We start from the raw sequence: 55625 nt of genomic DNA, 5'->3' as shown, positions 1-55625 counted from the left end.
TCGACACCTGCCACACGATGTCGACCAGCGCGGTGCCGTGCTCCCGGAGCTTCTCGTGCCGGGAGTCCTCGAACAACTCCCGCACCTCCCGGTATTCGGCCTCGGTCATCTTGTCGTCGCTGCCGGACTTGTCGTCCGCGGCGATTGTCTTGCCGTCGCGCATCGCCTTGCAGGCGGCGACGCCGGAGTCTTCCTTGATGAAGCCCTCATAGACGGCGAGGCCGCCGGTGGCGAGCAGCAGCACGGCGAGGGCGGCGCCGAGGGCGACGATGAGCGGCTTGCGGCTGCGCTTGATCGGGGTGGTGTCGTATCCGGTGGGCTGCGGCTGCCCGGTGGCGTCGGGCTGGTAGTCGGGCTGGTATTGCTGCGGCGGGTAGCCGGGGCTGCCCTGCTGGTAGGGCTGCTGCGGCTGCTGCGTCGGGTACGGGTCGGTCATGTGTAGTGCTCCCCACGTGGTGTTGGCGTGTCGATGCTGGTCGGGACCCTTCGCCGGGACTACGGGTTGTCGGGTATGTGACTGTTGTTGTGGCCGGTCAGGCAGGGGTGGGCGAACGGCCAGCCAGGTACTTGCCGACCACGGGGCGGCCACCGTCCCTGCCGGGTCAGAGGTTGACCCCCGGCGCGGATGAGCCGGTCGATCGCGCGACACGTGTTCGAGCGCGGACACCCTGGACAGCAGAACGCCCGGACACGAGCTTGTCCGGGGCGGTCTGCGGTACTCGTCCACGCAGTTGTCCAGGTGCCTGACCAACTCGTGGGCGACCTTGTCCATCCTCTCCACCGGGTGCCGGACACGGACGTGTCCGTGACCCAGGTCGTGCGGAGCCGAGTTCCTGCTTGGCGGCAATCCGCGCGGCGGGGAATTCGGCACGGCCGTCGGCATGTCTTACCGGTGGCTATTCCGCCGGGCCACCACCGCCAGTCCGGCGCCGCTGTGGACGGCCGCCACGTCGCCGTCGGTGTCGGTGCGCAGCACGCGCGCTCCGGCCCGGTTCAGCCGGTCCAGCAGGCCCGGGTTGGGGTGCCCGTAGTCGTTGTCGGTGCCCACGCAGACCAGCGCGACCGCCGGGCGGACCGCGGCGAGGAACTCCGGATCCTGGTACGCCGAACCGTGGTGGGCCACCTTCAGCACGTCGGCCCGGATCGCGGCGGCCGGCACCGTCTCCAGGAGTGCCCGCTGCTCCTCGGTCTCGGCGTCGCCGGGCAGCAGGATCCGCACCCCGTGCACCGTGGCGGCCAGTACCAGCGAGTTGTTGTTCGGGTCCGACCGGCTGCCACGCAGCGGGTACGGCGGCCCGATCGCGGCCAGATCCACCGCCCCGGCTCGCCAGCGCCAGCCCGCCGGCACCGGCGACAGCACGCTCCCGCCCCCGCGGGCCGCGTCGCGTACCTGGGCGACGCCGTAGGGCGGCTCGATCCACTGCGGGGTCGCCACCGCCGCCACCCGCCGGCCCCGGAACACCCCCGCGATCCCGCCCACGTGGTCGGCGTGGAAGTGGCTGACCACCAGCAGCGACACCTCGCGTACGCCGAGCCGGCGCAGGCACCCGTCCACGCCGGACAGATCGGGGCCGGCGTCGACCACCACCGCCCGACCGGCCGCGACCGGCAGCACCACGGCGTCCCCCTGCCCCACCGCGCACGCCACCACCACCCAGCCCCGCGGGGGCCAGCCGGCCGCGAGCAGCCGGACGGGCAGCGTGCCGAGCACCACGGCGACCACGACGACCGCGACCAGCCGCCGGATCACCGGCCGTCGCACGGCCACGAGCAGCGCCACGCTGACGGCCGCCAGCAGCAGGCGGCCCCTGGGGGACACCCCACGCACGAGGGTGTGTCTGGAACCGGTCGGCGCCGCTGACAGCGGGCCTGACCTGGGCTGTCAGCGAGTACGGGGGGTCGGTTTGGGGATCGGTATCAAGGCGGACGGTGCAACGGAGATCAAGACGGACACCTACACGGCCGGCCACATCAGATCTTACGGTCCGTGAGAGGTGTGTGAGTCGAGCCGGCGGCGCTGGTGGTGATCCCTGTACGGGGACGTCATCATTGTTGCTCCTCGGCCAGGGGTGCGGGTAGGCGTCAGACGCGCAGCCGCTGCGGCGGGCGGGAGCGCCTTGACAGGTCTGGTCAGGTTCTGTCAGCTCGCGGCCTTCCTGACCGACGCGCACGCTGGTCTGACAGCAGCGGCTCGGTCTGATAGACATCGCGCGTCGGGCTCTGTCACGGGGCCTCCCACGGTGACAGGTCCGATGCGGGCGGGGTGGTCTCGGCGCGTAGGACGCGCACGAGCGCGGAGGCGGTGGCGTTGGACAGTTGGTGCCCGTCCGCGCGTAGCTGTCGGGCGAGGGCGTTGCGGGACAGCGGGGTTCCCCCGGCGGCGAGGGCGCGGGCGGCGGTCCGGACGGCCGGGACCAGCGCAGCGACCTTCGGGCCTCGGTCCCAGCCCGGCGGGCCGCTGCGGCGGCGGTCCGGGACCGTCGGGTCTTGGTCCGGGGCGGCGGGGACCGTGGTCGCGAAGTCCCGGACCGCGGAGGCCCGCAGCGGCGGTCCGGGGACCGGCGCTCTGGTGTCCGAGACCGGCGCGTCAACGGTCAGCGGCGGTCCTGGCTCGGTCCCATCGGCCGGGCATTGCGGTCGGCTGGGGCGGACCTCGGCGCGGCCGAGAGCGATCTTCACCATCGTCAGGAAGCCGAGCGCCGGCAGCGCGGCGGCAACCCAGCCGATCACGGACGCGTCCGCCTCCACGACCTGGGCCGCGAGGGAGAGGAACACCGCCACTGTCAGCACGGCAGCTGGCCAGGCGACGCTCTTGCCCGGCGCCGGTTGCGGCGCAGTTCCAGACCAGCGGCGATCGACGCCGGCTCTAGGACGACCGCGTCGGCCCAGGCCAGCCAGCCCGGCTGGCCATGCGCCGCCGCGGCGTGCTGCCCGCGCTCGCCGCCGCGGTCACCGTGCTGGTGCTGGTCGACTCCGAGCTGGCCGGCGACGCCAGGTTCACGCTGTCTGTGTGCGCCACCGGCGGGCTGTTGCTGCTCGCCCCCGATTGGCGGGACGCGCTGCCCGCCGGGGCGTAGGCCGGGCTGGCCGAGGCCCTGGCCGTGCCGGCCGCCGCGCAGCTCGCCTGCGGTCCGGTGATCGCCGGTCTCTCGGGGACGGTGAGTCTGGTCGCGGTGCTGGCGAACCTGCTGGCCGTGCCGACCGTCGCGCCTGCCACCGTGCTCGGGGTGGCCGCCGCGGTGGTATCGCCGGTCTGGCCGGTGGGTGCCGAATTCGCCGCCTGCGGCGCCGGCCGGCGGCGAGCGCGGCCAGCCCGATCGCACCCATCACCGCGGCCCGCACCACACTCGGCGGACCAGGATGACGCAACCGACCAGGGCCACGCAGAGCCCGGCGTCCGTCCGGGGGACCGGCCCAGGCCTACCGGGCCAGCAGCAGCGCCGCCCCGACCACGATGGCGACGTCCGATCCGGAGAACGTCAGTTAGACAGGTGCTAGACGTTTCCGCAGCTCAGGGCTTGATCTAGCCGGCTTCGCCCTCAAGTTCCCGGCGTCGCTTCTCAGCCCAGGCTCGGATGTCGGCCGTAGCCCACACCCTGCCCACCGTCAGGTGAGCGATCGGATCAGGGAAGTCTGCACGGTCAGCGAGCGTGTTAGCGCGCTGCCTGGACACACCGAGGAAAGCCGCAATCTCGGCCATCGCCATAACGTCCTCGGTCATCGATCCAGACCATCCAGCAAGGGCCCTTTACGACTCGTCAACAAGGGCCGCCCGAAGGGGTTGACGAGTCGTCAACGCCTCGGCGAGAGTCGGAGCATGCCCATACGGAGGGTCCTCAAACCGATACCGCTTGCTCCTGTTCATCGGCGCCTGTGGCGGCGCTGGTTCCGCCGTGACTGTTCCTGCGGGCTGAGGTGGAAGACGTGCCCTGACAAGCACCAGGCCGTGCCCGTCGAGCCGATCCCCAGGCCGCCCGCACGGATCGAGCCGCCACGCTGGAACGAACCGACGCAGATCCTTTGGACGGGAAACCTGCTCACCCGAGGGCAGGCGTACAGAGCGAACGGCGGCAGGCATGCCTAGAGACCACCTGCCGCTACGCCCCCTGTGGCTGTGTCGAGTCTGCGCCGACCCCTGGCCGTGCGCTAACGCTCGACTGTCCCTGAAAGCCGAGTACGCCCAGGACCGCACCGCGCTATGCGTCTACCTCGGGTCGATGCTCTACGACGCCTGCGAGGACCTCACCAAGCTCAACCCCAACGAGGTTGACGTGGCCGCCCTCTACACGCGGTTCATCGGATGGCCCGACAGGTTCCGTAGGCGCGACTGACAAACAGCCCAGCAAGTAGGACCCCAGCGGCCACCCACTGGGGTCCCTTTATGCGCTGATCGAGTACTCCGGATGCCCACAGCCTTGCTCGCCGCACCTCAGCCAGCTTCACCAACATTGTCAACTCTCTCAGCGGGTGCCAGTTAGGGCTCCGTCCTGGTCGCGGGTCACGGCGTGCTCGGGGACCACGCGCCGGCCAGGGACGCGGGCAACGCGATCCAGTGCCCGCACGCGAACGGCGACGGGGAGCAGCAGGCGCGCAACCTGGCCGAGACGGGCCCGTGGGACGCGCTGTACGACCTGACCGCGCCGTTCCCGGCCGCGCCGGGCATCCTCCGGTGGGGCGAAGCCGTCGCGGTGGGACATCGTGACCGCCCCGGGTCGCCGATAATGATCGACATGACGATCCGGTACGCCGAGGTGCTCAGCCCGCTACGTGAGGCGTACGACTCGCACGCGGCGTGGCGTGAGGCGCTCACCAAGGAGCCGTGGAAGGTAGCGGAACGGCAGGCGTTCCGTGACCGGCTGGCGCCGGGTGCGCGGCTGCTGGAGATTGGTGCCGGCACCGGACAGGACAGCGCCTACTTCCAGCAGGAGGGCTTCGCCGTCGTCGCGGCTGACCTCTCGACCGTGATGGTCGAGCACTGCCGGGCCAAGGGCATCGAGGCCCACGTCATGGACTTCCTGCAACTGGACTTCCCGGCCAGCTCGTTCGACGCGGTGTTCGCGATGAACTGCCTGCTGCACGTGCCCAACCACGACCTGCCCGCGGTCCTGGCGGCGATCCGGGCGGTCCTGCGCCCCGGCGGGTTGTTCTTCGTCGGCGTGTACGGAGGCAACGAGAGCGCCGAAGGTCCCATCAGCGACGACAATCACAAGCCACCGCGCTTCTTCTCCTTCCGCACCGACGAGCAACTGCTCGCCTTCGCCGCCGCGTCGTTCGACGTCGTGGACTTCCACCCCGTGGACGTCGGCGGCGGCCACCGGTTCCAATCGCTGACGCTGCACCGCTCAGACCCCGAACAGCGGGGAGCCGACAACCTGCCTGGCTCACCGCCAGGAACGACCTGCTAGCGGGCCGGGGACAACTCCCGGGCGAAGCGGCGTACGGCGTCGGTGACCGCCACCGGGTTGTCGAAGTTGGCCAGGTGCGCGGCGCCCGGGATCACCTCGATGCAGGTGCCGGGGCGGGCGGCGCCGAACTGTCGCTCGCCCGAGCGGAACAGCCGGTCCCGCTCCCCGTTGAGGATGAGCACCGGGGCGCGCACCGCCGCCAGGCTCGACGCGTCGAACCGGCCCATGACGTCCCGCCAGGCGACCGGGAGGGTGTGGAAGGCGTACCCGTCGGCGATGGTGGCGTCGACGACCTCGGGCGGGTAGAGGCGGCGCAGCAGCCGGTCGTTCCAGCGGGTGAGCCGGGCGGCCGGCAGGCGGGCGACCAGCGACGCACCAGCCGGTACGGCACGGCCAGCGGCCCGTCGGTGGCCACGCTCGCGCCCATCAGCACCAGCCCGGCCAGCAGGTCCGGGTGCCGGCGGGCGAAGTGCAGCGAGACGTACCCGCCGAGTGAGTGCCCCACAACCAGCGCCGGGCCGGCGTCAAGGTCGCGGACCGCCTCCGCCACGACGTCGGCGGCCCGGTCGAGGCTCCAGGGTTCGGCCGCGGCTGCCGTGCCCGGGCAGGTCGACGGCCGCGACCGGGAACTCGGCGGCGAGGGCGGGCAGTTGCGGCTGCCACTGGCCGCGGGCGAAGCGGGTGCCGTGCACCAGGACGATCGCGGGACGATCCACACTGCCCAGCCTGCCGCCGGGTCAAGGCCGAGCGCCGCCCGGCCTCACCCCATCGACCGGGCCTCCGGGTCCGGGCCGAGCGCCGCCCGGCCCCCGTCGACCGGCAGGGTCACCCCGTTGACGAAGGCCGCTCCCGCCGACAGCAGGAAGGCGACCACCTCGGCTACCTCACCGGTACGCCCGATCCGGCCCACCGGGTGCAGCCGGGCCAGCTCCGCCTCGACGCGGCCCGCCTCGCCCGGATCCAGGCCGGCCAGGAAGGCGGTGTGCCGCTCGGTGTGGATCGAGCCGAGCGCGACCGCGTTGGTGCGGATCCCCGAGCCGCCGTAGTCCACGGCCAGCGCCCGGGTCAGCCCCTCGACGGCGGCCTTGGCGGTGGCGTACGGCAGGGCGCCCGGCACCGCCCGGCGGGCCTGGTGGGAGGAGACGTTGACGATCGCGCCGCCGGCGCCGGCGGCCAGGAACCGGCGTACGGCGGTGCCGGCGCCGACCACGGCGGGGCGCAGGTTGGCGGCGATCAGGTCGAACACCTCCCCCGCCGGCGCGCGGTGCAGGGCGGCGTCCCGGAACACGGCGGCGTTGTTGACCCAGCCGGCCAGCGGGGCGGCCGCCTCGGCGAGGTCGGCGGCCCGCTCGGTGACCTCCTGGTCGGCGGCGTCACCGAGCACGGGGCACAGCCGGTCGGCGGCCGGGTGCCCGGCCAACCAGTCCAGCGCGGCCTCGTCCCGCTCGACCACGACCACCGTGCCGCCGTCGGCGGCCAGCCGCTCGACGATCGACCGCCCGATGCCCCGGCCGCCCCCGGTGACCACGTAGGACCGTACGGTCATCCGACCACCCGAGGCCCGGCAATCTTGGCGAGTTGTCGTTCGACAGGAACGGAAACTCTCCACGATCGGATCACCGGGGCTTGCCGACCAGCCGATGTCCCCGCCAGATCGGCGAAGGGGCGGCACACCAGGGCCACGGACTCGCCCACCCCGCCCGGCTGGCGCCGACCCCGCAGCACGGCGGCGACCACGGCACCCGCCACGCCGACCAGCCCGGCGCCCACGGCAGCGAACGCGACGATCACGGCGACCAGGGCGGCGGCCACGGCAGCGAACGCGATCATGGGCGCCGGTGGAGGACGACGCACGCCAGGCCCGGGCCGGCGTGGGCGGCGATCACCGCCCCGGCCTCGGAGACGTACGTGTCGTGCAGCCGGTCGCCCAGCCGCTCGGTCAGCGCCGCCAGCAACTGTTCGGCGCGCTGCGGCGCGGCGAGGTGGTGCACGGCGAGGTCGACCTGGGCGTCGCCGGCCGCCTCGACGGCCAGGTCGACCAGGCGCGCGATGCCCCGGCTGGCGGTGCGGACCTTGTCCCGCACGACGATCGCGCCGTCCGGCATGTGCATGATCGGCTTGACCGAGAGGGCGGTGCCGAGCAGCGCCTCGGCCGCGTTGATCCGGCCGCCCCGGCGGAGGAATTCCAGCGTGTCGACGTAGAAGTAGATGGTGGTGCGGTCGACGGCGTCGAGCGTCGCCTGGCGTACCCCGGTGAGGTCCGCGCCCTGCGCGGCGGCCGCGGCGGCGGCGAGCACGGGGAAGCCCAGGCCCATCCCGGTGGAGCGGCTGTCGACCACGGTGACCCGGTCGTCGCCGACTTCGGTGGCGGCCAGCCGGGCGGCCTCGACGGTGCCGGAGAGTTCGGCGGAGAGGTGCACCGAGACGACCCCGTCGGCGCCGGCGGCGAGCAGCTCCCGGTAGACCTGCGCGAACTGTTCCGGGGCGGGCCGCGAGGTGCTCACCGTGACCCGCCGGCCGCTGAGCACGCGGGTGGCGTCCTCCGGGAACGTCTCGATGCCTTCCAGCCCTTCAACGCCGTTGAGCACGACGGTCAGCGGGACGACGGTGAGCCGGTGCGCGCGGACCATCTCGGGCGGCAGGTAGGCGGTGGAGTCGGTGACGACCGCGACGGGCATGCCCGGCACGCTAGCCGATGTCACGGCGACGCGCCGGGGCCGAACGGCTCAGACCGCGTCGGTGAGCGCGGGCTGGGTGATCAGCCCGACGTTGTGCGCCCGCAGGTGCCAGCCCCGGACGTCGTCGTGACGCAGCTCGGTCCAGTGGCAGTTGGCCAGCGATCCGACGCTGCGCAGCACGGCGTGGTCCCAGCCGAGCAGGTGGCCGACGCCCTGCCGGGCGCCGCCGCCGTGTGTGGTCACCACCACGGTGCCGCCGGCGGCCAGGTCGGCCGCCTCCTGGAAGGCGGCGCCGAGCCGCTTGCCCAGGTCGTCGAGGCTCTCGATGCCCGCGCCGGGGTCGGGTTCGCCGGCCCGCCAGCGGGCGTACTCGTCGGGGAAGCGCTCGGCGACCTCGGCGAGGGCGAGGCCCTGCCACTGGCCGAAGTCCCGCTCGCGCAGCCGGGCGTCGGAGCGGACCGGCAGCCCGGTCAGCGCGGCGAGCGCGGCGGCGGTGTCGGCGGCCCGGCGCAGGTCACTGGCGACGATGGCGTCGGGGCGCAGCGCGGCCAGCACGGGGGCGGCGACCCGGGCCTGCTCCCGGCCGAGGTCGTTGAGCGGCACGTCGGTCTGCCCCTGGACCCGGCCGGCGGCGTTCCAGTCGGTGTTGCCGTGCCGCCAGATGATCAGTCGGGTCATTCCGCGCCGGCGCTGCGGGCGGCCGAGTCGGCGAGGTCCCGGTCCACGAACGGGATCTGCGGGCAGTCCTTCCAGAGCCGGTCGAGGGCGTAGAACTCGCGCTCCTCGGTGTGCTGCACGTGGACCACGATGTCGACGTAGTCGAGCAGCACCCAGCGGCCAGCCCGCTCGCCCTCGCGGCGGACCGGCTTGGCCTTCTCCGGCAGCTCCAGCAGGCGCTCCTCGATGGCGTCGACGATGGCGAGCACCTGACGCTCGTTCGGAGCGGCGGCCAGCAGGAACGCGTCGGTGATCGCGAGCTGGTCGCCCACGTCGATGATGACGATGTCCTGCGCCTTCTTGTCGGCCGCGGCCTGGGCGGCGGCCATCGCCAGCTCGTGAGCGCGTTCGGAAACTGTCACCGTTCTCCTTCGATCCAACCGTGCGACCCTCCAAGCCTCTCACACCCGGGCGGGCGACGACTTGTCAGTTCTGGTCGATTACGCGGACAAAGGCCGCCGTTCCGGGCGGATTCACCGCTGGTAGAGCCGCCGTTTGGCGATGTACTGCACCACACCGTCGGGCACCAGGTACCAGACCGGCTCACCCCGGGCCACCCGGGCCCGGCAGTCGGTCGAGGAGATCGCCATGGCGGGGACCTGCACCAGGCTCACCGTGTCGGCGGGCAGGTGCTTGTCGGTGAGCTCGAAGCCGGGACGGGTCACCCCGATGAAGTGGGCCAGCTCGAACATCCGGTCCACTTCCTTCCAGGACAGGATGCGTTCCAGCGCGTCCGCGCCGGTGATGAAGAAGAGCTGCACCTTCGGGCCGTACTCGTCATGCAGGTCCTGCAGGGTGTCGACCGTGTAGGTGGGGCCGCCCCGGTCGATGTCGACCCGGCTGACCTGGAAGCGGGGGTTCGACGCCGTGGCGATCACCGTCATGAGGTAGCGGTCCTCCGGCGAGCTGACCGGTTCGTCCGCCTTCTGCCACGGCTGGCCGGTGGGGACGAAGACGACCTCGTCCAGGCCGAACCGGTCCGCCACCTCGCTGGCGGCCACCAGGTGCCCGTGGTGGATGGGGTCGAAGGTGCCGCCCATGATCCCGATCCGCCGGATGTCTTCCTCCACCCCGCGATCGTAGGCCGGGGCGCGCCGGCGGTCGGGCGGGGCCGCCGGGCGTCCCACGGACCGCGCCGGTCGGGGTCACACCCCCGCCCGGCGCGGTCGGCGGGTCAGGCGCCCGCGGCGGCCACCGCGGTCCTGGCGACCAGGGCGCGGCGCAGATCGTCGTCGAGGTCGACGACCCGCCGGCGCAGCCCGGGCGTGAGGTCGTCGCGGGCCAGCAGCGCCGCGGCCAACTCCCGGGTGGTCTGGGCCACGGCGTAGCGGGGGAAGGCCAGGGTGGCGACCCGGTCCGCCGTCCAGGGGGTACGCAGCCGTGCGGCGGCCGGCATGTCCGCGAAGTAGCGCTCGACGTAGCCGGCGGTCAACTCGGGCTGCTCCGGCTGCCAGAAGCCCTCCGCGGTCGCCTCCACGAGGCGGTTGGAGAGGTCGGTGTTGCGGGTGACGATCTCCCAGGCGGCCCGCTTGGCGTCGGCGTCGGGCAGCGCGGCCCGGCAGCTCGCGGCCCGCTCGGCCCCGGTGGCGCTGCGGTCGGCGGCCGCCTCGGCGGCGATCTCGGGCTCACCGGCCGCACCGAGCACCACCAGCCGGCGCAGCAGCGCCCAGCGCAGGTCGGCGTCGACCGCCAGCCCCTCCGGCACGCCCTCGCCGCCCAGCCAGCCGGCGAGCAGCCCGGTGTCGGTGGTCGCGCCGATGAGTCCCCGGGCCGCGGCGAGTTGCAGCGAGCCGCCGGCCGGGGCGCCGGCCAGCAGGTTGGCACAGGCTCCGGCGACGCGGAGCAGGGCCGAGTCCCGGGCCAGCGGGTCCAGGTAGCGGTCGACCAGGTTGCGGCTGAGGCTGAGCACGTCCTCCGCGATGATCACCTCGGTCTCGGCCGGCAGCGCCGCCGCGATCAGCGCGACCACCGAGGTCACCGGCCGTTCGCCGTCGGTGGCGGCGTCCAGCGCCTCCCCCCAGAGCAGCGCCCGCGCCAGCGGATCGGCCAGCCCCGGGAGCACCATCGGCACCGCGTCCGCCGAGGCGGGGTCGAGCCGGATCTTGGCGAAGGTGAGGTCACCGGCGTTGGGCAGCAGCAGGCCGGTGGCCCGCTGCCCGACCAGCTCGGCCAGCACGGTGCGGCCCCGGTCGGCGGCCGGGTCGAGGTCGACCTCGAAGCGGTGCGCCGGGGCGTCGGGGGCATGACGGGCCACGCCGATGCGGTGCGGGCGCAGCACCGGGTGGGTCTCCGGCGCGGTCTGCACCACCGCCACCTCGCTCCAGCGGCCGTCGGCGTCGACCGCGGTCTCCATCCGCAGCGTGTTGACCTGGGGTCGGCGCAGCCAGCGCTCGGCCCAGTCGGCCAGGTCCCGCCCGCTGGCGGCGCTGAGGCTCTCCAGCAGGTCGGCGAGGGTGGCGTTGCCGAACCGGTGCTTGGCGAAGTGCGCGTTCAGGCCGGCCAGGAAGGGCTCGTCGCCGACCCACGCCACCAGCTGGCGCAGCACGCTGGCGCCCTTGGCGTAGGAGATGCCGTCGAAGTTGAGCAGCGCCTGGGCGGCGTCGGCCACCTCCTCCGGGGCCACCGGGTGGGTGGAGGGCCGCTGGTCGGCCGCGTAACCCCAGGCCTTGCGGCGCATGGCGAAGGTGGTCCACGCCTGGGTGAAGCGGGTGGCCTCGGCCGTGACCCGGGTGCCCAGGTATTCCGCGAACGACTCGTTCAGCCAGAGGTCGTCCCACCAGCGCATGGTGACCAGGTCGCCGAACCACATGTGCGCCATCTCGTGGGCGATGGTGGTGGCCCGCAGCTCCCGCTGGCTGTCGGTGACCGCCGAGCGGAAGATGTAGTCGTCGCGCAGGGTCACCAGGCCCGGGTTCTCCATGGCGCCGGCGTTGAACTCGGGGACGAACGCCTGGTCGTACTTGCCGAACGGGTAGCGCTCGGCGAAGAGCTGGTGGAACCGGTCGAGGCACTGCCTGGTCACGGTGAAGATCTCGTCGGCGTCGGCGTCCAGGTGCGCGGCCAGGGACTTGCGGCAGTAGACGGCGAGCGGGATGCCGTCGTGCTCGTTCTGCCGGACGTGCCAGGGGCCGGCGATCAGCGTGACGAAGTACGTCGCCAGCGGCGCGGTGGGCGCGAACTCCCAGCGCCCCGGCGCCGGCCGGTCGGCGACCTGGCCGTTGGCGGCCACCGTCCACTCCGGCGGGGCGGTCACCGCGAGGGTCACCGGGGCCTTGAGGTCGGGCTGGTCGAACGCGGCGAAGATGCGCTGCACGTCGTCGAGAAAGGACATGGCGTAGAGGTAGGTCTCGCCGTCGGCCGGGTCGACGAAGCGGTGCATCCCCTCGCCGGTGTTCGAGTAGGCCATCTCGGTGCTGACGGTCAGCGTGTTGGTCGAGGCCAGCCCGGTCAGCGGCAGGCGGTTGTCGTCGAGCAGGGCCGGGTCGAGGTCCTGGTCGTTGAGGCGCGCCCCCAGCAGTCGCAGGGGTTTGACCTCGGCGAAGGTCTCGGCGCCGGGGGTCGCCCGGAACCGGATGGTGACGGTGGAGCGGAAGCGCTCGGCGTCGCCGGTCAGGTCGAGGTCCACCTGGTAGGACTCGACGGTAATCAACGCGCCACGCGCGGTCGCCTCTACACGGGTCAGGCTCGGCATCCGCTTATCCTGCCCGATGGGGTCCGAGCGGGCTCCCCCGATACGCACGGCGATGGAGGAACAACGATGGGTCAGCACCCCAAGGGCGATTTCGACCTGTCTCGGGCGGTCTGGCAGCGGGCCGAGGGCGACGCGTCCGAGAGTGCGGTCGAGGTGGCCTTCGTCGGCGACCTGATCGGGATGCGCAACTCGGCCGAGCCGGACGGGCCGGTGCTGGTCTTCACCCAGGACGAGTGGGACGCCTTCGTGGCGGGCGCCCAGGACGGCGAGTTCGACCTGGACTGAGCCCCCGCGCTCAGTCACCGTCGCCCCAGCCGAGCCCGCCCGGGCCGGGAGCGTGGTGGAAGCCCGGGTGCCCGGCCACGTCCACGCAGCGCTCGCCGTCGGGGCCGACCGCCCCGCAGAACAGCCGCTCCGCGCGGTGCCAGGCGTCGGCCGGGGAGAGCGCCGCCGCGCCGAGCGCCAGCTCCGGGCGGAGCAGGCCGAGCGCCTCGGCGTACGCCACCGCCAGCTCCCGCGCGGCGCCCGGGTCGGCCGCCTCGAAGCCGAGGTGCACCGTGAAGTGCCGCGGGGGCCGGGCCGCGACACGCCGGGGCGGTCCGACCAGCGGCTCCTCCCGGTCGCCGCGCCGCAGCCCGGTCACCGCCCGCCGGTGCCGCCAGTGTGCCGCCCTGTTGTCCCGCATCCGTCCTCCCCGTCGCCGGTGGCCGTCCCGTCGGCGGTCGCGCCGGCGGGTGCGGGGCCGGCCGCCGCCGGCCCCGGCCCGAAGACAACCAGCTTTTCCGCGTCCTGGGAGGGGCCAGCTTCCGCGCTCTCCGCCGGCCCCTCCCCGGGCGCGCCGCCGCCGCGACCGCCGAACCCGGGTGGCCGAGGTTGGGGTGGTGCGGAAGCGCCGGCGGCGCAGACCCGCGGAACCGGGCCGAGGATTTGCCCGCGCCGGCCCGGGTAGGTAGCGCAGCGACCGTGCAGGGCCGCCGAGCCGCGTCAGGAGCGCCGATGAGCACCATCCCGAGCGACCGCAGCCCGGAGAGCACGCTGGCGTTCCTCCGCGAGGGCTACCGGTTCGTCGGCGCGCGGTGCGACCGCCTCGGCAGCGACATCTTCCAGACCCGGCTGCTGCTGGAGCCGACCATCTGCCTGCGTGGTCGCCCCGCCGCCGAGCTGTTCTACGACAACGAGCGCTTCGTCCGGCGCGGCGCCATGCCGATGCGCGGGCAGCGCACCCTGACCGGGGTCGGCGGCGTCCAGGGCCTCGACGGCGCGGCGCACCGGGACCGCAAGGGGATGTTCATGTCGATCATGACGCCGGCGGCGGTCCGCCACCTCGGGCAGCTCTTCGACGACGAGTGGCGGGCCCGGATCCCGGCGTGGGCGGAGTCCGGGCCGGTGCCGCTCTACGACGAGGTGGGCCGGATGCTGACCCGGGCGGTCTGGGCCTGGGCCGGGGTGCCGCTGGCCGACGCCGACGTGCCCCGCCGGACCGGCGAGATGCACGCGATGATCGAGGGACCGGCCGTGGTCGGCCCGGGGCACTGGCGGGGCCGGCTCGGCCGCCGCCGCGCCGAACGGTGGGCCGGCGAGGTGATCGAGCGGGTGCGCTCCGGCGCGCTGCCCGCGCCCGAGGGCAGCGCGCTGCGGGTCGTCGCCGAGCACCGGGACGAGCGGGGCATCCTGCTGCCGCGTCGGATCGCGGCGGTGGAGCTGCTCAACGTGCTCCGCCCGACGGTCGCGGTGGACCGCTTCGTGGTCTTCGCCGCGCTGGCGTTGCACGACCACCCGCACTGGCGCGACCGGGTCCGCGGCGACGACGCGACGGCCGAGAGCTTCGTGCAGGAGGTACGGCGCTACTACCCGTTCTTCGCGGTCGCCGCGGCCCGGGTCCGGCGCTCGTTCGAGTGGCAGGGGTACGCCTTCCCGCAGGGCCGACGGGTGCTGCTCGACCTCTACGGCACCAACCACCACCCGCAGCTCTGGCCGGAGCCGGAGCAGTTCCGGCCGGAGCGGTTCGACGGCTGGCGGGGCGACCCATTCCGGCTGGTCCCGCAGGGCGGCGGCGACCACTTCACCGGCCACCGCTGCGCCGGCGAGTGGATCACGATCGAGCTGCTGAAACGGGCGGTCGGCAACCTGACCGGGTCGATGAGCTACCGGGTTCCGCCGCAGGACCTGGCGCTGGACCTGGGCCGGATGCCCGCCCTGCCGCCCAGCGGCCTGGTCGTCGACGGGGTACGCCGGACCGCGTGATCACCGTGGCCCGACCGTCATGAAGCCACCACGAGCGCCTGCGGGGCGGCCTGCTTCATCCGGGTGCGCAGCCATTTGAGCTGGATCGCGGTCTCCTGCTCGCAGGCCCGCACCACCCCGAGCAGGTCCTCGTCCCGGGCCCCGTACGCGGCCTGACCGACCACGGTCCAGCAGATGTCGCACTCGGCGGCCATCAGGTAGAGGTCCTGGAGGTCGCGGAGCAGCCCGATCGGCCCGGTCCGGGTGCCGGAGAACAGCTCGGAGTGCAGCCGGTCCGGTTCGGCCGGGGCCTCCGCGGCGTACCGGCGGGCGAAGGGCGCCAGCTTCTCCGCGTGTGCGTGGCACTGCTTGGCCAGCTTCTCGCAGGTGTGGAAAACGTCCGGCTCGTCCCCGTGCGCCGCCCCCACCTCGGTGAACGCGTCGCCGAGCCGTTCCTGGGCCTTGTGCAGCAGGCCGAGATAGTGCGCCAGGTTCATGTCATTCCCCCCTCGACGGCGCCTCGGCGGCCGGCCCGCCGACGGTGGCCGGGATCCCGGAGCCCTCCGGCGGGGCGGAGCCGCCCACCGTGGGAGCGGGCGAGGGCCGGCCGCCCGAGTCGGCCTCCTTCACCACGCGCACCGCCGCCACCTTGAAGATCGGTTGCTTGGAGACCGGGTCCCAGGCGGTGATGGTCAGCTCGTTGGCCGCCCGGTCGTGCCGCCCCTCGCCCGGGCCGGCGCCGTCGGCCGCGTCCCAGTAGCCGTAGTGGAAGGGGAGGAAGACCACGCCGGGGCGTACCCCGCAGATGCGGGCCCGGGCGCGGACGACGCCGCGCGGCGACTCGATCCGGACCAGGTCGCCCTCGCCGATGCCGAGCCGGTCGGCGTCGGCCGGGTTGACCTCCACCCACGACTCGGGGGCGGCGTGCACGAGCTGGCTCGCCCGGCCGGTCTTGGTCCGGGTGTGGAACTGGTAGACGGTCCGCCCGGTGGTGAGCAGCAGCGGGAAGTCCGCGCTCGGCACCTCCGGCGACGGCTGGTACGGCGTGGCGTGCAGGAACGCCCGCCCGCCGGGCTGCTTGGCCCGGTACTCCCCGGGCAGCAGCTCGGCCCCGGTGGCCAGGTCGTGGCCGTACGACTCGCAGTAGTCCGGGTCGGTGTTGAACACCCCGTCGGTGTAGAGCCGCTCGGTGCCGTCCGGGTGCTCGTCGGTGCACGGCCACTGGATGCCGCCGGAGCGCAGCTTCTCGTAGGTGATCGCGGTGTAGTCGCAGGGCCGGCCGCGCGAGCACTCCTTCCACGCCTCGAACACCTCTTCCGGCCCGGTCCAGGTGATCAGCGGGCCGCCGTCCTTGTCCCGGAAGTCCATCCGGCGCGCGTAGTCGAGGAAGATGTCGAGGTCGGGTCGGGCCTCGCCGGGCGGCTCGACCGCCTTCTCGGAGATGTGCACGGTCCGGTCGACGCTGGTGAACGTGCCGGTCTTCTCACCCCAGGTGGCGGCCGGCAGCACCACGTCGGCCAGTTCGGCGGTCTCGGTCAGGAAGAGGTCCTGCACCACCACGAACAGCTCGCGGTTCGCCAGGATCCGGCGGATCCGGGCCAGGTCGGGCAGGGAGACCGCCGGGTTGGTGGCCGAGATCCAGAGCAGCTTGATCGAGCCCTGCTCGGCGTACCGGAAGATCTGCATGGCGTGGGTCGGCGGCGCCCAGTGCGGGATGGTGTCGACCTCGACGTTCCACAGCCGGGCCAGCTCGGCGATGTGCTCCTCGTTGGCCCAGTTGCGCAGGCCGGGCAGGTCGCCGTCCGCGCCGCACTCGCGGTTGTTCTGCGCGGTGGGCTGCCCGTTCATCTGGTAGAGCCCGGCGCCGGGCCGCCCGAGCATGCCGCGGATCAGGTGCAGGTTGTTCACCTGGCAGGAGGCCGCAGTGGCCTGGTTGGACTGGTAGAAGCCCTGGAGGACGGTGGAGAGCAGCCGCTCCGATCCGCCGAGCAGCTCGGCGGCGCGCTCGATGTCCGCGGCCCGCAGGTCGCAGATCTCGGCCACCTTCGCGACCGGGTAGTCCTCCACCACCTGGCACAGCTCCTCGAAGCCGAGCGTGTGCGCCCGGACGTACGCCTCGTCGTACCAGCCGCGGTGGATCAACTCGCGGAGCAGCCCGTTGAGCAGCGCCAGGTTGGTGCCGTTGCGCAGCGCCAGGTGCACGTCGGCCTCCCGCGCCACCGGGGTGGCGCGCGGGTCGACGGCGAGCATGGCCGGCGGGTTCGGCCCGCGCCGCCGGTCCAGCATGCGCATCCAGAGCACCGTCTGGGTCTCCGCGACGTTGTGCCCCCACAGCGCGATCGCGTCACAGTGGTCCACGTCCGTGTACGAGCCGGGTTGCCCGTCGGTGCCGAAGGACGCCTTGAGCGCCGCGGCGGCGGTGGCGGTGCAGAGCCGCGTGTTGCCGTCCATGTGCGGGGTGCCCAGCCCGGCCTTTCCGATCACACTGAGCGTGTAGTACTCCTCCAGGAAGAGCTGCCCGCTGGTGTAGAAGCCGAAGTGCCCCCAGCCCCCCGGGCCGCCCAGCAGCTCCTTCGACCGGGCCACGATCCGGCCCATCGCGGTGTCCCAGTCGGTCTCGACCAGCCGGTCCCCCTCCCGGACCAGCGGCCGGCGCAGCCGGTCCGGGCTGTGGTTGGCCTGCCAGCCGTAGAGGTCCTTCGGGTCGACCCGGCCGTGGTTGATCCGGTCCCCGGCCCGGCCCCGGACCCCGACGATCCGGTCGTTGGCCACGGCGATGTCCATGGCGTCGCCGTTGGAGTGCAGGATCGAGGCGCTGGGCACCCACCGCTGCACGTCGGCCTCGGTGCGCCCGTCGGCCAGGTAGGTGTCCACCCGCACCGGCCAGCGCTCCGCCGGCCCGTACGGCGTGCGCGGCCCCCAGGGGTCCGCGATCCGGTCCACCACCGCTCATCCCTCCTTCGGCGCCGCCCAGAGCGGCGTCGGCCGGCCGGTCGCCCGGTTGAACAGCAGGTCCACCACGGTCACCAGCAGCACGGCGGCGAACGCGTACCCGGCGAGCAGCGCCACCAGGTGCCCGACGACGGTGTTGCGGGGCGAGGACTCCTGCCCGCCGGGCTGCTCGACGTGCAGCATGATCGCCGGACCGAGGCTGGGGAACAGCCACGGCTGCCGGGTCAGCAGGGCGACCGCGCCGGCCACCACCACGGCGACCGCGCTGCCGGCGAAGGCCCGCGCGGCGGGCCGGGACGGCGACTCATCGAAGTCGGCGGGCATGGGAGGTGCTGTACCCCGCCGCCCGATTTCGAATCGACGCACGTCCCGGCGATCGCCGCCCGGTCAGGCCGCCTGCGGGTGCAGCACGGTCCGCAGGCAGCCCTCCTCCTTCTTCTGGAAGATCTCGTAGCCCCGGGCGCCCTCCTCCAGCGACATCGGGTGGGTGGCCAGGTAGCCGGGGTCGATCTCGCCGATCGCGATCCGGTCCAGCAGCATCGGGATGTAGCGCTGGGCGTGCATCTGCCCCATCCGCAGCACCAGCGCCTTGTTCATGGCCGCGCCGAGCGGGAACTTGTCCACCAGGCCGCCGTACACTCCGACGATGCTCACCGTGCCGCCCTTGCGGCACGCCATGATCGCCTGCCGGACCGAGGTCGGCCGGTCGGTCTGCAGCCTGGCGCTCTGCTTCGCCCGGTCGTACGCGTAGGTCGGCCCGACGTCGTGCGACTCCATGCCGACCGCCTCGATGCAGGCGTCCGGCCCGCGCCCGGCGGTCATCTCGCGCAGCGCCTCCAGCACGTCGGTCTCCGCGTAGTTGATCGTCTCGACGCCGAGTCGCTGCGTGGCGGTGGCCAGCCGCTCCGGCAGCCGGTCGATGACGACGACCCGCTCGGCGCCGAGGATCTGCGCGGACCGGGCGGCCATCTGTCCCACCCCGCCGGCGCCCCAGACGGCGACCACCTCGCCGCCCTTGAGACCGCAGAAGTCGGCCGCCATCCAGCCGGTCGGCATGGCGTCGGAGGCGAACACCACCGAGTCGTCCGGCACCCCGTCGGGCACGGTGAACGCGCCGACGTCGCCGAACGGCACCCGGATGTACTCGGCGTGGCTGCCCGAGTAGCCGCCGGCCGCGTGCGAGTAGCCCAGGATGCCGGCCGGCGAGTGGCCCCAGAGCTTCTCGGTGAAGACCGGCTGCGGGTTGGAGTTGTCGCAGAGCGAGTACTGCTCGGTGCGGCAGTACCAGCAGCCGCCGCAGGCCACCACCGAGCCGACGACCACCCGGTCGCCGACCTTGATCCGCCGCACGTCGGGGCCGGTCTCCACCACCTCGCCCATGAACTCGTGGCCGAGGATGTCGCCCTCGCGCATCGCCGGCAGGTATCCGTTGATCAGGTGCAGGTCGGAGCCGCACACGCTGCTGGCCCGCACCTTGACGATGATGTCGCCGCCCGACCGGATGGTCGGCTCCGGCACGTCGCGTACGGCCAGCTTGCCGACGCCCTCCCAGCACAGCGCCCTCACGGCCGGCCTCCCGCCATCAGCTTCTCCCGGATCCGGTCGGTCGCCTGCTCCTGCTTCGGGCTGCGCCCTGACGGGTCGTGGCGGGTGTCCAGCACCTGGCCGGTCTCGATCAGCGACTTGATCCTCCGCAGGGCGCTGCGCAGCGCGAGGTCCGGGTCGTCCCCGCCGACCAGGCCGAGCGCCCGGCGTACCGGGCCGGACCGCCAGCGCAGCTGGGCACGAATCTCGGTGCCCCGGTCCTGCGGCGCCGGCACGAGCTCGACCCGCCCCTGCTGGGCCACCGGTCCGTCGGTGACCCGCCAGCTCAGCCGGCCCGGGCCGTCGACGGTGATCTCGGCCCGCCACCCGGTGCCGCCGCCGGCCGCGTCCCTCGCCACGCAGCGCCACCGGTTGTCGTCGAGCTGCTCCAGGGTCACCCACTCGGCGAGCCCGCGGTCCAGCCGTTCCCGGTCGGTCCAGAAGCCGATCACCGCCTCCATCGGCCGGTCCACGGTGATTCCCCGGTGGACGACGTACCAGCCATCCGCCCGGTCGGGTTGGTGCCGACGCCGTCGCCGAGCCACCACCCGACCGACCCCGAGCGCGGTCACCGTGGCCGCGCCGGCCAACGCCCACCTCGTCGCGTTGCTGCTCATCACGTCTCCTCCACCGGGGCGCCTCGGACCGCCCGCGTCCCGGAGCGCTACCCGGCCCGAGGGCGTCGAAACGGCGAAACGGTTTGATCACCGAAATTTCGGGCACGCTGCCGTCCCTGCCCGACCGAGAGGGGCGCGCCGTGGCCTTCGACCCCAGCCAGTCCGGCCGGCACCGTCCGGCCGGCGGCAACCAGGAGGCGCTCGCCCGCCTCGACCCCGGCGCCGCGTCCGCGCCGGACCGGCTTCCACTGGCGTACGTCCTGCCGCTGCGCCCGGACGACGACACCGGCGGGACCGAGCTGACCGGTTACCTGCGCGAGCTGAGCCGGTGGGTGGATGTGATCGTGGTCGACGGGTCGCCGCCGGAGCTGTTCGCCCGGCACGCCGCCGCGTGGCGGGGGCTGGTCCGGCACGTCCCGCCCGATCCCGCGCTGCGCGGGCGCAACCCCACGGCGCTCGGCGTGCTGACCGGCGTCGCCCTGGCCCGCCACGAGCACGTGGTGGTCGCCGACCACGACGTCCGCTACGACCTCGCGGGGCTGCGCGCCGTGCACGGGCTGCTCGACCGGGTGGACCTGGTCCGGCCGCAGAACCACGTCGACCCGCTGCCCTGGCACGCCTGGTGGGACACCGGCGGGACGCTGCTCCACCGGGCGCTCGGCGGCGACTCGCCGGGCACCCTCGCGGTGCGCCGGAGCACCTTCCTGGCGATGGGCGGCTACGACCCGGACGTGCTCGCCGAGAACCTGGAGCTGGTTCGGACGGTCCGCGCGTACGGCGGCGCCACGGCGACCCCCGCCTGGCTGTACGTGCGCCGGCTCCCGCCGACCGCCGCGCGCTTGCAGAGGCAGCGGGTCCGGCGCGCGTACGACGAGCTGGCCCGACCGGGGTGGCTGCTGGCCGCGCTGGCGGTGCTGCCGGCCGCGGCGGCCGCGCTCGCCGCGCGCAAGCCAGGGCTGCTGCTGAGGGCCGGGGTGGCGACGGTGGCCGTGGCCGAGTTGGGCCGGCGACGGGCCGGCGCTGCCCGCGTCTTCCCGGCGCACACCTCGCTCGCGGCACCGCTCTGGCTGCTGGAACGCGGGGTCTGCGCCTGGCTCGCCGTGGGCCGCCGGGTGCGCGGCGGCCGGCCCGGCGCGGACGCCCGTCCGGCGGCGCACTCCACGCGGGCGCTGCGCCGCCGGCTCGCCGAGCGCCGCCCCGACGACCTGGTGCTCTGGGTGGAGACCGGCGCCGCGCCGGCCCCGGTCCGGGCGGACCGGCTGCCGCGCTGAACCGGCGACCCCGCACGCGACAGCTCGCGGCCACTCCCCGGCATGGTGCGGGGCGTGGCCGCGAGCTGTGGCGTAGGGATGTTGGTGGTCAGTACCGCACCTGGTCGCGGGACTGCTGCGCGGTGTCCTTGACGTCCTGCGCGGCGGACTTCGTGTCGTCCTTGACCGCGTGCACGGCGTCCTGCGCGGTCGACTTCACCGACTCGGTGGCGTGCTGCGCCGGCTCGCGCAGCTCCTCCTTCAGCTCCCCGGCGACCTCGGCGAGCTTCTCCTTGACCACGCCGCCGTGCTCGGCGGCCTTCTCCTTGACCTGCGCGGCGACCTGCTGCTCGCGGCGGGTGGCCGGGATCAGCGAGGACACCAGCATGCCGACGCCGAAGGCGATCACGCCGGCGGCGATCGGGTTGCCCTCGGACTTCTCCCGCAGCACCTGCGGCGCCCGCTGGGCGGCGTCGCCGACGGTCGAGGCGGCGGCGTGCGCCTTGTCGCCGACGGTGGACGCCGCCGAGGAGGCGTGGTCGCCCACCGAGTGGGCGGCGTAGCCCGTGCTGTGGCCGAGATCCGATGCGGTTCCCATCACCTTGTCCTTCACATTCGTCAGCGCGCTGCGGACGCGCTGCTTGCGGTCGTCGACGATGCGGCTCGGGCTGACCTTGTACGCCAGGGCGTCCACGTCCGAGCTCAGGTTGGTGCGAGTGGCTTCGATCTCCCGGCGGATCTGGTCGGGGTCGGTGCTCATCGGGTGACTCCCTCCGGGTGCGGCTTGAGCGCGTCGGGGATGCGCTGCACGCTGTCGTTGGTCTGCTTGAGGCCGCGGATCCGCTCGGCGTTCTTCTTCGCCATCGAGTAGAGGACCCCGGCGATCACGGCCCAGATCACGGCCACGATCAGCGCGGCCAGGCCCGAATCCATCACGTTGTCCAGGAACTGCCACAGCGCGATGGAGACGAAGAGCGCCACCATGTAGCCGCCGAAGCCGGCGCCGCCGAAGAGGCCGGCGGCCTTGCCCGCCTTCTTCCCCTCCTGGCGGATCTCGGCCTTGGCCAGCTCGACCTCCTGGCGCAACAGCGTGGAGAGGTCGGTGGTGACCTGGCGCATCAGCTCACCGATCGAGCTGCCCCGGACCTCGTCCGCGGTGGGCGGCGCGCCCGCCGCCTGGTAGCCGGAGTCCAGTCCGGACCCCTGCGTCGGCATGCTCATGCCGTCGCCTCCCTTCTGCCGGTCCGGCCGGTCACGGACGGTTGACGCCGCTGGACGGCACGCCCGGCAGGGGGTCGGTCCGGCTCGGCGGGGGCAGCGGCTGGCCGGTGCCACCCTCCGGGTCGGCCCAGGTGTTCGGAGCACCGCCGGCCGGGTAGGTCGCGCCCGGCGCGGAGTAGCCCGGGTCCGGCTCGGCGTACGTGCCGGGGGTCGGGTCGAGATAGCCGCCCGGCGGGACCTGCTCCGGCACGGCCCGCGAGGTCGGGATGACCGCGGTCCGGTCCGGGTCGTACGCCGGCCGGACACCGTCGGCGCCGTCGCCGATCGCCGCGATGTTCCGGGTCAGCCGGCCGGCGACCACGCCGAGCAGGGCGGCGCCGAGCAGGAAGGTGCCCGGGTTGCGGCGGGCGTAGGTCTTCACCTCGTGGAGCAGGTCGCCCGGCTCGCGCTCCTCGAGCCAGCCGGCCACGCCGTGCACCCGGTCGGCGGCCTGGTGGGCCAGCTCGGTGACCGGGCCCGCGCCGCCGCCGTTCTGCGCCATCGAGCGCATCTCCTCGGCCAGCGAGCGCAGCCCGCTCGCCGCGCGCTGCTGCTGCTGGCTGGTCTGGGCGGTGACCTGGTTCCGGGCCTCGCCGTAGAGGTTGCGGGCCTGGCGCTTGGCCTCGCCCACGACCTCCTGACCCTGCTCCTTGGCGGTCTGGGCGACCGCGCCGCCCGCGTTGGCGGCCTCGTTGCCGACCTGGCGGGCCTGGTCACGGACCCCGCCGCCGTTGGTCGACTCGTACGTGCCGGACGTGGATGAGAGATCGTAAGTCATGGTGTCCCTTCCGCTCGGAATTCGTAGCGGTTGTGCTCGGGGGATCACGCCGACGTTGCTGCCGGCGTGTCGGAATCCCTACCCCAGGTCGCCGGGTCCATGCCTGATTCGTGATTTCTCTGCGGACGTGCCCCGCGCCGGTCACACAATGGAGGGTCTGCCCGCCCGGGCGGCGGTGAGCTCCACGGAGGTGACAGCGATGGCACGTGCCGTGCGCGGACGCGCCGCGGCCCGGACCCGGCCGCCGATCCAGAAGGTCGCCCTCGCGGTGGCCGCCGTCTTCGTGCTGATCGGTGTGCTCGGCTTCGTCCCCGGCTTCACCACCCACTACGGCGACCTGAAGTTCGCCGGCCACCACTCGGAGGCCAAGCTCATCGGCCTGTTCCAGGTGTCGATCCTGCACAACCTGCTGCACCTGCTCTTCGGCCTGGTCGGCCTCGTGCTGGCCCGCCGGATCGCCGGGGCGCGGCTGTTCCTGGCCGGCGGCGGCGCGGCCTACCTGGGCCTCTGGCTGTACGGCTTCGCCATCGACCGGGAGACCGCGGCGAACTTCGTGCCGTTCAACGACGCCGACAACTGGCTGCACCTCTTCCTCGGCTTCGGCATGCTCGCGCTGGGCCTGCTGCTCAACAACGAGGTGGGCACCGGCGGGCGGCCGGACACGCCCCTCGACCGACCCTGACCAGCGCCGTCACCCGTTCGGGCGGCGTCGCCCGCGACACGCCGGGCCGCGTTTGCCCACTGATCGGCCGGGGCACCAGGACCACCACGGGGAGTAACCCCGGCGGGACGAGGAGGTCCGGCGATGCCACGGTGGTTGCGGAACAACGCACTCACGGTCGCCATGCTCGGCGCATTCGTGATCTTCCTGGTGTTGCAGAGCGTGTTCGGCTGGCAGGTGCACAACGAGGAGTTGGCCGAGTACGGCGCCGCGCCGCTGAGCTGGTGGGCGTACCTGGGCACCGGGCACTTCGCCGAGGCGGTCTTCGAGAACTGGGAGTCGGAGTTCCTCCAGATGGGCGGCTACGTGCTGCTCACCGCGTACCTGGTGCAGAAGGGCTCGGCCGAGTCGAAGCCGGAGGGCCAGACGGACCGGCCCGACGACGACCGGCGGCATGCGACCTCGGACTCCCCCTGGCCGGTGCGGGCCGGCGGCCTGCCGCTGGCGGTCTACCGGAACAGCCTCTCCCTCGCGCTGTTCATGATCTTCGCGGGCTCGCTCCTGGGGCACCTGTTCGGCGGCGTGGCCGCCTACAACGAGGAGCAGGCGTTGCAGAGCGGGGCCGCCCCGATCAGCGCCTGGCAGTTCCTCGGCACCAGCGACTTCTGGTTCCAGTCGATGCAGAACTGGCAGAGCGAGTTCCTCGCCGTGGGCGTGCTGATCCTGCTCAGCATCGTGCTGCGCCAGCACGCCAGCCCCGAGTCCAAGCCGGTCACCGCGGCCCACGCCGAGACCGGCGCGTAAGGGTCCGCCTCAGGCGGCGACCGGCAGCCGCTTGGCGAAGCAGACGCTGTACGGGTTGTCGACGTACTCGCCGTACACGGGAATGGGCTGGTAGCCGCAGGACCGGTAGAGGCCGATGGCGGCCGGCAGATAGGTGCCGGTCTCCAGGCACACGGTGGTGTGCCCCTGCCGGAAGGCCAACTCCTCCAGGGCGGCCAGCAACTGCCGGGCGATCCCCCGCCCCCGGTACGCCGGCCGGACGTACATCCGCTTCAGCTCGCCGGTGTCGGCGTCGAGGGACTGGAGGCCGCCGCAGGCGACCGCCCGGCCGCCCTCGACCACCGCCAGGTAGCGGATGTCGTCGTGGGTGATCGTCGCCTGCCCGTCCAGGCCGCCGTCGGCCTCGCGCAGCTCCCGCTGCTGCGCGGCGACCAGGGCGGCGATCTCGGGATCGGTGGCGGGACGGGATTCGATCAGCATTTCGTCACGGTAGGACGACCGGATTTCGCGGAGGTTTCCGGCCACCGTCCCGAGAACGGACGGAGCGGAACTACTCCCAGTCCTCGTCGTCGTCGGCGTCGTCCTGCGGTGCGGCCGCCACCTCGTCCTCCGGGCGCACCCGGCGCGCCTTGCGGGCGGCCAGCCGCTCCGCGGCGGAGAGGCGGGTCGCCTTGTCCTCCAGCCGGACGTCGGTGCCCCGGTTGCCGGGGACGAAGTCGACCCCGGCGTAGAGGGTGGGCTGCCAGTCGAACTCCCGGTCGCCGATCCGGACCAGGTCGCCCGCCTGGGCGCCGGCCCTGGCCAGCTTCTCCTCCACGCCGAGGCGGGCCAGCCGGTCGGCCAGGTAGCCCACCGCCTCGTCGTTGTCGAAGTTCGTCTGCTTGACCCAGCGCTCCGGGCGGTTGCCCCGGACGGTGAAGGAGCCGTCGTCCTCGGCCTCGATGGTGAAGCCGGTGTCGTCGACCGCCTTCGGCCGGATCACGATCCGGGTCGGCTCGACCGGCGGCGCGGCGCGGCGGCCCTGGTCGACCAGCTCGGCCATCGCGTACATCAGCTCCCGCAGCCCCTCCCGGGTCGCGGTGGAGACGTCGAACACCCGGAAGCCGCGGGCCTCCAGGTCGGGCCGGACGATGTCGGCGAGGTCCCGCCCGTCCGGCACGTCGATCTTGTTGAGCGCCACCAGGCGGGGGCGGTCGGTCAGGCCGCCGTACTGGGTCAGCTCGGACTCGATGGCGTCGATGTCGGCGAGCGGGTCCCGGCCCGGCTCCAGCGTCGCCGTGTCGACCACGTGCACCAGCACGGCGCACCGCTCGACGTGACGGAGGAACTCCAGGCCCAGCCCCCTGCCGGTGGCCGCGCCCGGGATCAGCCCCGGCACGTCGGCGACGGTGAAGGTGTGGTTGTCCACCCGGACGACGCCCAGGTTCGGCACGAGGGTGGTGAACGGGTAGTCGGCGATCTTCGGCTTGGCGGCGGAGATCACCGAGATCAGCGAGGACTTGCCGGCGGAGGGGAACCCCACCAGGCCGACGTCGGCGACGCTCTTGAGCTCCAGCACCACGTCGAGCCGGTCGCCGGGCTCGCCCAGCTCGGCGAAGCCGGGGGCCTTGCGCCGGGCGTTCGCCAGCGAGGCGTTGCCCCGGCCGCCGCGTCCGCCCCGCGCCGCCTCGAAGGTGGTGCCCGCGCCGACCAGGTCGGCCAGGACCTCGCCGTCGAGGGTCTGCACCACGGTGCCGTTCGGCACCTTGATGATCAGGTCGTGGCCGTTGGCGCCGTCCCGGTTCGAGCCGGCCCCGCCCTTGCCGTTCTCGGCCTTCATGTGCGGGCGGAAGTGGAAATCGAGCAGCGTGGTCACCTGCGGGTCGACGACCAGCGAGACGCTGCCGCCGTGCCCGCCGTTGCCCCCGTCGGGCCCGCCGAAGGGCTTGAACTTCTCCCGGTGGATGGAGACACAGCCGTGCCCGCCGTCGCCGGCCTGCATGTGCAGGACGACCCGGTCAACGAACGTCGTCACGACGCCAATCCTTCCAGCGGGGCACGCCCCGCGTGAGAAAAGACGAAGCGGGCCGGGACCCGAGGTCCCGGCCCGCAACGCCTTCGAACTACTGCTGCGGCACGATGCTGACGGTCTTGCGACCGCGCTTGGTGCCGAACTGGACCGAGCCGGCAGCCAGCGCGAACAGCGTGTCGTCGCCGCCACGGCCGACCAGGTCACCGGGGTGGAACTTGGTGCCACGCTGACGGATGAGGATCTCACCCGCGCTGACGACCTGACCACCGAAGCGCTTCACGCCGAGCCGCTGGGCCGCGGAATCGCGACCGTTACGCGAGCTGGACGCACCCTTTTTGTGAGCCATTGGAGGACGACCTACTTCCCGCTGGAGATGCCGGTCACCTTGACCTGGGTCAGCGGCTGGCGGTGACCCTGGCGCTTGTGGTAGCCGGTCTTGTTCTTGAACTTGTGGATCCGGATCTTCGGGCCCTTGGTGTGCGCGGCGATCTCGCCGGACACCGCGACATTGGCAAGCTTCGTCGCGTCGGTCACCAGGTCGTCACCGTCGACGAGGAGCACCGCGGTGAGCTTCACCGCGTCGCCGGGGGCACCGGCGAGCTTCTCGACCTCGATCACGTCGCCCTCGGCGACCTTGTACTGCTTGCCGCCGGTCTTGACGATCGCGTACATCGGAGGCGGACTCCCTGTCGTTGAGGCTGCTGGCGGTCGTTCCCACGGCGTCTCGCCGGGAGCCGTGACACCGGCAGCGCGGGCACGCGGGAACTCGGCACACCAAAGTGCGCCGCAGGCAAGCGTACGCCATACCCGGCCCGCCGCCCAAACCGGGCTGCCCGGTCAGGCCGGGCAGAGCTCGTCGAGCCGCCCCTGGAGCCGGTCGAACTCGGTCTCGTCGATCGCCTGCACGTCGGTGCCGAGCCCGCCCACCTCGGTGGCCAGGTCCGCCAACAGGGTACGCAGCCGCGGGTCGGCGGCCTGCCCGGACTGCTCCCGCAGCGCGTCCCGCCAGCCGGTGAGAGCCGTCTCCGCGTCCCGTCGGGCGGCGTCCGCGGTCTCACGGTCGCCGCGGCCGGTGGCGCGCAGCATCTCGGCCAGCTTGAACACGTACGTCTGCACGGCGGCGGAGCCCGCCTGCTTGGCGCGGGCGCAGGCGCCGGCGTCCCCGGTGACGGTCGGGGCCGGTGTGGCCGCCGTCGGCGGTGGGGCCGGTGAGGCGAAGCCCACCGCGAAGGGGTCCTCGCCCCGGTCGGCGCAGCCCGCGCCGGCCAGCAGGACCCCGGTCAGCGCGGTGACCGCGAACACGCGACGCATGTCTCCTCCCTCCGGGGCCGGCCGTCCCGACCGGGGGTCGACGGAGACGGCAGGGCCCCTGCCCCGGACTCTGTTGCCGGTGCAGGGGCCCTGTCAAACGCCGTGCAGGTCAGCGGCTCACGGCCGGGTGCGCCGCCGCGCGCCGCCGCGCCGGGAGCGCCGGCGGGCGGTGCCGTTCTCGGCGCCCTCCTCGTCCCCGTCGCCGACCGCGTCCGGGTCGTCCGCGGCGGCCAGCCGGGCCGAGTCACCCTGCTGGCTGTCGGCCACCGCCGGGGCGGCCGCCGTTTCGGTCTCGAACCGGGACAGGTCGTAGCCCTGGGTGTCGTAGTAGTCGTCGTCCGAGCTGTCGACCACCTCGGCGACGGTCTTCTCCGGCGCCGCCGGGGCCGGCTGCTCCGCGACCTCCGCTGCGGGCTTCTCGGCGGCGGCCTTGCGGCCCCGTCGCCGGCCCTTCTCCTCGGTGGCGGGGCTGGTGACGGCCGACGCCACCGCCTTGACCTTCTCCCCCGCGCCGCCGCGTGGCTTCTCCGGCACCGGCTCCGTGTGGATGATGACGCCCCGGCCCTTGCAGCACTCGCAGGTTTCGCTGAACGCCTCCAGCAGGCCCGCGCCGATCCGCTTGCGGGTCATCTGCACGAGGCCGAGCGAGGTGATCTCGGTGACCTGGTGCTTGGTGCGGTCCCGGCCGAGGCACTCGGTGAGCCGGCGCAGCACCAGCTCCCGGTTCGACTCCAGCACCATGTCGATGAAGTCGATCACCACGATGCCGCCGAGGTCGCGCAGCCGGAGCTGGCGAACGATCTCCTCCGCCGCCTCCAGGTTGTTCCGGGTGACCGTCTCCTCCAGGTTGCCCCCGGAGCCGGTGTACTTGCCGGTGTTGACGTCGATGACGGTCATCGCCTCGGTACGGTCGATCACCAGCGAGCCGCCGGAGGGGAGGAAGACCTTCCGGTCCAGCCCCTTCAGGATCTGCTCGTCGATCCGGTACTCGGCGAAGACGTCGGTGGTGCCGGCGTGCCGGCGCAGCCGGGCGACCAGGTCCGGCGAGACGTGCGACAGGTAGGACTCGACCAGGTCGTACGCCGGTTCGCCCTCGATGACCAGCTCGCGGAAGTCCTCGTTGAACAGGTCCCGGACCACCCGGATGACCAGGTCGGGCTCCTCGTAGAGCAGCACCGGGGCGCCACCCTCGGCCGCCTTGGCCTGGATCTCCTCCCACTGCGCCTGGAGCCGCTTGACGTCCCGGGCCAGCTCGTCCTCGCTGGCGCCCTCGGCGGCCGTCCGGACGATCACCCCGGCGCCGTCCGGCACCAGCTTCTTGAGGACGTCCCGCAGCCGCTTGCGCTCGGTGTCCGGCAGCTTCCGGCTGATGCCGGAGGCGTTGCCGTTCGGCACGTAGACCAGGTGCCGGCCGGAGAGCGCGATGTGGCTGGTCAGCCGGGCGCCCTTGTGCCCGATCGGGTCCTTGGTGACCTGCACCAGCACCGAGTCGCCGGACCTGAGCGCCTGCTCGATCGAGCGGGCGCGGCCCTCCAGACCGGTGGTGTCCCAGTTGACCTCGCCGGCGTAGAGCACGGCGTTGCGGCCGCGCCCGATGTCGACGAAGGCCGCCTCCATGCTGGGCAGGACGTTCTGCACCTTGCCCAGGTAGACGTTGCCGGCCATGGTGCCGGACGAGTTGCGGGTCACGTAGTGCTCAACCAGCACGCCGTCCTCGAGGACCGCGATCTGCGTCCGGTCGCCGCGCTGGCGCACGGCCATCACCCGGTCGACCGCCTCCCGGCGGGCCAGGAACTCCGACTCGCTGAGAATCGGCGGGCGGGTGCGCCGCTGCTCGCGGCCGTCCCGGCGGCGCTGCCGCTTGGCCTCCAGCCGGGTCGAGCCCGAGACGCCCTGCACCTCGTCGACGGCCTTGCGCGGCTCGCGGATCTTGACGACGGTGGGCACGCCGTCCTCGGCGGCGGTCTCCGCCTCACCCGCGCCGCGGCGGCGACGCCGACGGCGACGACGGGTCATCCCCTCGCCCTCGGCCTCCTCCTCGTCCTCCTCGGCCTCGGCCTCGGCGGACTCGGCCCGGACGGCCTCCTCGGCCTCCTCGGCCTCCTCGTCCTCCGCCTCCTCGGCGCCCCGGCCGCGACCGCGGCCCCGGCGGCCCCGACGACGACGGCGCCGCATGGCGGCCTCGTCCTCGTCCTCCTCCGCCTCGGCGATCTCCTCGGCCTCGGCGGTCGGCTCCTCCTCGACCTCGACCTCGACCTCGACCGGCTCGACCTCGCGACGACCACGGCGGCGGCGCCGGCCGGTCTCCGCCGGCTCCTCGATCGGCTCCTCGGCGACCGGGTAGGTGACCCGGACGACCGGGGCTTCCTCGGGCTGGGGAGGCATGAACAGGACGGTCGGCGCGGAGAGCGCGGCGCGGCGCCGACGGCTGGTCGGCGCGGGCTCCTCGGCCGGCTCCTCCACGGGACCCGGCACCGCGGCACCCGGCGACACCTCGCCGGTCCGGTCCTCCGGGCCGCCGGCGCGGGCCAGGACGGCCTCGTCAGCGCCCCGGTTGCCGGGGGTCGGCTCGTCCTCGGCGTCCTCGCCGACCGCGTCCTCGTCCTCCGGCTCGTCCTCGGCGGGCGCCGGGGGCTCCGGGGCGGTCGGCGGCTCGGTGTCGGCCTGCGGCTCCGCGACCGCGTGCGGCTCGACCGCCGGCCCGGCGGTCTCGGCAGCCGCATCGGTCGGCGCCTCGTCCGTGGCGGCCTCGACGGGCGGCGGGGTGGTCTTGCGGCGGCGGGTGCGGGTGACCTTGACCGGCGGCACCACCTCGTCGGAGGCGGCCTCCACCCCGGCCACGGCCACCGGCTCCTCGACCGCCTTGGCGGGGGTCGCCTTACGCCGCCGCCGGGTCTTCGGCGCGGCCTCCAGGTCCCCGGCGACCGGGGCGAACACCTCGGCCTGCGGCGTCTCGCCGGTCCCGGTCGCCGCGGTCGCCGCCTCGACCGGCGCGTCGGTCTGCTCCGGCTGGTTCAGCGGAGCGGCCTTGCGACGGCTGGCCCGCTTGCGGGCCGGCGGCTTGGCCTCGGCGGTGCTGTCGATGCTGCTGGTGGCGGTTGCCTCGGCCGGCTCTGCGCCGGTCCGTTCGCCGCCCTCGGGCTCGTTCTCGAGCATGGACGTTCTCCAGTTCTGGCTGCCCCGGGCGCGGGTGAGCGCTGCCACGCAGGGTCGCCGCAAAAGGTGTTTCCGCCGGGCGCGCAGGTGCGCGCCCGCCGAAGTCTGCCTGCCAGAACGCTGACCGACGGTCAGCGTTCTCCGATGCCTGCCCCGTCGCGATCCGCGTCCAACGGATCGACGATCTCGCCCTGCGCGGTCAGCGTTCCCTGCGCCAGCCGGATCACCCTCGGGGAGACCGGCGGCTCCAGGTCGGCCACCACGCGGAGGCCGGAAAGGACGTCATCGGGTCGTACGGACGGGGTGACCTGCCGCACGACCAGTTCGAGTATCGCACACGGTGCGGCCGTCGCCCCGGAAGGCGTCTCGGACGGCGGCAGCGTATCGATGGCGATGACGGCGGCGCGGGCGTCGAAGGTGCGCCGCCCCTGCTTGGTCATCCTCTCGACCTGGATCTCCTCGGCGGCGGTGAAAGCGCTCACGGCCCGCTCCAGCGCGGCCGGGTCGACCTCGGGCAGCTCGATCCGCCAGCGGGAGGCCTCGATCCGGTCGGCCAGGCTGCCGCCGGCGGCCTCCACCGCGTCCAGCACGTCGAGCCCCGGCGACAGGGCGGCGTCCAGGGCCGCCCGCAGCTGCCCCGGGTCGACCGGCTCGCGCAGGCCGATCTCCAGGTACTCCGCCTCGCTGGCCACGCCGGTCGGCGCCGCGGAGGCGTACGAGATCTTGGGGTGCGGGGTGAAACCCTGGGAGAAGGCGATCGGTACGCCGGCCCGGCGCAACGCGCGCTCGAAGGCCCGGGCGAAGTCCCGGTGCGAGGTGAACCGCAGCGGTCCACGCTTGGCGTACCGGATCCGGACCCGCTGGACGACCGGCGCCTGGCCGCCCTCGGGTTGAGGCTTTCTGGCGATCGTGAGCTCCTCGGCTGTGCCTGCGTGTCGGTTCCATCCTGGCGCAGCGGCCGGCACGGCCCGCAGCCGGGGCGGCGGAAGCGGCCGGACGAACCGGCCCGAACCGGTCAGCGAGGCGATGCCCGCCCCGCCCGGAGACGACGATGGCCGGCCGGCGACCCACAGGTCACCCGGCCGGCCACCGGCGTTCAGGACCGGTTGCCGCCCGGTGGCGGGTACGTCCCCGGCGGCGGCGGAACGTGGCCGGGCGGCGGAGCGTAGGGGTTGGCGCCCGGCGGGACGTGGCCACCGGGCGCGCCCGGCGGCGCGTGGTAGCCGGCCGGGACCGGTGGGGTGCCGTAAGCACCCCCGGCGCCCTGGTCGAGCAGGTCGTCCGGGACGGCGGCCGCCCGGGCCGCCTCCCGGCGGTAGCGGCGCCGGTTCCAGATCAGGAAGACCACCAGCGCCACCAGCACCAGGAGCACCACGGCGATGCCGATGCCGATGACCAGGACCTGCTGGTCGGTGGGGCCGCCGCGGTCGCCGTACTCGGTGACGTCGAAGTCGTCGTCCTCGGCCGCCTGTGGCGGGGCCGGGCTGGCCACGGCGGGCTCCAGCAGCGGGTTCGCCGAGACCGCCGGCACCGTGGCGGTCAGCGCCGCCACCGGGTCGATCCGGCCGAAGCCGTACTGCGGGTCGCGGCCGGGCGGGCCGGCGTCCCGGGCGGTGCGGATGATCCGGTTGATCACGTTGGGCGCGGAGAGGTCCGGGTACTTCGACCGGATGAGCGCCGCGATGCCGGAGACGATCGCGGTGGCGTCCGAGGTGCCGTCGCCCCAGCCGTAGCCGTGGTCCCGGCCGGCGTTGTAGATGCTGTCGCCGGGGGCGGCCACCGCGGCCTCGGGCCCCTGGACGGAGCCGGACCAGAAGCGCCCGCCCCGGGTGGTGCCGGTCACCGCGATCACCCCGGGGACGTTGGCCGGGCTGGTCACCTCGACGTCCCCCTTGGCGGTGTTGCCCGCAGCGGCCACCACCACCACGTCCCGGTCCAGGGCATATTTGATCGCGGACTCCTCGTCGTCGGAGGCCACACCCCCGCCGCCGTAGGACAGGTTGATCACCTTGGCGCCGCCGTCGACGGCCATCCGGATGCCCTGGGCCGACGCCGCCTCGCTGATCTCCCCCTTGCCCGCCTTCGTCTTGATCGGCAGGATCCGCGCGCCCGGCGCGATGCCCGTCACCCCGTCCGATCCCGCGTTCTTCGCCACGATGATGCCGGCCATGTGGGTGCCGTGACCCTCCGCGTCGGAGCGTCCGTCGCCAGGAGCGCCGTAGCTGCGGCCGCCGGGGAGCACCTGGCCGGCGAGCTCCGGGTGGGTGGCGTCGACACCGCTGTCCACCACGGCGACGGTCACCCCGCGGCCGGTGGAGAGCCGGTGCACCTGGTCGATCCGCAGCTCGTCCAGGTACCACTGCTCGGCCCGTCGCGGCGCGGCGGCCGCCGGTTGGGCGGCCCCCAGCACCATGAGTCCGGCCAGCAGGCCGGCCGCGACCGGGCGGAGCGCGCCCACGTGCAACCTCATCCGTCCGTCCTCAGCGCAGGATGCCCGGGGACGCGGCGTCACCGCTGCCCCACGGATCGTCGTCCTCAGTCAACCACGACGAGTGCTCGCTGCCGGAGCCGCCGTGCCCGGCGCCCCCGCGCCCGCCGCCCATCATGCCGCCGCCCATCATGCCGGCGCCGCGCGCGCCACCCGCGCCCGCGCCGGCGCCCGCCGCGTTGCGCAGCGCGCTGGCCGCGCTGGTCATCGGGGGCACCTTGCCGTTGCCGCCGCCGACCATGCCGGGGATGCCGCCCATGCCGACTCCGCCGGCCGCGCCGATGCCGCCGGCCGAGCCGAGGCCGGCGCCACCGCCACCGAAGCCGCCACCGGCGCCGCCGAGCCCCGCGGAGTTGACGCCGCCACCGAGACCGCCGGTGCCGCCGTAGCCACCGCCGATGCTGCTCGGCCCGCCGGCGCCGGCCAGGCCGGTGCCGTAGTCGTGGTCGCCCGTCCCGGTGCCCGGGTAGCCCGCGCCGGTGGACGGCGGGGTGAACGTGCCCGCGCCGCCGCCGCTGCCCCCGCCGCCGAAGTCGGGGCCGCCGGTGGTGGGCGGGGGCGTCAGGGAGCCGCCGTCGAAGGAGCCCCCGCCGCCGCCCCCGCCGATGCCGGTGCTGCCGAGGGAGGGCGCGCCGCCACCGAAGCCGCCGCCCGCGCCACCGCCACCGCCGCCACCACCGCTGGGCAGGCCGGACGGCGGCTTGCGGTCGTCGGGACGGTAGTCGTCGGACCCGGTCCTCGGGGTCGGCACGACCAGCTTGGGCCGCTCCGTCTCCACGGCGGCGGGCAGCGGCGACATCGCCGAGTTGGCCGCCTGCTGGTTGTCCCGGTACCAGTTGTCCAGGTGCGACTTGGTGTCCCACCAGCCGCCGCGCTTGTTGTCGCTGGCGTTGCCGTCGACCTTCATGGTTGCCTCGAGGTCGTCTGCCTTGTCGCGGAACGCGCCGTCGGCGTACGAGGCCGGGTTGCTCTGGTAGTCCTTGCGGAGCGCGGCCAGGAAGCCCGAGGCGCTCTCGCCGTCCCGGGCGTCGTCGAGCTCGGTGCCGTTGGGCAGGCTCCACTCGTTCCAGCCGAAGTCGTCCATCAGCGGGATCGGGATGCTGGCCACCGACTTGCGGATGTCACCCTCGATCCGCGACAGCGCGCCGCTGACGTTGCTCGCGTGGGTGATGAGATCCTCGATCTCCTTGCCGATCTCGCCCAGGTGCTCGCGGTACGCGTCGCCGCCGCTGCCCTTCCAGCCGCTGAGCAGGCCGGGCAGGCCGCCGCTGTGCGGGCGCTCCTTGCCGGGCGCGATCGGACCGACGAAGGACCGACCGACGAGCGAGTCCCGCAGGTAGCCCAGGCCGGTGGAGAGGTTGCTCCATCCCGTCCCGACCGAGCCGACCGTCTCCGGATCCGCCGACAACGTCACCTCGCGGACGCACCGCTCCCAGGTTCCTCCAGCCATGACCCTCTCCCCCTCAGGCCGTGTACGGGTAGGTGGGCTGCTCGCCCGTCGCGGGCGGCGGGGCGGCGGATTCCAGCAACCGCTCGATCTCCTTGCCGTTCGCGGCGTTGCGGGCCTCGGTGTCGCGGAACGCCTTGGCGATGTCCTCGGTGCCCTGCTTCAGGGTGGCGAGCTTGGTGGAGAGCGCCTTGAGGTGGGCCTCCATGTTCGCCGTCGACTTCGTCAGCGCCTGCCACTGCATGCGAGCGTCCTCGTACGCGCCGAACGGCGTGCCGTTGGGCACCGTCTGCGCGTTGTTGCTGTCGCCCTTCATCCGCTCCTTGATGCGTTCCATCTCGTAGCTGATGGTGTCGTCGACATACTGCTTGAGGCGCTCGACGTAGTCCGCCGCGGCGTCCAGATCCTCGACGCTGACGTGCAGATCGCCGGTGTCCGGCGGCCTGATGTCACCCATGCTGCTGCCCTCCCCGCTGCCGGCCTCCGGCCGGTCCAATACGGACGCAGCGTATCGAGAGACGGCCAGTCGGGGCACCCCCACCCCGCGTCACGGAACATCGACGGGCGACGCGTCCCGGAATGTGACGGAGCGCGGGACCCCGAGGGATCCCGCGCTCCGGTGTGCGTCGGTGGTGCTACTGCTGGGCGCCGGCGGGCAGCTTCAGACCGTTGACCGGGGTCAACGGCAGGAGCTTCCGGCCGGTCGGGCCGATCTGGATCTCGGTGTCCATGGACGGGCACACGCCGCAGTCGAAGCAGGGCGTCCAGCGGCAGTCGTCCTGCTCGTACTCGGCGAGCGAGTCCTGCCAGTCCTGCCAGAGCCAGTCCTTGTCCAGGCCCGAGTCGAGGTGGTCCCAGGGCAGGACCTCCAGTTCGTCACGCTCCCGGGTGGTGAACCAGTCCAGGTCCACCCCGACGGAGGGCAGCACCTCGGCCGCCGCGTCCACCCAGCGCTGGTAGGAGAAGTGCTCGCTCCAGCCGTCGAACCGGCCGCCGTTCTCCCAGACCCTGCGGATCACCGCGCCGACCCGGCGGTCGCCCCGGGACAGCAGGCCCTCGATCAGCGACGGCTCGCCGTCGTGGTAGCGGAAGCCGATGGCCCGGCCCAGCGAGCGGTCGCTGTTGATGGCCTGCTTGAGCAGCCGGAGCCGGCCGTCGATGACCTCCGGGCGCTCCATGGCGGCCCACTGGAACGGCGTGTGCGGCTTCGGCACGAAGCCACCGATCGAGACGGTGCAGCGGATGTCCTTGGACCCGGTCGCCGCCCGGCCGGCCCGGATGACCTCGTGCGCCATGTCGGCGATCTCGAGGACGTCGGCGTCGGTCTCGGTCGGCAGGCCGCACATGAAGTAGAGCTTCACCTGCCGCCACCCGTTGGTGTACGCGGTCACCACGGTGCGGATGAGGTCGTCCTTCGACACCATCTTGTTGATGACCTTGCGGATCCGCTCCGACCCGCCCTCGGGGGCGAAGGTCAGGCCGGTCCGCCGGCCGTTGCGGGACAGCTCCTGCGCCAGGTCGATGTTGAAGGCGTCCACCCGGGTCGACGGCAGCGAGAGCGAGACGTTGGTGCCCGCGTACTGCTCGGCGAGGCCGGAGCACATGTCGCCGATCTCGGAGTGGTCGGCCGACGACAGCGACAGCAGGCCCACCTCGTGGAAGCCGGAGAACTCCAGCCCCTGCTGCACCATCTGGCCGACCGTGGTGATCGAGCGCTCGCGCACCGGGCGGGTGATCATGCCGGCCTGGCAGAACCGGCAGCCCCGGGTGCAGCCGCGGAAGATCTCCACCGCGTACCGCTCGTGGACCGTCTCGGCCAGCGGCACGAGGGGCTTCTTCGGGTACGGCCAGGCGTCCAGGTCCATGGTCGTGCGCTTGTGCACCCGGAACGGCACGTCGGGGCGGTTCGGCACGACCCGCTGGATCCGGCCGTCCGGCAGGTAGTCCACGTCGTAGAAACGCGGCACGTAGATGCTCTCGGTGCGGGCCAGCCGCAGCAGCAGCTCGTCCCGGCCGCCCGGGCAGCCCTCGGCCTTCCAGTCCCGGACGATCGCGGTGATCTCCAGCACCGCCTCCTCGCCGTCGCCGAGCACGGCGGCGTCGACGAAGTCGGCGATCGGCTCCGGGTTGAACGCGGCGTGCCCGCCGGCCACGATCACCGGGTCGGCCTCGGTGCGGTCGGCGGCCAGCAGCGGGATGCCGGCCAGGTCGATCGCGGTGAGCAGGTTGGTGTAGCCCAGCTCGGTGGAGAAGGAGACGCCGAACACGTCGAAGTCGCGCACCGCGCGGTGGGCGTCGACGGTGAACTGCGGCACGCCGTGGGCGCGCATCAGCTTCTCCAGGTCCGGCCAGACCGCGTACGTCCGCTCGGCGAGCACGTCGGGCAGCTCGTTGAGCACCTCGTAGAGGATCTGCACGCCCTGGTTGGGCAGGCCCACCTCGTACGCGTCGGGGTACATCAGCGCCCACCGGACGGTCGCGGCGTCCCAGTCCTTGACCACCGCGCCCAGCTCGCCACCCACGTACTGGATGGGTTTGGTCACCTGGGGCAGCAGCGGCTCAAGCCGCGGCCAGACCGAATTGGCCGCGGCCGGGCGCGGCGTCGTCGACGGGGCACTCATGATGCCCAAGGGTACGCGGTCCCCCGCCGCCCACCACGCCGCACCGCTACCCACTCCAGCAGCCCCTGCCGCGTTGATCAAGAGGGTTGCGTCGGGATCCGGGCCGATCCAGACGCAAACCTCTTGATCGACGGAGCCGGACGGGTCGGGGCGGGTGGTGCCGCGGATTCGTCGGGGGTGGCGGGGCGGTACTAACCTCGCAACGGGCGCGAGAGGAGATTGCCGCGATGTCGCAGCCGCAGCCGGGGGCGGACCGGCCGGCCGACGGGGGCACCCCGGCCACCGGCCGGAACGGGGATCCGGCGGTCACCGAGCCTCCGGCCGACGTTCCACCGCAGGCCGACGCCGCGCTCCCGACCACGACGGACGCGCCGTCGTCGCCGGAGTCCGCGCCGCTGGGCGCTGAGGCCCGGCCCACCGTGCCGGACCCGCAGCCCGTCCCAGCCGCCGCACCGGCTGAGCCTGCGCCGGAGGGCGAGCCCACCGCGCACGCCGACCCGGCCGGGCAGGCCGAGGCCGCCCCGCAGGCTCAACCCGAGGCGCCGGACGCCGAAGCCGCCGCCACGCCGCAGCCACCGCCCCCGGCCGCGCCGGACCCCGACCCGACCCCGGCCACGCCGCACCCCGACCCGACCCCGGCCACGCCGCACCCCGACCCGACCCCGGCCACGCCGCACCCCGACCCGACCCCGGTCTCGCCCGCCCCTCCCGCCCGCGGTTCCGCCGCCGTGCCGGGCCCTGCCCGCGCGGCCGGCTCCGCCCCGGTCGCGCCCCGCCCCGACCCCACCCGGGTGGAGCAGCGGCCGGACCCCACCCGCGTCGAGAACCAGGCCGGCGTGGAGACGCCGGCGCAGCCGCCCGCGCCCCGCTGGAGCGGCTCCGCCGCCGTCCCGCCCCCGCCGCCGCGCAGGCGCGCCTGGGGCGAGTCGGCCGAGCCCACCCCGGTGCCGCCGGTCGACTCGCCGGAGCACCAGGTCCCGGTCGACCCGTGGGCGGGCGTGGACACCACCGGTTGGGACCTGCACTCCGCCGATTTTCCGGCGCTGCCGCCGACGCTCCCCTACACGGCGCCCCACCCGGTGCCGCACCCGCACCCGCAGCCCTACCCCGCCGCGCCGGTGGCCGCGGCGCCGCCGGTCAGCCCGCCGCCGGTCAGCCCGCCGCCGGTCAGCCCGCCGCCGGTCGCCCCGACCCGGCCGGTGGTCGCCCGGCCGGTCTCGCCGCCCGCGCTGCCGAAGCAGCGCCGCGGGAAGACCCCGCCGCCGGTGGCCGCGCCGCCGGGGTGGGCGCCGCCCAAGGGGTACGTGGCCGTGCCGGTCCGCCGCCGGCGCCGCTGGCCCTGGGTGCTGCTGCTCAGCGTCGCCTGCTGCTGCGGCGTGCCGCTCTGGTGGGCCCAGCCGCTCTCCGCCCAGTACCCGGCCAGGGCGAGCCTGCCCGAGCAGCTCGGCTCGATGCGGCTGCGCCAGGACGAGCGCAGCCAGGCCGCCGCCGAGGAGCTGAAGTCGCAGGTACGCCAGGCGCACCTGCTCGCCGAGGACACCTTCGCCGGCATCTACGCGACGTCCGACGGCAAGCGGGTGACCCTCTTCGGTGGCACCGGGTTCCGGCTGAGCCCGGAGTCGGACGCGCAGGCCGAGCTGGACCGCCTGACCGACCGGTACGCCCTCAAGCCCTCGGTGCCGGTGGAGACCGGCGTCCGGGGCCGGTACGAGCGCTGCGCGGTGGGCCGGGCCGACGGCGACACGGTGGTGGTGTGCACGTCGGTCGACCACGGCAGCCTGGCCACCGGTGTCTTCACCCGACTGTCGGTCGAGGACAGCGGCCGGCTGCTGGACGACCTGCGCCAACAGGTCGTGGTCCCCGAACAGTCCTGAGAGACCGTCACCGTTCGCAACGTATCGAACACGTAAAGGTTCCGTTTTCCTGTCGGGTCGGATCGGTCCGAGGGGTGACAATCAGGACATGTCGCGGCGTTGGCTCTTCGCTGACCAGCTGGGGCCGCACTTCCTCGACGAGCGGAAGCAGCCGGTTCTCCTCATCGAGTCCAAGGCGGTCTTCCGGCGGCGGGTCTACCACCGGCAGAAGGCCCACCTGATCCTCTCCGCGCTCCGGCACCGCGCCGCCGAGCTGGGCGACCAGGCGATCTTCCTGCGCGGCGAGACGTACGGGCAGGCGCTGAAGCAGGTCCGCGAGCCGCTGGAGGTGTGTCATCCCACCTCGCGGCGGGCGCTGGAGTTCGTCCGGAACCTGGACGGGGTCACGGTGCTGCCGGCCCGGGGCTACGTGACCAGCCTGGCGGACTTCGCCGACTGGGCCGACGGCCGGCGGGGCGCGCTGCGGATGGAGGCGTTCTACCGGTTCGCCCGTGAGCACCACGGGGTGCTCATGGACGGCCGGGAACCGGTCGGCGGCCGGTGGAGCTTCGACACCGAGAACCGCGAGCCGCCGCCGAAGCACGGCAGAATCGGCATCCCGACCCCGTCGATGCCGAAGGAGGACGACATCGACGCGGAGGTCCGGGCGGACCTGGACCGCTGGGCGCGGGAGGGCATCCGGTTCGCCGGGCGGGACGGGCCGCGCCGCTTCCCGGCCACCACCACCGAGGCGAGCTCGCGGCTGCGGCACTTCCTGCGGCACCGGCTCGCCGCGTTCGGCCGGTACGAGGACGCCATGCTCTCCACCGACCCGTGGCTGGCGCACAGCGTGCTGTCGTCCTCGCTCAACCTGGGCCTGCTCGACCCGCTGGTGGCGGTCCGAGGCGCCGAGCGGGCGTACCGGCAGGGGGCGCCGCTGGCGGCGGTGGAGGGCTTCGTCCGGCAGGTGATGGGCTGGCGGGACTACATCTGGCACACCTACTGGTATTTCGAGAAGGGCTGGCGGGACAGCAACGCACTCGGCGCCCGCAGCTCGCTGCCGGACTGGTGGCGGGACCTGGACGCGAACTCGGTCGACGCGCGCTGCCTGCAGGACGTGCTCACCGGCGTCCGCGACCGGGGCTGGGTGCACCACATCCCGCGGCTCATGGTGCTCGGCAACTACGCCCTCCAGCGCGGCTGGCGCCCGTCCGAGCTGGCCGAGTGGTTCCACACCCGGTTCGTGGACGGCTACGAGTGGGTGATGACCGGCAACGTGGTCGGCATGAGCCAGTACGCCGACCTGGGCCGGATGACCACCAAGCCGTACGTCGCGGGGGGCGCGTACATCAACCGGGTGAGCGACTACTGCGGCGGCTGCCGCTACGACCCTCGGCAGCGGCTCGGCGAGGACGCCTGCCCGTTCACCGCCGGCTACTGGGCGTTCCTGGCCGGCAACCGGGGCCGGATCCCGGCGAACGCGCGGATGGCGCGGGCCCTGAAGCAGTTGGCGCGCCTCGGCGACCTGGACGCGGTGGTCACCCAGGAGGGGCGGCGCGGCAGCGACCCGCCGTGACGGCTCAGGTGCCCGGGTCGGCCGGGGGCTCGGCGGGGGGTTCGGCGCGCTTGGGCGCGTAGCGCGGCACGTACTCCTGGCCGGTGAGCTTCTGGATCTCGGCCATCATCTCGTCGGTCATCTCCCGCAGCGACGTGCGGTCGTCCGACCGGCCGGTGAAGTCCAGCGGCTTGCCGAACCGGATGGTGATCTCCGCCCGGCCGGGCCGGGGCACCCGGGTGCCGATGGGTTGCGCCTTGTCGGTGCCGGTCACGCCCACCGGGATGATCGGCACGCCGGCCGCCACCGCCAGCCGGGCCGCGCCGGTCCGCCCCCGGTAGAGCCGACCGTCGGGCGAGCGGGTCCCCTCCGGGTAGACGGCCACCAGGTCGCCGGCCTTGAGCACCGGGATGGCGGCGTCGAACGCGGACAGCGCCGCCCGGCCGCCCGCCCGCTCGACCGGGATGGCGCCCAGCCCGGTGAGCACGAACTTGGAGAACGCGCCCTTCACGCCGGTGCCCTTGAAGTACTCCGACTTGGCCCAGAAGGCCAGGTGCCGGGGCACCACCGTGCCGAGCAGCAGCTCGTCGGCCACGGAGAGGTGGTTGCCCGCGAAGATCGCGCCGCCGGTCGCCGGGATGTGCTCCAACCCCTCCACGTGCGGACGGAAGGCCAACCGGAGCGTGGGCGCCACGGTGAGCTTGCCGATGGTGTAGAGCAGGGGCACGGGTCCTCCGGCGGTCGTACGTGAGCAGGCGCTGTCACGGTAGCGGACGGGTCGGCATCCGGCGGATCGGGTGGTCAGCCGTCCGCGGGGTGGTCCGGCGGCGCGGACGCCGCCGGACCCGCCGTCAGAAACTCATACCCGCCGGACGGCCACCGTCACCCGCTCGCCCTCGCCGACCTCGCCGGCGAAGCCGTCGACGCCCTCGGCGAAGTCGACCGTGTCGGCCAGCACCTCCCGGGCCACGAAGTCGGTGTACGCGGCGACCGCCGCGCGGACCTCCTCCGAGGCGGAGACGGCCACCACGATCCGGTCCGAGACGTCCAGGTCGGCGTCCCGGCGGGCCTGCTGGACCACCCGGACCACGTCCCGGGCCAGCCCCTCGGCGGCCAGCTCCGGGGTGACCTCGGTGTCCAGCACGACCACACCCTCGCCACCGGGCAGCGGCGCGGAGTGCTCGGCGTCGGCGGCGACCAGGCGCAGCTCGTACTCGCCCTCGGCGAGGGTGACCCCGGCGGCGACCGGGGCGCCGTCGACCAGCTCCCACTCTCCCGCCTTGACCGCCTTGATCACCTGCTGGACCGCCTTGCCGACCCGCGGGCCGAGCGCCCGGGGCACCACGGTCAGCACCTGCTGGCAGTAGGCGGACACCTCGTCGGTGAACTCCACCGCCTTCACGTTGACCTCGTCGGCGACCAGGTCGGCGAAGGGCCGCAGCTGGGCCGCGACCGGCGAGGCCACGGTCAGCTTCGACAGCGGCAGCCGCACCCGCAGCCCCTTGGCCTTGCGCAGCGACAACGCCGCCGAGGCGACCGCCCGCACGTTGTCCATGGCGGCCACCAGCTCGTGGTCGGCCGGGAACTCCTCCGCCGACGGGAAGTCGGTCAGGTGCACCGACCGCTCGCCGGTGAGCCCGCGCCAGATCTCCTCCGCGGTCAGCGGCGCCAGCGGCGCCACCACCCGGCAGAGCGTCTCCAGCACCGTCCACAGCGTGTCGAACGCGTCGGCGTCGCCCGCCCAGAACCGGTCCCGGGAGCGGCGCACGTACCAGTTGGTCAGCGCGTCCAGGTAGGACCTGACGGTGGCGCAGGCGCCCGAGATGTCGTACGCGTCAAGCTGCCCCTGGACCGTCGACACCAGCTCGTTCGTCTTCGCCAGCACGTACCGGTCGAGCAGGTGGGTGGAATCCACCCGCCGCTTCGCGGTGTAGCCGTCGGCGTTGGCGTAGAGCGAGAAGAAGTACCAGACGTTCCAGAGCGGCAGCAGCACCTGCCGCACCGCGTCCCGGATGAGCGTCTCGGTGACCGCCATGTCGCCGCCCCGCAGCACCGGCGAGGACATCAGCATCCAGCGCATCGCGTCCGACCCGTACGCGTCGAAGACGTGGTAGACGTCCGGGTAGTTGCGCAGGCTCTTGGACATCTTGCGCCCGTCGGAGCCGAGCAGGATGCCGTGGCTGAGGCAGTTGCGGAACGCCGGCCGGTCGAACAGCGCGGTGGCCAGCACGTGCATGGTGTAGAACCAGCCGCGGGTCTGCCCGATGTACTCGACGATGAAGTCGCCCGGGTAGTGGTGCTCGAACCACTCGCGGTTCTCGAACGGGTAGTGCACCTGGGCGAACGGCATCGAGCCGGACTCGAACCAGCAGTCCAGCACCTCCGGCACCCGGCGCATCATCGACTTCCCGGTCGGGTCGTCCGGGTTGGGGCGGACCAGGTCGTCCACCGCCGGCCGGTGCAGGTCGGTCAGGCGTACGCCGAAGTCCCGCTCGATGTCGGCCAGCGAGCCGTACACGTCGACCCGCGGGTAGTTCGGGTCGTCGGACTTCCACACCGGGATCGGCGAGCCCCAGAAGCGGTTCCGGCTGATCGACCAGTCCCGGGCGTTGGCCAGCCACTTGCCGAACGAGCCGTCCTTGATGTGTCCGGGCGTCCAGTTGATCTGCTGGTTCAGCTCGACCATCCGGTCCTTGACCCGGGTGACCGCGACGAACCAGGAGGAGACCGCCTTGTAGACCAGCGGGGTGTCGCAGCGCCAGCAGTGCGGGTAGGAGTGGGTGTAGGTGTCCTGCCGGAGCACCACCCCCCGCTCCTTGAGCTCCCGGATCACCGGCTTGTTCACGTCGAAGACCTGCTCGCCCTCATACGGCGGCACCAGCCCGGTGAACCGGGTGTGGTCGTCCACCGTGACGACGGTCGGGATGCCGGCCGCGTTGCAGGTGTTCTGGTCGTCCTCACCGAAGGCCGGGGCCAGGTGGACGATCCCGGTGCCGTCCTCGGTGGTGACGAATTCCGCGCCGAGCACCTGGTAGGCGTTCTCGCCGCCCTGGTCGACCAGGAAGTCGTAGAGCGGGGTGTAGCGGCGCCCGACCAGGTCCCGGCCGTGCACGGTGCCGACCTGCTCGTACCCCTCCAGTTCCTTGGCGTACGCGCCGAGCCGGGCGGCGCCGACGACGTGGCGCTGCCCGTCGCGCTCCAGCACGGCGTACTCGATGTCGGGGCCGACGGCGAGCGCCAGGTTCGACGGCAGGGTCCACGGCGTGGTGGTCCAGACGCCGAGCCGCACCGGGCCGCGCACCAACTCGGGGGCCGACTCGTCCGCGGTCAGCTCGAACCAGACGGTCAGCGTCGGGTCGTGCCGGTCCTTGTAGACGTCGTCCATCCGGGTCTCGGTGTTCGACAGCGGGGTCTCGCACCGCCAGCAGTACGCCAGCACCCGGAAGCCCTCGTAGACCAGACCCTTGTCGTGCAGGGTCCTGAAGGCCCACATGACGCTCTCCATGTAGTCCAGGTCGAGCGTCTTGTAGTCGTTGGCGAAGTCGACCCAGCGGGCCTGCCGGGTGACGTACCGCTCCCAGTCCTGGGTGAACTCCAGCACGGAGTTGCGGCAGGCCTCGTTGAACCGGGCCACGCCGAGGTCGAGGATCTCCGCCTTGGTGGTGATGCCGAGCTGCTTCTCGGCGACCACCTCGGCCGGCAGGCCGTGGCAGTCCCAGCCGAACCGGCGCTCGACGTGCCGGCCGCGCATGGTCTGGTAGCGCGGCACCACGTCCTTGACGTACCCGGTGAAGAGGTGGCCGTAGTGCGGCAGGCCGTTGGCGAAGGGCGGGCCGTCGTAGAAGACGAACTCGTTCTTCCCGTCCTCACCGGCCGGGCGGGCCTCGACGCTGGCCTCGAAGGTCTTGTCGGCCGTCCAGTGCTCCAGGACCCGGCGCTCGACCGCGGGCAGGTCCGGGCTCGCCGGGACGCCGGCGGCGGTCGGGTCGTGCAACGGATAGGCCATCGGGGGTCGCTCTCCTCAGCAGCTCACATGTCCGTGTGGGTCTGCGAGGACGAACCCCTTCCCGGTACGCCGTGCCGGCGCGCCGGGGCAAGGCCCGCGGTACCACCCCGCTTGGCGGTCAAAGTGCGACCGCCCGCTCGTTGGCCGGCTGTGACGGGCCGGTCCCGTCCGGTTCTACTGAGCCGGTCACCCGGCCGTTCTTCCGGAGGCTCACCGGTGATGGCCGGGTCGTCGCCTGTGTGCCGTCAAGCGTACTCGACCGGGCGGGCCGTCCGCCGCCGAGTATCGGCCCACCCCCCGGTGATCATGAGGTTGACGGCGACATCCGAGATCGTCATCGCCGCCAACCTCATGATCGGCGCTGGGGGTGGGGTCAGTGGATGGGGGCCGGGAGTGTGGTGGTCCAGAGGGAGGCGCCGGCGCGGTCACGGAGGTGGACGGTGAGGTCACCGGACCTGCCGTCGATGGCGACCTCGCCGAAGTGCTGGAAGCCCTCGGCGGGTGAGGTGTTGGCGCGCGGCGGGGCGTGCACGAAGACCGCCTGCGGACCGAACGTGCCGTCCAGGGCGTTCGGGCCGAACGCGCCGGCGTGCGCCGGCCCGGAGACGAACTCCCAGAACGGGGTGAACTCGCCGAACGCCGCCCGGGCCGGGTCGTAGTGGTGGGCCGCGGTGTAGTGCACGTCGGCGGTGAGGAAGACCAGGCCGGTCACCCCGGCGCGGTGCACGGCACGGAGCACCTCGGCGAACTCCCGCTCGCGGCCGGCCGGCGCACCCGGGTCGCCCTGCGCGACACCCTCCTGCGTGCCCGGGCCGTCGGGCACCACGAGGCCGATGGGCAGGTCGTTGGCGATCACCTTCCAGGTCGCCGTCGACCGGGTCAGCTCGCGGACCAGCCACTCCCGCTGCTCCCGGCCGAGCAGGCCGCGCCCCGGGTCGGCGTAGGTGTTGCCGTCGTTGGGGTCCTTGTAGGTGCGCATGTCGAGGACGAAGACGTCCAGCCGCGGCCCGTACGACAGCTTGCGGTAGAGCGGCCCGTCGGCGGCGACCGGCAGCCACTCGTGGAACGCCTGCCGGGCCCGGGCGGCGAGCACGTCGACCCGCTTCTCGGCGTACCGGTCGTCGGTGAGGATCTCCCCCGGGTACCAGTTGTTCAACACCTCGTGGTCGTCCCACTGGTTGACCTGGGGCACCTCCGCGGCGAACGCCCGCAGGTGCTCGTCGAGCAGGTTGTACGCGAACTGCCCGCGGTACTCGGCCAGGGTCTCGGCGACCTTGCTCTTCTCCGCGGTGACCAGGTTGCGCCAGAGCCGCCCGTCGGGCAGCGTGACGCTCTCGGTGAGCGGGCCGTCGGCGTACACCGTGTCGCCGCTGCACAGGAAGAAGTCGGGGCGGCGCTCCCGCATCGACCGGAAGATGGCCAGGCCGTCGAAGTCGGGGCTGATCCCCCAGCCCTGCCCGACGATGTCCCCGGTCCAGACGAACCGCACGTCCCGGCGTTGGTGCCGACCCGGAGCGGTGGCGAACGAGCCGGCCAGCGGCTCGCTGCACAGGCCGGGCCGGTCCAGGCTCTCCACCCGGACCCGGTAGTGGAGCCGCTCGCCGGTGGGCAGGCCGCGCAGCCGGACCCGGCCGGTGAAGTCGCCGGTCGGGTCGAGCACCGGGCCGCGCACCACGCGTGCCCCGCGCAGGTCGGGCCGGCGGCTCAGCTCCACCAGCATCCGGCCGGGCCGGTCCGCACGGGTCCAGACCAGCGCCGAGTCGGCGGTCACGTCGCCGCTCTGCACGCCGTGGGTGAGCAGTGGCCGCCCGGCGGGCCGCCAGGCGGGGGCGGCGAGCGCGGCAGGCGCGCCGAGCAGCCCGCCGCCGGCGACGCCGGCCCCGGCGACCAGGCCGGCGCGGAGCAGCGTACGTCGGTCGAATTGCGTCATGGATCCCTCCCGGTTCGAAAGTCGCCAGGCTGGTCTACCGACCGGACGTGACCGGGGACGCCGACCGAGGTGGCCGGCACCTCAACGACGGCTGTCGAAACCGTCACCACTCCTGCATGACCACCGTCACATCACCGCACCGTCACACCACCCCGGCCCACATCCGTCGTGTGGGTGTAGCGACGAGATGAAGGAGGCGGCGATGAGCCGGATGGATACGGCGGCGGTGGCGCCGGAGGCGTACCGGGCGGTGCTCGGCCTGGAGAAGTACGTCCAGAAGAACGTGGATCACACCGTGCTGGAACTGGTCAAGCTGCGGGCGTCGATGTTGAACGGCTGCGCGTTCTGCGTCGACATGCACAGCCGGGACGCGCTGGGGGCGGGCGAGTCCAGCCGACGGCTGTTCGCCGTCGCGGCGTGGCGGGAGGCGCCCTTCTTCGACGAGCGGGAGCGGGCCGCGCTGGCGCTGACCGACGCGGTGACCCGGCTCGGCGAGCACGGCGTGCCGGACGACGTGTGGGACGCCGCCGCGAAGGTCTGGTCGGAGAAGGAACTGGCCGATCTGGTGGTCGCGATCGCCACAATCAACGTGTGGAACCGGATCTCGGTGAGCACCCGTACCGAGCCGCCGGTCGAGGTGTGACCTCACCCTCGGCGGCGGCGCAGGCGGCCGGTGCGCTCACCGCGCACCGGCCGATGCTGCTCGGGCTGGCATACCGGCTGCTGGGCAGCCTGCACGACGCCGAGGACGTGCTCCAGGAGGCGTACCTGCGCTGGCTGGACGTCGACCGGGACAGCGTGGCCGAGCCGCGCCGCTACCTGTCCCAGGTGGTCACCCGGCTGGCCATCGACCGGCTGCGGGCCCGGCAGGCCGCCCGGGAGACGTACGTCGGGCCGTGGCTGCCCGAGCCGGTGCCGACCGACCCGTCCCCGTTCGGCCCGCTCGACACGGTCGAGCAGCGGGAGACGCTCTCCACCGCGCTGCTGCACCTGCTGGAACGGCTCACCCCGCCGGAGCGGGCGGTGTACGTGCTGCACACCGCCTTCGCCCTGCCGTACGCCGAGATCGGCAGCGTGCTGGACCGGTCCGCGGCGGACTGCCGGCAACTGCACCACCGCGCGGTGGCCCGGATCGCCGAGGGCCGGCGGCGGTTCACCGCCGACCCGGCCGAGCAGCGCCGGCTGCTCGACGCCTTCCTGGCCGCGGCGCGCGACGGCGACCTGGCCCGGCTGACCGGCCTGGTCGCTACCGGAGCCACCGCGTGGAACGACGGCGGCGGCCGGGTCTCCGCGGCCCGCAACCCGGTACACGGGGCGGACCGGATCGCCCGCTTCTTCGCCGGCCTCTACCACCAGCGCCATCCCGACGTCCGGGGCGTCCCGGTCGAGCTCAACGGCGCGCCCGCGCTGCTGCTGAGCTGGCCGTCCGGCCCCCGCTACACGCTCTCCGTGGCCGCCGCCGACGGCCGGATCACCGGCTTCTACCTGATCGGCAACCCGGACAAGCTGACCGGCGTGCCGGGCTGAGCACGCGCGACGGCCCCGGCCCGCACGCGCGGAACCGGGGCCGTCGGGAGCCGGGTCAGCCCAGCTCGGGGAACCAGAGGGCGATCTCGCGCTTGGCGCTGTCCACCGAGTCGGAGGCGTGCACCAGGTTCTCCCGGTTGGAGAGGGAGAGGTCGCCGCGGATGGTGCCGGCGGCGGCCTTGCGGCCGTCGGTGCTGCCGATCATCCCGCGGACCACCTCGATCACCTGGTCGCCGGAGAGCACCAGGGCCGCCAGCGGGCCGCCGGTCATGAACGCCTTCAGCGGCGGGTAGAACGGCTTGTCCACGTGCTCGGCGTAGTGCTGGTCGGCGAAGTCGCCGTCCATGGTGCGGACCACCAGCGCGTCGATCCGCAGGCCCTTGCGCTCGAAACGGCCGAGGATCTCCCCGACCAGACCGCGGCGGACCGCGTCGGGCTTGATCAGTACGAGCGTCCGCTCGTCCGGGCTGCTGCTGGACACGCTGGTTTCCTCCTGTGCGCGGAACCGGGTCGGGCTGGGTACGGTCAGCGTAGCGACCCGGTCCCGGCGTCGGCGCGGCGGCTGCTCCTTCCCTGGGTCGCCGCGGCGGCCTAGCCTGGCCCTGGAACCCCTGGGAGGTCCACTGTGGCGAATGGCGGGAACCGACCCATCGCGCCGGTACGCAAGCTGATCGGCGCGGTGCTGGGCACCCTGGCCACGTTCGTGACCCTGTTCGGGCTGGGCATGACGAGCTGGGCGATCGTGGCGCTCGGGGTCGCCCTGCTGGTGCTGGCGATCGCCCTGGCCACGGTCCGCGGCGGCGGCCGCACCTGGGTGGTCGGGCTGGGCCACGTGCACAGCGCCTCCGAGCCGCCCACCCAGTACGCCTTCGGCCGCTGCGAGCTGCAACTGGTGATCGACGCGCCCGGCCTGCCGCCCCGGTCCAAGAAGATCATCGAGCCGCGGGTCCCGGTCGCCAAGTGGCCGTCGCTGGGCCAGGCGCTGCCGGTCCGGGTCGCCCTCGACGACCAGCGGCACGTCCGCGTCCTCTGGGACGAGGTGCCCACCCACGCCGAGACGGCCGCAGCGGTGGCCGACCTCCCGCCCGAGTACGCCGACCCGGACCCGATCGACGAGGTGCTGATCGGGCAGGAGGCCCCGCCGTGGGCCGACCGGGCCCCCGAGGACGACTTCCGCGACGACTTCCCGCCCGCGCCGGACCCGCTCCTCGACGACCTCACCGTGCTGCCGGAGGACCGCGAGCCCGTGGTGCTGCACCAGCGTCCCGGCGGCGGGGTCGTGCTCGAGGGGCAGCTGGTCGAGCCGACCACGGGCGGCCCGCTCCCCCGCCGGGCCCCGACGCCCCGCCCGCCCGCCGAGGAGCGTTTCGACACCGTGCCGGTGGACCCGATCGACGTCCCGCTGGACGAGCCGGTCGGTGAGGCGCCGCCCACCCCGGAGGAGCTGGACGAGGCCATCTTCGGTCCCGCCGGCGAGGACGAGCCGGCCGAGGCGGCGAGCCCGATCAGCGGCGTCGGCATCACCCTGCTCGTCACCGACCTGGACCGCTCCCTGGACTTCTACCGGGACCTCGGCTTCGCCGAGGTGGACCGGGGCGAGGGCAACGCCGTCCTCGCCTCCGGGCCGACCCGCCTGGTGCTGCGCCGGGTGACCGGGGCCGCCCCGATCAGCCGCCGGCTGGTCCACGTCAACCTCGAGGTCGATGACATCCAGGCGGCCTACCAGCGGCTGCGTGAGTCGGGCGTCCGGTTCACGTACGCCCCGCGGGTGGTCAACCGGGGCGCCAAACTGGAGGTGTGGGCGGCTGCCTTCCGCGACCCGGACGGGCACGGCGTGGCGCTCACCCAGTGGCGCACCCTCGCCGACGCCTGAACCCCGCCGCGCTAGCCGCGCCGGCGGCTCAGCGGAGGATGACCCGCCGCACGTGCAGCGCGTACGCCCACACCAGGGCGAAGATGACGCCGAGCGCGAACAGCGACCAGTGCAGCAGCCCGGCGAGCAGCAGCAGGCCCTGGAGGACCGTGCCGGCGTTCCAGGCCCACGGCCGCTTCATCTGGCCGGCGAGCACCACGCAGGCGACCGCCAGCGCGACGATCGCCGCGATGGCCGCCCCGCTGAGGTTGCCCCCGACCACCCGGATCGGCTGGATGGCCAGCAGCAGCACCAGCGCCTCCAGCGCGAGGGTGCCGGCACCGAGACCGCGGACGGCCTTGTCGGGGTCGCGCAGCCCGGAGCGCCGCGGCCCCGGCTGCTCCGCCTCGTTCGGCGGGCGCTCCCCCACGGGGCCGGTCATCGCTTGAGCAGCCGGCGGGCGTCGGCCACGGTCACCACCGATCCGGTGATCAGCACGCCCACCCCGGTCAGCTCGCCCGGCACGTCGGACTCGGCCTCGGCGACGGCCGCCTCGATGGCGTCCGGCATCGCCTCGGTCACCTCGACCCGGTCCGGCCCGAAGACCTCCCGGGCCAGCGCGGCCAGCTCGTCGACGGGCATCGCCCGGGGCGAGCTGTTCGCGGTGACCACGATCGAGTCGACCACCGGTTCCAGCAGCTCCAGCAGGCTGGCCGCGTCCTTGTCGCCGAGCACGGCGAGCACGGCGACCAGCTTGCTGAACGCGAACTCCTCCTGCAGCGCGGTGACGGTGGCGGCCATCCCGTGCGGGTTGTGCGCGCCGTCGAGCAGGATCGTCGGGGCGGTGCGGACCCGCTCCAGCCGGCCCGGCGAGCTGGTCGCGGCGAAGCCCTCCCGGACCGCCTCGATGTCGAGCTGCCGCCGTGCGCCCGCGCCGAGGAACGCCTCCACCGCGGCCAGCGCCACGGCGGCGTTCTGCGCCTGGTGCGCGCCGTGCAGCGGGATGAAGATCTCCTCGTACACCCCGCCGAGGCCCTGGATGGTGAGCACCTGGCCGCCGACCGCCACCGCGCGGCGCAGCACGCCGAACTCGGCGCCCTCCCGCGCGACGGTGGCGCCCACCTCGGCGCAGCGCTCCAGGATCGGCCGGGCGGCCTCCTCCTCCTGGGCCGCCGCGATCACGGTGGCGCCGGAGTGGATGATGCCCGCCTTGTGCAGCGCGATGTCCTCGATGGTGTCGCCGAGCCACTCGGTGTGGTCCAGCCCGATCGGGGTGATCACCGCGACTCCGGCCTGGATGACGTTGGTGGCGTCCTCGGCGCCGCCGAGCCCCACCTCCACCACGGCGACGTCCACCGGGGCGTCGGCGAAGGTGGCGAAGGCCAGCGCGGTGGTCAGGTCGAAGTAGGTCAGCGGCTCGGCCGAGCGCTGGTCGACCAGCTCGGCCAGGGGCTCCACCTCGCGGTACGCGGCCACGAAGCGGTCCTCGCTCACCGGCTCGCCGTCGAGGCTGATCCGCTCCCGGACGGTCTCCAGGTGCGGGCTCGTGTAGCGGCCGGTGTGCAGCCCGAACGCCCGCAGCACCGAGTCGATCATCCGGGCCGTCGAGGTCTTGCCGTTGGTCCCGGTGAGGTGGATCGACGGGTACGCCCGCTGCGGGCTGCCGAGCAGGTCGAGCAGGTTCTCGATCTTCTCCAGCTCGAAGTGCATGCGGGTGAAGCCGCGCGCGTTGAGCGCGGCCTCCACCTCGGCGAATTCGGTGCGGTCGGTCACGAGGACAACCCTTCCAGGGCAGCGTCGATCCGGACCAGGTCCGCCTCGGCCACCGCCAGCCGCTCGCGGATCTTGGCGACCACCGGCTCGGGGGCCTTGCCGACGAACGCCGGGTTGTTCAGCTTCGCCCGCGCCTGCGCGGCCTCCTTCTCGGCGGCCGCCCGGTCCTTGGTGAGGCGGGCCCGCTCGGCGGCAACGTCGATCGAACCCCGGGTGTCCAGCGCGACGCTGACCTCGCCCGGCATGGCGAGGGTGGCGCTGGCCTGGAAATCGTCGCCCGGCGCGTCGAGCCGGACCAGCGAGCGGACCAGCGGCTCGTGCGCCGCGATGCCCGCGCCGGTCAGGCCGTCGAGCCGGGCCGCCACCCGCTGCGTCGGGCGCAGCCCCTGGTCCGAACGGAACCGCCGGATCTCGGTCACCACCCGCTGGAGGGTGCCGACCTCGACCTCCGCGGGGTCGTCGACGAGGGTACGGTCGGCCGCCGGCCAGGCGGCGGTCATCACCGTCTCGCCACCGGTCAGCGCGGTCCACAGCTCGTCGGTGACGAACGGGATCACCGGGTGCAGCAGCCGCAGCAACTGGTCCAGCACGTGCCCGAGCACCCGGCGGGTGGCGTCGGCGGCCGCGCCGCCCTCGGCGAGCACCGGCTTGCTCAGCTCCACGTACCAGTCGCAGACGTCGTCCCAGGCGAAGTGGTAGAGCAGGTCGCAGACCTTGGCGAACTCGTACGCCTCGAACTGCTCGTCCACCTCGGCGGTGACGTGCGCCAGCCGGGAGAGGATCCACCGGTCGACGGTCGACAGCTCGGTCGCGGCCGGCAGCGGCCCGTCGGTGTGCGCGCCGTTGAGCAGCGCGAACCGGGTGGCGTTCCAGAGCTTGTTGCAGAAGTTGCGGGAGCCCTGGCACCACTCCTCGCTGACCGGCACGTCCTGACCGGGGTTGGCGCCCCGGGCGAGCGTGAACCGGGTGGCGTCGGCGCCGAACCGGTCGATCCAGTCCAGCGGGTCGACCACGTTGCCGAACGACTTCGACATCTTCTTGCCGTGCTCGTCGCGGACCATGCCGTGCAGGGCCACCACGTCGAACGGCGGCACGCCGTCCATGGCGTAGAGGCCGAACATCATCATCCGGGCGACCCAGAAGAAGAGGATGTCGTAGCCGGTGACCAGCACGCTGGTCGGGTAGAACTTCGCCAGGTCGGGGGTGCGCTCCGGCCAGCCGAGCGTGGAGAACGGCCAGAGGCCGCTGGAGAACCAGGTGTCCAGGACGTCCTCGTCCTGCCGCCAGCCGTCGCCGGTCGGCGGCTCCTCGTCGGGTCCGACGCAGACGATCTCTCCGGCCGGGCCGTACCAGACTGGGATGCGGTGACCCCACCAGAGCTGCCGGGAGATGCACCAGTCGTGCATGTTGTCGACCCAGGCGAAGTAGCGCTTGGCCAGCTCGGCCGGCTCGATCGTCACCCGGCCGTCGCGCACCGCGTCGCCGGCGGCCTTGGCCAGCGGAGCGGTGTTGACGAACCACTGCAGCGACAGCCGCGGCTCGACCGTCGTCTTGCACCGGGAGCAGTGCCCCACGGCGTGCACGTACGGCCGCTTCTCGGCGACGATCAGGCCCTGCTCGCGCAGCGCCGCCACGATGGCCGGGCGGGCCTCGTAGCGGTCCAGGCCCTGGAACGGGCCCGGCGCGGTGATGATCCCGCGCTCGTCCATGATCGCCAGCGCCGGCAGGTCGTGCCGCTGGCCGATCTCGAAGTCGTTCGGGTCGTGCGCCGGGGTCACCTTGACCATGCCCGTGCCGAAGCTCGGGTCGACGTGCTCGTCGGCCACGATCGGGATCCGCCGGTCGGTGAGCGGCAGGTCCACCTCGGTGCCGATCAGGTGCCGGTAGCGCTCGTCCTCCGGGTGCACCGCGACCGCGGTGTCGCCGAGCATGGTCTCGGCCCGGGTGGTGGCCACCACCACCTCGTCGCTGTAGCGGATCGAGATGAGCTCGCCGTCGTCGTCGGTGTGCTCGACCTCGATGTCGGAGAGCGCCGTGAGACAGCGCGGGCACCAGTTGATGATCCGGTTCGCCCGGTAGATGAGCCCGTCGTCGAAGAGCTTCTTGAACATGGTCTGGACGGCCCGGGACAGGCCCTCGTCCATGGTGAAGCGCTCACGGTCCCAGTCGACCGCGTCGCCGAGGCGACGCATCTGGCCCAGGATGGCGCCGCCGGACTCGGCCTTCCACTGCCACACCCGCTCGACGAACTTCTCGCGGCCCAGGTCGTGCCGGGACAGCCCCTCGCCGGCGAGCTGCCGCTCGACCAGGTTCTGGGTGGCGATGCCGGCGTGGTCCATGCCGGGCAGCCAGAGCGCCTCGAAGCCCTGCATCCGCTTACGCCGGTTCAGCGCGTCCATGAGGGTGTGCTCGAACGCGTGGCCCATGTGCAGCGAGCCGGTGACGTTCGGCGGCGGGATGACGATGGTGAAGGGCGGCTTGTCGCTCTGGGCCGACGCCCGGAAGTGGCCGGCGGCTACCCACTGCTCGTACCGTCGCTGCTCTACCTCGCCGGGCTGGTACTGGCCGGCAAGGGTCGGGGCGTCGGGGCGTCGGGCATCCAGTCTCTCGGTCACCCTGAAAGTCTACGGAGCGCTTTCGGAGACCCGACGTGCGCCACCTGTTAGTTCGCGTACGGTGGCGGACATGTCCGACGCGCACCTCACCGAGCGTCCGGTCGACGACGGTCCCGAGCCGGTCGACCTGACCGACGAGCCGATCCGGCTGAGCCGCCGCGATCCGGCGCTGGAGCCCGAGCGACGCCCCGCCTCCCGGCGGCGGAAGATCGCGCTCGCGGCCGCGCTGGTGGTCGGGCTGGCCGGCGCCGGGGCGCTCGGCCTCGGCGGCTGGCGGGTGCTGGCGGAGAAGGACACCGAGCTGAGCACACCGGCCACGGTGGCCGGGCTGACCCGTGACGACAGCGACCGGGCCCGCAGCACCGCCGACTACTTGCGCGACGGCTTCGCAGCCGACATCGAGCTGGACCGCGGCTTCGGCACCGTCTACACCGACCCGGCGGACGCCAAGCGGTCGGTGCTCCTCTTCGGCGGCACCACCCTGCTGTGGCAGCCGGAGCGGGATCTCGACAGCCTGTTCGGGCTGATGGCCGACGAAACCGGCAAGGTCACCGGCCTGCGCGAGGTGGACGCCGGCGGCCTGGGGGGCGTGATGAAGTGCGGTACGACCAGCGGCGACGGCGGCGACTTCGCGGTCTGCGGCTGGGCGGACCACGGCAGCGTCGTGATGGCGATGTTCCCGGGCCGGTCCGTGGGCGACTCCGCGGCACTGTTCCGCCAGCTTCGCGAGGGCATTCAGCGCCGCTGAACGGCCGGCGCCCTTCGGGGCGCCGAATACGTCAGCACAACGCAGTCAGGGCCACCCCGAAGGGTGGCCCTGACTGGAAGATTGTCCGGCGGTGTCCTACTCTCCCACACCCTCCCGAGTGCAGTACCATCGG

Annotated in this window: 51 protein-coding genes and 3 pseudogenes (1 of these 54 running past the window's edge); 14 read left to right on the top strand and 40 right to left on the bottom strand. The window is 73.5% G+C overall.

Annotated features, from left to right (window positions below; translation table 11 throughout):
• From ACFYPD_RS22400 to ACFYPD_RS22390, 3 genes and pseudogenes are all read right to left on the bottom strand, one after another.
• Positions 1 to 436, bottom strand: partial view of a hypothetical protein gene (locus ACFYPD_RS22400; RefSeq protein ID WP_387116653.1) — the 5' portion only. 122 nt of this gene lie to the left of the window's left edge; the window shows 436 of its 558 coding nt (coding positions 1-436); the start codon lies at positions 434 to 436; the stop codon falls past the left edge of the window.
• Positions 437 to 886: 450 nt separating this feature from the next.
• Positions 887 to 1807: pseudogene (locus ACFYPD_RS22395) on the bottom strand (ComEC/Rec2 family competence protein); the annotation flags it as partial.
• Between the two features lie 416 nt (positions 1808 to 2223).
• Positions 2224 to 2790 (bottom strand): DUF2637 domain-containing protein, encoded by a 567-nt coding sequence (locus tag ACFYPD_RS22390; RefSeq protein ID WP_387116650.1) that lies wholly within the window; start codon positions 2788 to 2790, stop codon positions 2224 to 2226.
• A 119-nt stretch (positions 2791 to 2909) separates the two neighbouring features.
• Between ACFYPD_RS22390 and ACFYPD_RS22385 the strand changes: the two are divergent.
• The 3 genes and pseudogenes from ACFYPD_RS22385 (at position 2910) to ACFYPD_RS22375 (ending at position 5405) form a co-directional block, all read left to right on the top strand.
• A pseudogene (locus ACFYPD_RS22385) lies at positions 2910 to 3527 on the top strand (ComEC/Rec2 family competence protein).
• A 549-nt stretch (positions 3528 to 4076) separates the two neighbouring features.
• Positions 4077 to 4331: a hypothetical protein gene (locus tag ACFYPD_RS22380; RefSeq protein WP_387116647.1), complete on the top strand. Its 255-nt coding sequence runs from the start codon at positions 4077 to 4079 to the stop codon at positions 4329 to 4331.
• Positions 4332 to 4721: 390 nt separating this feature from the next.
• On the top strand, positions 4722 to 5405 hold the full coding sequence (locus tag ACFYPD_RS22375) for a class I SAM-dependent methyltransferase (protein ID WP_387117339.1): 684 nt from the start codon (positions 4722 to 4724) through the stop codon (positions 5403 to 5405).
• Here ACFYPD_RS22375 and ACFYPD_RS22370 read toward each other — a convergent pair.
• The 10 genes and pseudogenes from ACFYPD_RS22370 to pepN all read right to left on the bottom strand — a co-directional run bounded on the left by ACFYPD_RS22370 (position 5402) and on the right by pepN (position 12491).
• Positions 5402 to 5632 (bottom strand): alpha/beta fold hydrolase, encoded by a 231-nt coding sequence (locus tag ACFYPD_RS22370; RefSeq protein WP_387116644.1) that lies wholly within the window; start codon positions 5630 to 5632, stop codon positions 5402 to 5404. The genes ACFYPD_RS22375 and ACFYPD_RS22370 overlap by 4 nt on opposite strands.
• 26 nt (positions 5633 to 5658) lie before the next feature.
• A pseudogene (locus ACFYPD_RS22365) lies at positions 5659 to 5967 on the bottom strand (alpha/beta fold hydrolase); the annotation flags it as partial.
• A complete protein-coding gene (locus ACFYPD_RS22360) occupies positions 5930 to 6097 on the bottom strand; it encodes a hypothetical protein (RefSeq protein WP_387117336.1) in 168 nt (55 codons plus the stop codon). The pseudogene ACFYPD_RS22365 and the gene ACFYPD_RS22360, both read right to left, overlap by 38 nt.
• 68 nt (positions 6098 to 6165) lie before the next feature.
• Positions 6166 to 6951 (bottom strand): SDR family NAD(P)-dependent oxidoreductase, encoded by a 786-nt coding sequence (locus ACFYPD_RS22355; protein ID WP_387116641.1) that lies wholly within the window; start codon positions 6949 to 6951, stop codon positions 6166 to 6168.
• Entirely contained in the window at positions 6948 to 7235 is a 288-nt protein-coding gene (locus tag ACFYPD_RS22350; protein WP_387116638.1) for a hypothetical protein, read from the bottom strand. Before ACFYPD_RS22350 ends, ACFYPD_RS22355 begins: the two co-directional genes overlap by 4 nt.
• On the bottom strand, positions 7232 to 8083 hold the full coding sequence (locus ACFYPD_RS22345; protein ID WP_387116635.1) for a DegV family protein: 852 nt from the start codon (positions 8081 to 8083) through the stop codon (positions 7232 to 7234). Before ACFYPD_RS22345 ends, ACFYPD_RS22350 begins: the two co-directional genes overlap by 4 nt.
• 48 nt (positions 8084 to 8131) lie before the next feature.
• Entirely contained in the window at positions 8132 to 8761 is a 630-nt protein-coding gene (locus ACFYPD_RS22340; RefSeq protein WP_387116632.1) for a histidine phosphatase family protein, read from the bottom strand.
• Positions 8758 to 9162 (bottom strand): ribosome silencing factor, encoded by a 405-nt coding sequence (gene rsfS / locus ACFYPD_RS22335; protein ID WP_387116630.1) that lies wholly within the window; start codon positions 9160 to 9162, stop codon positions 8758 to 8760. The genes ACFYPD_RS22340 and rsfS overlap by 4 nt, the downstream gene beginning before the upstream one ends.
• 111 nt (positions 9163 to 9273) lie before the next feature.
• A complete protein-coding gene (gene nadD, locus ACFYPD_RS22330) occupies positions 9274 to 9870 on the bottom strand; it encodes a nicotinate-nucleotide adenylyltransferase (RefSeq protein ID WP_151462576.1) in 597 nt (198 codons plus the stop codon).
• A 104-nt stretch (positions 9871 to 9974) separates the two neighbouring features.
• On the bottom strand, positions 9975 to 12491 hold the full coding sequence (pepN, locus tag ACFYPD_RS22325) for an aminopeptidase N (protein ID WP_387116627.1): 2517 nt from the start codon (positions 12489 to 12491) through the stop codon (positions 9975 to 9977).
• A 66-nt stretch (positions 12492 to 12557) separates the two neighbouring features.
• Here pepN and ACFYPD_RS22320 point away from each other — a divergent pair, with 66 nt between their 5' ends.
• The gene (locus ACFYPD_RS22320; RefSeq protein ID WP_387116624.1) at positions 12558 to 12776 is read left to right on the top strand and encodes a DUF397 domain-containing protein; all 219 of its coding nucleotides are present in this window, start codon (positions 12558 to 12560) and stop codon (positions 12774 to 12776) included.
• A gap of 10 nt (positions 12777 to 12786) precedes the next feature.
• On the opposite strand, the gene ACFYPD_RS22315 is transcribed toward ACFYPD_RS22320, so the two are convergent.
• Complete coding sequence (locus ACFYPD_RS22315; RefSeq protein WP_387116621.1) at positions 12787 to 13176, bottom strand: hypothetical protein; 390 nt, start codon at positions 13174 to 13176, stop codon at positions 12787 to 12789.
• Between the two features lie 311 nt (positions 13177 to 13487).
• On the opposite strand from ACFYPD_RS22315, the gene ACFYPD_RS22310 reads away from it, so the two are divergent.
• Positions 13488 to 14735 carry a cytochrome P450 gene (locus ACFYPD_RS22310; protein WP_387116618.1) on the top strand — a complete coding sequence of 416 codons (1248 nt, stop codon included), beginning with the start codon at positions 13488 to 13490 and terminating at the stop codon, positions 14733 to 14735.
• A 17-nt stretch (positions 14736 to 14752) separates the two neighbouring features.
• Here ACFYPD_RS22310 and ACFYPD_RS22305 read toward each other — a convergent pair whose 3' ends face one another.
• The 5 genes from ACFYPD_RS22305 to ACFYPD_RS22285 form a co-directional block, all read right to left on the bottom strand.
• Entirely contained in the window at positions 14753 to 15211 is a 459-nt protein-coding gene (locus ACFYPD_RS22305) for a hypothetical protein (RefSeq protein ID WP_387116615.1), read from the bottom strand.
• Between the two features lies 1 nt (position 15212).
• Positions 15213 to 17660 carry a molybdopterin oxidoreductase family protein gene (locus ACFYPD_RS22300; protein WP_387116612.1) on the bottom strand — a complete coding sequence of 816 codons (2448 nt, stop codon included), beginning with the start codon at positions 17658 to 17660 and terminating at the stop codon, positions 15213 to 15215.
• A gap of 3 nt (positions 17661 to 17663) precedes the next feature.
• Positions 17664 to 17990, bottom strand: a complete 327-nt coding sequence (locus tag ACFYPD_RS22295; RefSeq protein WP_387116609.1) for a hypothetical protein — start codon at positions 17988 to 17990, stop codon at positions 17664 to 17666.
• A 63-nt stretch (positions 17991 to 18053) separates the two neighbouring features.
• Positions 18054 to 19232 carry a zinc-dependent alcohol dehydrogenase gene (locus tag ACFYPD_RS22290; RefSeq protein ID WP_387116606.1) on the bottom strand — a complete coding sequence of 393 codons (1179 nt, stop codon included), beginning with the start codon at positions 19230 to 19232 and terminating at the stop codon, positions 18054 to 18056.
• Positions 19229 to 19867 (bottom strand): cyclase, encoded by a 639-nt coding sequence (locus ACFYPD_RS22285; protein WP_387116603.1) that lies wholly within the window; start codon positions 19865 to 19867, stop codon positions 19229 to 19231. Before ACFYPD_RS22285 ends, ACFYPD_RS22290 begins: the two co-directional genes overlap by 4 nt.
• A gap of 140 nt (positions 19868 to 20007) precedes the next feature.
• Between ACFYPD_RS22285 and ACFYPD_RS22280 the strand changes: the two genes are divergently transcribed.
• Positions 20008 to 21138 carry a glycosyltransferase gene (locus ACFYPD_RS22280; protein WP_387116600.1) on the top strand — a complete coding sequence of 377 codons (1131 nt, stop codon included), beginning with the start codon at positions 20008 to 20010 and terminating at the stop codon, positions 21136 to 21138.
• Positions 21139 to 21226: 88 nt separating this feature from the next.
• Here the strand turns inward: ACFYPD_RS22280 and ACFYPD_RS22275 are convergent, their stop codons facing one another.
• From ACFYPD_RS22275 to ACFYPD_RS22265, 3 genes are read right to left on the bottom strand one after another with little or no spacing between them, the layout of a single operon-like run.
• The gene (locus tag ACFYPD_RS22275) at positions 21227 to 21877 is read right to left on the bottom strand and encodes a DUF3618 domain-containing protein (protein WP_387116598.1); all 651 of its coding nucleotides are present in this window, start codon (positions 21875 to 21877) and stop codon (positions 21227 to 21229) included.
• Positions 21874 to 22338 carry a phage holin family protein gene (locus ACFYPD_RS22270; RefSeq protein ID WP_387116595.1) on the bottom strand — a complete coding sequence of 155 codons (465 nt, stop codon included), beginning with the start codon at positions 22336 to 22338 and terminating at the stop codon, positions 21874 to 21876. The genes ACFYPD_RS22275 and ACFYPD_RS22270 overlap by 4 nt, the downstream gene beginning before the upstream one ends.
• Positions 22339 to 22369: 31 nt before the next feature.
• The gene (locus tag ACFYPD_RS22265; protein ID WP_387116592.1) at positions 22370 to 23155 is read right to left on the bottom strand and encodes a hypothetical protein; all 786 of its coding nucleotides are present in this window, start codon (positions 23153 to 23155) and stop codon (positions 22370 to 22372) included.
• 199 nt (positions 23156 to 23354) lie between these two features.
• On the opposite strand from ACFYPD_RS22265, the gene ACFYPD_RS22260 reads away from it, so the two are divergent.
• Positions 23355 to 23837 carry a DUF4383 domain-containing protein gene (locus tag ACFYPD_RS22260; protein ID WP_387116589.1) on the top strand — a complete coding sequence of 161 codons (483 nt, stop codon included), beginning with the start codon at positions 23355 to 23357 and terminating at the stop codon, positions 23835 to 23837.
• A gap of 123 nt (positions 23838 to 23960) precedes the next feature.
• Complete coding sequence (locus tag ACFYPD_RS22255; protein ID WP_387116587.1) at positions 23961 to 24620, top strand: DUF6766 family protein; 660 nt, start codon at positions 23961 to 23963, stop codon at positions 24618 to 24620.
• A gap of 9 nt (positions 24621 to 24629) precedes the next feature.
• Here the strand turns inward: ACFYPD_RS22255 and ACFYPD_RS22250 are convergent, their stop codons facing one another.
• The 11 genes from ACFYPD_RS22250 to ACFYPD_RS22200 all read right to left on the bottom strand — a co-directional run bounded on the left by ACFYPD_RS22250 (position 24630) and on the right by ACFYPD_RS22200 (position 37633).
• The gene (locus ACFYPD_RS22250) at positions 24630 to 25079 is read right to left on the bottom strand and encodes a GNAT family N-acetyltransferase (protein ID WP_387116584.1); all 450 of its coding nucleotides are present in this window, start codon (positions 25077 to 25079) and stop codon (positions 24630 to 24632) included.
• A gap of 70 nt (positions 25080 to 25149) precedes the next feature.
• Positions 25150 to 26613 (bottom strand): GTPase ObgE, encoded by a 1464-nt coding sequence (gene obgE, locus ACFYPD_RS22245; RefSeq protein ID WP_387116582.1) that lies wholly within the window; start codon positions 26611 to 26613, stop codon positions 25150 to 25152.
• Between the two features lie 88 nt (positions 26614 to 26701).
• Entirely contained in the window at positions 26702 to 26956 is a 255-nt protein-coding gene (rpmA, locus tag ACFYPD_RS22240; protein ID WP_013288010.1) for a 50S ribosomal protein L27, read from the bottom strand.
• An 11-nt stretch (positions 26957 to 26967) separates the two neighbouring features.
• A complete protein-coding gene (gene rplU / locus ACFYPD_RS22235; RefSeq protein ID WP_107078949.1) occupies positions 26968 to 27282 on the bottom strand; it encodes a 50S ribosomal protein L21 in 315 nt (104 codons plus the stop codon).
• Between the two features lie 165 nt (positions 27283 to 27447).
• Entirely contained in the window at positions 27448 to 27921 is a 474-nt protein-coding gene (locus tag ACFYPD_RS22230; protein ID WP_387116579.1) for a hypothetical protein, read from the bottom strand.
• A 117-nt stretch (positions 27922 to 28038) separates the two neighbouring features.
• Complete coding sequence (locus ACFYPD_RS22225) at positions 28039 to 31077, bottom strand: Rne/Rng family ribonuclease (RefSeq protein WP_387116576.1); 3039 nt, start codon at positions 31075 to 31077, stop codon at positions 28039 to 28041.
• A 131-nt stretch (positions 31078 to 31208) separates the two neighbouring features.
• Positions 31209 to 31928 carry a TIGR03936 family radical SAM-associated protein gene (locus ACFYPD_RS22220; protein WP_387117333.1) on the bottom strand — a complete coding sequence of 240 codons (720 nt, stop codon included), beginning with the start codon at positions 31926 to 31928 and terminating at the stop codon, positions 31209 to 31211.
• A 245-nt stretch (positions 31929 to 32173) separates the two neighbouring features.
• The gene (gene mycP, locus ACFYPD_RS22215) at positions 32174 to 33547 is read right to left on the bottom strand and encodes a type VII secretion-associated serine protease mycosin (RefSeq protein WP_387116573.1); all 1374 of its coding nucleotides are present in this window, start codon (positions 33545 to 33547) and stop codon (positions 32174 to 32176) included.
• A gap of 10 nt (positions 33548 to 33557) precedes the next feature.
• The gene (locus ACFYPD_RS22210; protein WP_387116570.1) at positions 33558 to 35015 is read right to left on the bottom strand and encodes a hypothetical protein; all 1458 of its coding nucleotides are present in this window, start codon (positions 35013 to 35015) and stop codon (positions 33558 to 33560) included.
• A gap of 13 nt (positions 35016 to 35028) precedes the next feature.
• Positions 35029 to 35469 carry a hypothetical protein gene (locus ACFYPD_RS22205; protein WP_387116567.1) on the bottom strand — a complete coding sequence of 147 codons (441 nt, stop codon included), beginning with the start codon at positions 35467 to 35469 and terminating at the stop codon, positions 35029 to 35031.
• A 178-nt stretch (positions 35470 to 35647) separates the two neighbouring features.
• Complete coding sequence (locus ACFYPD_RS22200; RefSeq protein WP_387116564.1) at positions 35648 to 37633, bottom strand: TIGR03960 family B12-binding radical SAM protein; 1986 nt, start codon at positions 37631 to 37633, stop codon at positions 35648 to 35650.
• 227 nt (positions 37634 to 37860) lie between these two features.
• Between ACFYPD_RS22200 and ACFYPD_RS22195 the strand changes: the two genes are divergently transcribed.
• Positions 37861 to 39507, top strand: coding sequence for a hypothetical protein (locus tag ACFYPD_RS22195; RefSeq protein ID WP_387116561.1), 1647 nt, complete (start codon positions 37861 to 37863; stop codon positions 39505 to 39507).
• An 88-nt stretch (positions 39508 to 39595) separates the two neighbouring features.
• Complete coding sequence (locus ACFYPD_RS22190; RefSeq protein WP_387116559.1) at positions 39596 to 41062, top strand: cryptochrome/photolyase family protein; 1467 nt, start codon at positions 39596 to 39598, stop codon at positions 41060 to 41062.
• Between the two features lie 4 nt (positions 41063 to 41066).
• Here ACFYPD_RS22190 and ACFYPD_RS22185 read toward each other — a convergent pair whose 3' ends face one another.
• From ACFYPD_RS22185 to ACFYPD_RS22175, 3 genes are all read right to left on the bottom strand, one after another.
• The gene (locus tag ACFYPD_RS22185; RefSeq protein ID WP_387116556.1) at positions 41067 to 41768 is read right to left on the bottom strand and encodes a lysophospholipid acyltransferase family protein; all 702 of its coding nucleotides are present in this window, start codon (positions 41766 to 41768) and stop codon (positions 41067 to 41069) included.
• Positions 41769 to 41900: 132 nt separating this feature from the next.
• Entirely contained in the window at positions 41901 to 45047 is a 3147-nt protein-coding gene (ileS, locus tag ACFYPD_RS22180; protein ID WP_387116553.1) for an isoleucine--tRNA ligase, read from the bottom strand.
• A gap of 373 nt (positions 45048 to 45420) precedes the next feature.
• On the bottom strand, positions 45421 to 46977 hold the full coding sequence (locus ACFYPD_RS22175) for an alkaline phosphatase D family protein (protein ID WP_387116550.1): 1557 nt from the start codon (positions 46975 to 46977) through the stop codon (positions 45421 to 45423).
• 202 nt (positions 46978 to 47179) lie between these two features.
• On the opposite strand from ACFYPD_RS22175, the gene ACFYPD_RS22170 reads away from it, so the two are divergent.
• Positions 47180 to 47620: a carboxymuconolactone decarboxylase family protein gene (locus ACFYPD_RS22170; protein ID WP_387116547.1), complete on the top strand. Its 441-nt coding sequence runs from the start codon at positions 47180 to 47182 to the stop codon at positions 47618 to 47620.
• Positions 47617 to 48504, top strand: coding sequence for an RNA polymerase sigma factor SigJ (gene sigJ, locus ACFYPD_RS22165; RefSeq protein WP_387116544.1), 888 nt, complete (start codon positions 47617 to 47619; stop codon positions 48502 to 48504). Before ACFYPD_RS22170 ends, sigJ begins: the two co-directional genes overlap by 4 nt.
• Positions 48505 to 48559: 55 nt before the next feature.
• On the opposite strand, the gene ndk is transcribed toward sigJ, so the two are convergent.
• Positions 48560 to 48985 (bottom strand): nucleoside-diphosphate kinase, encoded by a 426-nt coding sequence (gene ndk, locus ACFYPD_RS22160; RefSeq protein ID WP_262287536.1) that lies wholly within the window; start codon positions 48983 to 48985, stop codon positions 48560 to 48562.
• A gap of 144 nt (positions 48986 to 49129) precedes the next feature.
• On the opposite strand from ndk, the gene ACFYPD_RS22155 reads away from it, so the two are divergent.
• On the top strand, positions 49130 to 50377 hold the full coding sequence (locus ACFYPD_RS22155; protein WP_387116541.1) for a VOC family protein: 1248 nt from the start codon (positions 49130 to 49132) through the stop codon (positions 50375 to 50377).
• Between the two features lie 28 nt (positions 50378 to 50405).
• On the opposite strand, the gene ACFYPD_RS22150 is transcribed toward ACFYPD_RS22155, so the two are convergent.
• Genes ACFYPD_RS22150 through ACFYPD_RS22140 form a run of 3 tightly spaced genes read right to left on the bottom strand, consistent with a single transcriptional unit; the run spans position 50406 to position 54744 of the window.
• On the bottom strand, positions 50406 to 50798 hold the full coding sequence (locus ACFYPD_RS22150) for a DUF4233 domain-containing protein (RefSeq protein WP_387116538.1): 393 nt from the start codon (positions 50796 to 50798) through the stop codon (positions 50406 to 50408).
• A complete protein-coding gene (locus ACFYPD_RS22145) occupies positions 50795 to 52129 on the bottom strand; it encodes a bifunctional folylpolyglutamate synthase/dihydrofolate synthase (protein WP_387116535.1) in 1335 nt (444 codons plus the stop codon). The genes ACFYPD_RS22150 and ACFYPD_RS22145 overlap by 4 nt, the downstream gene beginning before the upstream one ends.
• Positions 52126 to 54744: a valine--tRNA ligase gene (locus ACFYPD_RS22140; RefSeq protein ID WP_387116532.1), complete on the bottom strand. Its 2619-nt coding sequence runs from the start codon at positions 54742 to 54744 to the stop codon at positions 52126 to 52128. Before ACFYPD_RS22140 ends, ACFYPD_RS22145 begins: the two co-directional genes overlap by 4 nt.
• A 70-nt stretch (positions 54745 to 54814) precedes the next feature.
• Between ACFYPD_RS22140 and ACFYPD_RS22135 the strand changes: the two genes are divergently transcribed.
• Positions 54815 to 55492, top strand: a complete 678-nt coding sequence (locus tag ACFYPD_RS22135; protein ID WP_387116529.1) for a hypothetical protein — start codon at positions 54815 to 54817, stop codon at positions 55490 to 55492.
• Positions 55493 to 55625 lie beyond the last annotated feature (133 nt).

It is taken from the genome of Micromonospora sp. NPDC005299 (genome assembly GCF_042872345.1).
GTDB lineage: Bacteria > Actinomycetota > Actinomycetes > Mycobacteriales > Micromonosporaceae > Micromonospora.
This window is presented reverse-complemented; position numbering and strand designations above follow the sequence as displayed.

Coding starts and splice junctions, on each gene's coding strand:
- ACFYPD_RS22380 (WP_387116647.1), top strand. CDS start 4,077: ATGCCTAGAGACCACCTGCCGCTACGCCCCCTGTGGCTGTGTCGAGTC.
- ACFYPD_RS22375 (WP_387117339.1), top strand. CDS start 4,722: ATGATCGACATGACGATCCGGTACGCCGAGGTGCTCAGCCCGCTACGT.
- ACFYPD_RS22370 (WP_387116644.1), bottom strand. CDS start 5,632: ATGGGCCGGTTCGACGCGTCGAGCCTGGCGGCGGTGCGCGCCCCGGTG.
- ACFYPD_RS22355 (WP_387116641.1), bottom strand. CDS start 6,951: ATGACCGTACGGTCCTACGTGGTCACCGGGGGCGGCCGGGGCATCGGG.
- ACFYPD_RS22350 (WP_387116638.1), bottom strand. CDS start 7,235: ATGATCGCGTTCGCTGCCGTGGCCGCCGCCCTGGTCGCCGTGATCGTC.
- ACFYPD_RS22345 (WP_387116635.1), bottom strand. CDS start 8,083: ATGCCCGTCGCGGTCGTCACCGACTCCACCGCCTACCTGCCGCCCGAG.
- ACFYPD_RS22340 (WP_387116632.1), bottom strand. CDS start 8,761: ATGACCCGACTGATCATCTGGCGGCACGGCAACACCGACTGGAACGCC.
- pepN (WP_387116627.1), bottom strand. CDS start 12,491: ATGCCGAGCCTGACCCGTGTAGAGGCGACCGCGCGTGGCGCGTTGATT.
- ACFYPD_RS22320 (WP_387116624.1), top strand. CDS start 12,558: ATGGGTCAGCACCCCAAGGGCGATTTCGACCTGTCTCGGGCGGTCTGG.
- ACFYPD_RS22315 (WP_387116621.1), bottom strand. CDS start 13,176: ATGCGGGACAACAGGGCGGCACACTGGCGGCACCGGCGGGCGGTGACC.
- ACFYPD_RS22310 (WP_387116618.1), top strand. CDS start 13,488: ATGAGCACCATCCCGAGCGACCGCAGCCCGGAGAGCACGCTGGCGTTC.
- ACFYPD_RS22305 (WP_387116615.1), bottom strand. CDS start 15,211: ATGAACCTGGCGCACTATCTCGGCCTGCTGCACAAGGCCCAGGAACGG.
- ACFYPD_RS22295 (WP_387116609.1), bottom strand. CDS start 17,990: ATGCCCGCCGACTTCGATGAGTCGCCGTCCCGGCCCGCCGCGCGGGCC.
- ACFYPD_RS22285 (WP_387116603.1), bottom strand. CDS start 19,867: ATGAGCAGCAACGCGACGAGGTGGGCGTTGGCCGGCGCGGCCACGGTG.
- ACFYPD_RS22275 (WP_387116598.1), bottom strand. CDS start 21,877: ATGAGCACCGACCCCGACCAGATCCGCCGGGAGATCGAAGCCACTCGC.
- ACFYPD_RS22270 (WP_387116595.1), bottom strand. CDS start 22,338: ATGAGCATGCCGACGCAGGGGTCCGGACTGGACTCCGGCTACCAGGCG.
- ACFYPD_RS22265 (WP_387116592.1), bottom strand. CDS start 23,155: ATGACTTACGATCTCTCATCCACGTCCGGCACGTACGAGTCGACCAAC.
- ACFYPD_RS22260 (WP_387116589.1), top strand. CDS start 23,355: ATGGCACGTGCCGTGCGCGGACGCGCCGCGGCCCGGACCCGGCCGCCG.
- ACFYPD_RS22255 (WP_387116587.1), top strand. CDS start 23,961: ATGCCACGGTGGTTGCGGAACAACGCACTCACGGTCGCCATGCTCGGC.
- ACFYPD_RS22250 (WP_387116584.1), bottom strand. CDS start 25,079: ATGCTGATCGAATCCCGTCCCGCCACCGATCCCGAGATCGCCGCCCTG.
- rpmA (WP_013288010.1), bottom strand. CDS start 26,956: ATGGCTCACAAAAAGGGTGCGTCCAGCTCGCGTAACGGTCGCGATTCC.
- rplU (WP_107078949.1), bottom strand. CDS start 27,282: ATGTACGCGATCGTCAAGACCGGCGGCAAGCAGTACAAGGTCGCCGAG.
- ACFYPD_RS22230 (WP_387116579.1), bottom strand. CDS start 27,921: ATGCGTCGCGTGTTCGCGGTCACCGCGCTGACCGGGGTCCTGCTGGCC.
- ACFYPD_RS22225 (WP_387116576.1), bottom strand. CDS start 31,077: ATGCTCGAGAACGAGCCCGAGGGCGGCGAACGGACCGGCGCAGAGCCG.
- mycP (WP_387116573.1), bottom strand. CDS start 33,547: ATGAGGTTGCACGTGGGCGCGCTCCGCCCGGTCGCGGCCGGCCTGCTG.
- ACFYPD_RS22210 (WP_387116570.1), bottom strand. CDS start 35,015: ATGGCTGGAGGAACCTGGGAGCGGTGCGTCCGCGAGGTGACGTTGTCG.
- ACFYPD_RS22205 (WP_387116567.1), bottom strand. CDS start 35,469: ATGGGTGACATCAGGCCGCCGGACACCGGCGATCTGCACGTCAGCGTC.
- ACFYPD_RS22200 (WP_387116564.1), bottom strand. CDS start 37,633: ATGAGTGCCCCGTCGACGACGCCGCGCCCGGCCGCGGCCAATTCGGTC.
- ACFYPD_RS22195 (WP_387116561.1), top strand. CDS start 37,861: ATGTCGCAGCCGCAGCCGGGGGCGGACCGGCCGGCCGACGGGGGCACC.
- ACFYPD_RS22190 (WP_387116559.1), top strand. CDS start 39,596: ATGTCGCGGCGTTGGCTCTTCGCTGACCAGCTGGGGCCGCACTTCCTC.
- ileS (WP_387116553.1), bottom strand. CDS start 45,047: ATGGCCTATCCGTTGCACGACCCGACCGCCGCCGGCGTCCCGGCGAGC.
- ACFYPD_RS22175 (WP_387116550.1), bottom strand. CDS start 46,977: ATGACGCAATTCGACCGACGTACGCTGCTCCGCGCCGGCCTGGTCGCC.
- ACFYPD_RS22170 (WP_387116547.1), top strand. CDS start 47,180: ATGAGCCGGATGGATACGGCGGCGGTGGCGCCGGAGGCGTACCGGGCG.
- ACFYPD_RS22150 (WP_387116538.1), bottom strand. CDS start 50,798: ATGACCGGCCCCGTGGGGGAGCGCCCGCCGAACGAGGCGGAGCAGCCG.
- ACFYPD_RS22135 (WP_387116529.1), top strand. CDS start 54,815: ATGTCCGACGCGCACCTCACCGAGCGTCCGGTCGACGACGGTCCCGAG.